Genomic DNA, 42,331 nt, shown 5'->3' on the forward strand with positions numbered 1-42,331 from the left:
CCACTGGCGGCACGGCTGACCCGGTCCACGACCGGCCGCCACGGCCCCGCACCGGTCCACCGCTGGGACCGGGCGGTACACCGCGTCAACCGTCCACGACTCGTGTCATGGAGCCGCACCAGGCGCCGCCCGGAGCGCCGCGGCCGCTGACCTCATGACCCGGAGCGGCGCGGCCGCTGAGCTCATGGGGTGATGCGGTGGTACGCCCCGAGCCAGCCCGTCGCGGTGGCGTCGCCACGCCGGGTGAAGACCGCGGCGTCGACGGCACCCGCGACGCCGACGCTCTGCCCGGTCGACTGCCGGTGCGTCACCGTCGCGCCCGACCAGGTCGTGACGGTCGCGCCGGCCGGGGCGAGGACCGCGACCCGACCGGCGCCCGCGGGGACGGTTGTGCCGGTGACCCGGTCGCGGAGCAGCGTCGTGTAGTCGGCGGTGTCGAGGCGGCACGCGGTGGGCCTGGCGCTGCTGGGCCAGTCCGGGTCGGTCACGTCGCGGCCGCGGGCGGCGCGGTACAGGACGGGAACGGTCTCCCGCGCGTGCGGCGGCGTGGCCATCCGCTCGCACATCCACAGCAGGCGACCCGACCCGCGGGGCGGCGCCAGGGTCCGCCACCGGATGCGCCGGGCGAGGTCCCCGGCGACGACCGCGACCCACGGGTGCACCGTCGCGAGGTACCGATGCGTGCGGTGAACGGCTTACCAGCGGGCCGGCCGTCGGGTTGGTGACGGCCGGCGGGTGGTCAGGTCAGCGGGACGGCTCGAGGCGCACCTCGGGGCCGGTGCGGCGGCGGTTGCGCAGCCAGTGGCCGAGGGCGATCAGGCCGAACCCGGCGGCGTAGATGACGGACGTGAAGGCGAGGTAGCCGAACGACCCGTCCAGCATCTGCTGCGACCCGTCGCGGGGGAAGGCCGCCGTGGCGCCGTTGGACCATTCCATCACGAGCACCGCGGTCTGGAAGGTGTACAGCTGGGCGAACACGACGGCGTACACGAGCATCGCCGCGAGCCGGTTACGGATGAGCAGGCCGAGCGGCAGCGCGGCGACGACGGTCAGGATGGCGATCACGGGAGCCTCCAACGGGCGAAAGAAGCGAACAAACGAACAGTGCGGCAGCGAAGGGGTGCGGGGCTTCGCGGCGGGTACTGGTCCTGACGTACGTGCTGGCACTGATCCGTACGCGCGAAAAGGGCGGCAGAATGAGGCGATGAGGCCCCAGGTGCTCGTCGCCACCGTGGTGTTCGTGGGCTCGTGGGGTGCGCTGCTCGCCGCCCGGGAGCCCCGTCGCGGCCGCGCTCGCCTGGCTGGCCGCGCTGATGATCGCGACGCCCGTCGTGGAGACCTGGCTGCCGGTGTACGGCGCCGGCGCGTGGCCCTGGCAGGTCGTCGGGTTCATGGCGCTGCTGCTGGTGTTCCCCGACGGGTTGCCGCGCGGGCGGTGGTGGCGGGTGGTGGCCGTGGGGGTGCCGGTGTCGGCGCTGCTCGTGCAGGCGGCGTTCGTGGTCACCATGAACCACCACGACGAGCCGCACGCCACCTCGCCGGTCACCGTGCCCGAGGCGGTGTGGGAGCCGGTGATGTTCACCGCGCTCCGCCGAGCCCGAGTCCGTCGAGGCGGTGCTCCGCGAGGTCGTCGGCGACCCGGGACTCGCGCTGCTGCTGTCCGAAGTGGACGGCACCGTCGCGGGCGAGCTGCCGGACGGCGTGCGGATCCCGTTGCGCACCGCCGACACCCAGATCGGTGTCCTCGTCGTCAGCCCGGGCTCGGCCCGGCGGGTGCGGCGGGCCAGGCTCGCGGCGTCCGCGGCCCGGCTGCCGATCGAGGTGAGCCGGCTGCGGCTCGGGCTGCGCCGCGCGGTGCGGGACGTCGCCGACAGCCGGCGCCGGATCGTGCTCGCCGTCGTGGAGGAGCGCCGCCGCCTCGAACGCGACCTGCACGACGGCGCGCAGCAGGAGCTCGTCGCGGTCGGGATGCAGCTGCGCTCCGCGCAGCGCCGCCTGCCCGCGGGCGATCCCGTCTCCGGCGAGCTGGACGAGGCCGTGGAGCGGCTGGCCGGCACGATCGGCACGCTGCGCCGCCTCGCGCACGGGGTACGGCCGGCGAGCCTCGACGACGGGCTGCCCGCGGCGCTGTCCCGGCTCGCCGCCGACTGCCCGCTGCCGGTCACGCTCGACGTCGCCGCCGCCGAGGTGCCGGAGGTCGTCGCCGTCACCGCCTACTTCGTGGTCGCCGAGGCGACCACAAACGTCCTCAAGCACGCCCGTGCCACGGCGGTCCGGGTCGCGGTCACCCGGGTCGGCGACCAGCTCACGATCGGCGTCGCCGACGACGGCGTCGGCGGGGTGCCGCCCGGCGCGGCCCTGACCGCCCTGCACGACCGTGTCGTGTCGATCGGCGGCGCGCTCACCGTCACCAGCCCCGCCGGGGCCGGCACCACGATCGAGGCGGTGCTGCCGTGCGCGTCGTGATCGCCGAGGATTCCGTACTGTTCCGCGAGGGCATGATCCGGCTGCTGACCGAGTGCGGGCACAGCGTCGTCGCCGCGGTCGCGGACGCGGTCGACCTGCCCGGCGCGGTCCGGGAGCACCGGCCCGACGTCGCCGTCATCGACGTGCGGATGCCGCCCACGATGACCGACGACGGCGCCCGCGCCGCCTGGCTCATCCGCGCCGAGCAGCCGGACCAGCCGATGCTGCTGCTGTCCCAGCACGTCGAGACCCGGTACTCGGTGGACCTCGTGTCGACCGGCGCCTTCGGGTACCTGCTGAAGGACCGTGTCCTGCAGGTCACCGACTTCCTGTCCGCGCTCGAGCGGGTCGCCGCCGGCGGCTCCGCCCTGGACCCGGAGGTCGTCGCCGCCCTGCTCAAGGCCCGCGGGTCCGGCCTGACCGACCTGTCGGCGCGCGAACGCGAGGTCCTCGCCCTGGTTGCCGAGGGGCACTCCAACGCCGCGATCGCCGCCCGGCTCGTCGTCGCGGAGCGCACCGTCGAGACGCACATGCGCTCGATCTTCCAGAAGCTCCGCATCGACGAGTCCCCGCACCACCACCGCCGCGTCCTGGCCGTCCTCGCCCACCTCCGCCCCGGCGCGTGAGCGGGCCCGCACCCGCCGGAGGTGGGCGAGCCGGTCAGAGCGCCTTCGGCCGGTGCATCCGGGTGCCGGGGAGCCCGCCGCCGCCCGCCCGGGGGCGCGCGCCGCCGGCGGTCGCGGCGAGGGACCGTTTCGCCGCTGCCGCGAGCGGGGCGAAGGTCTCCGTGTACTCCGTGTACTGCACCTGCCCGGGCAGGGAGATCGCGGCGCCGAGCGGGGCGACCAGGGCGCTCTTCAGCGCGAGCGGGCCGCCGAGCAGCACCGCGTACTTGATCGACGCGGCGGAACGGTTGAAGTACGCCTCGGTCTGCGGGCTCAGGCCGTTCGGGCTGGACAGCAGCAGCGGGCCGGAGCAGGAGCCGACCATCGCGCCGCCGGTCAGCGCGTCGAACCACGTCGACGCGGTGGCCACGGCCGCGGTACGGGGGCTGCTGAAGAAGAACTCGGCGACGGCGACGGCGGTCTCGAACTCGGTCGCGCCGTACACCGGCCAGACCACCGGGGACTGCCACGACGGCAGCTGCCCGCCGAGGTAGGCCGCGCCGAGGGCCCGGAAGCCCGGCCCGCCGACGCCGATCATCATCGTGCCGGTCTCCGGGTCGGGGTTGAGCGTGTTGAGGTACGCGGCGGTCGCGGCCGGCATGGCGTCGCCGGCGGTCAGGACGATCACGGTGCCGGGGTTCGCACCGGCCGCGGCACCGGCGGCGAGGGCGTCGTAGTACTTCAGCGCGGTGGTCACGATGACCGCCTCGGGCTTCGGCGCGATCTCCTTGGCGATCGCGACCGCGGTGTCGTACTCGGTCTGGCCCCACAGCCGCACCACGGTGTGGCCCATCGCCGCGATCTCGCTCTCCACCTTCGCCGACAGGGCCAGCTGCCCGCCGAGCAGGTAGACCGTGCCGGTGCCGCCGAGCACCCGCTGGATCTCGGCCTTCGTCGCCGGGTCCAGCTTGCCGGGCGGGGTGATGAGCAGCGGGCCTTCCTTCGCCACGGCGAGGGCGGAGCCGCCGAGCGCGTCCTGGTACATGTCGTCGCGGGACAGTACGACCACCTTGGCCTGCGGCCGGACGGGGTCGCCGGCGCCGTGGTCGGCCCAGTTGTAGCGGGACGTGGCGACCGACGTGCCGAGCGCCGTCTGGCCCCAGACCCGCTCGACGAAGTTACCGGTGACCGGCTGCCACGTCGGCTTCTGGACGAACTCCGCGAGGTACTGCCACTGCTTGGTGGCGAGGTTGAGCCGGACCAGCTTGGGATATCCGGTCTTCTTCTCCTCGCTGCAGAACAGCAGCGACCCGCCGTCGGGCGACCACACCGGCGAGTGGTTCCAGTTGCTGCCGCCGATGTCGATCGTCGGGGTGATCGGGGTTTCGTTGCTGCCGTCGGCGTCGGCGGTCCAGATGTGGTACGTGGTCGGGTCGCCCGCGATCATCCGGGCGAAGACCAGCTTGGTCCCGTCCGGCGAGAAGTCCGGCGAGGCGCCGTTCGTGATGATCTTCGTGATCTTCTTGAACTCGTCGACCCGGTAGATGTCGCCGGTGTGGACGTAGGTCCCGCGCACGAAGACGACCGTGCCGTTGACGGAGACGGCCGGGCTGAAGTCCTTGTCGAAGCTGGTGTCGGGCACGCTGTAGACCTGCTCGCCGCCCTGCCACGTGCCGTCGGTCGCCGCGTAGGCGAGCCTGCCGTAGGCGGTGTAGATGATGAACCGGCCGTCGGCGGTGACCACCGGCTCGTGGACCTCGCCGCCGTTCTGCCACGGGAACTCGAACAGCCCGGAGCCGTCGGCCCGGACCGAGACCGGGCCGTCCGGGGTGCCGAAGAAGAACCGGCTGCCGTCCGGCGCCCAGCTGCCGGTGCCCCCGCCGCCGGTCGGGTTGGCCGCGAGCAGCTTGGCCCCCGAACCGTCCGCGTTCGCGATCCAGTAGTCGGTGCCGGGACGATAGGTGATCTTCCCCGCCGCACCGGGCAGCGCGGCCCTCGCACCGGAGGCGATGACCGGCGCGGCAGCGGCCGCAACCGCGGCGGCCGCCGCACCGCGCATGGCGGCACGACGTGTGACCTTGAACGACACTGGCCAGTCCTCCCCGTGGAGCGGCCTGCCCGGCGGCGGCCACGGCGCAGTCTAGATCGCGAGTCACCCTCACACCATGGGCCTCACGGCCCACTACCTGCCCCCCTATACGCCGGCCGGGCCTGTTTGACGACGAGGACCTGTCGCCTCGGGTGATCTTCGAGCTGTCATGCGTGCGGCGGATCGCAGGGCGGCGGTGCACCCGCGCACCTCGGGCCACTGGCTCGCGTTCGGGTGGAAGAGCGCCGGGCAGGCGCACGGGTGGACGCCGGCGGACTGCTGTCCTGATAGCGCACGCCTACCACGGCCTCCCGGATGGCGGATCCCCTCGTGAATCTCAGTCAGAACCAGCTGCGTCGTTCGCCCATCCGCGTGGTGGCGCCATGTCCAAGCCGTTGGCCGCCTGCCGGTCATGCCCGCCATGCGATCAGTGGAAGACGATGGGGTGGCCGGAGGTGAGGCTGGTCTGGCAGGCTTCGTGCAGTGTCAGCCAGACCATCTGTTCGGTCTCGAACGGGTCGCCGGTGGTGCCGAGGCGGGCGGCCTCCGGGTCGCTGAGGGAGCCGTCGGCGTCGAGGTGGACGTCGATCCGTGGCGCGATCCGGCGCAGCTCGGTGAGCAGGCCGTGGCTGGAGCCGACGATCCCGCCGCCGTCGATGCCCGCGTCCTCGTCGAGGAGCACGGGGTCGGGCAGCGGCACCGGCACGTAGTAGCCGGCGCTGTCGGAGTGGCACAGCAGATGTGAGTCGAACATCGACGCGGCGTCGTCGACGTACCCGTCCGCGTCCTTGAGGTTGCCGTCGACGACCGGCGTCACCGACTGCCCCTCGGCGTGCAGGGCGTAGGCGCGGCGCAGGTAGTGCAGGCACGAATAGGGGAAGCTGCTCACGTGCCGCCGGGCCTGACCCGTCGGCGGCGGACCGGACGGCGGCGTCCACGGGTGCCCCGAAGCCGTGAGCGCGGCGGCGAGGCCGGCGAACTGCCGGCGGTAGTGCTCCTCGCCCTCCGCGTCGTAGCCGACACACGGGTTCCCGACGCTCACCGCAAGTCCCATGACCGGCAATACTAGGCGCGTGAGAGCGTTGCGGTTCGGAGCGGTGGCGGAGACATACGAGCGGTTCCGTCCGGGTTACCCCGACGAGCTTGCCGACCTGGTGATGGCGTACGCGGGAAAGCCACCGCGCACCGTCTTGGAGATCGGCGCCGGGACCGGCAAGGCGACCCGCCTCTTCGCCCGGCCCGGCGTGCGGGTGACGGCCACCGACCCTGACCCGGCCATGCTCGCCGAGCTGCGCCAGCACGTGCCCGCGGACGTCAGGACCCTGCAGGCGGCGTTCGAGGACGTACCCCTGAGCGAACGCTACGACCTGGTCTTCGCCGCGGCGGCGATGCACTGGACGACACCCGAGGGCCGATGGACCCGCATGGCCGACCTGGTGGAGCCGGGCGGCGTGTTCGCGTCGTTCGGCGGACCGGTCCAGCTGGCGGACCTGGCCGTGGTCGCCGCCGTCGAAGTGGCCAGGGCCCCCTTCCTGGACACCGACGAGATCCCGTCCCCGGACGGCACCCCGCCCGAGGAGGCCATGCAGTGGCCGGGCACGGAGCTGCAACGCTCCGGCTGGTTCCACGACGTCCGGCAGGTGAAGATCGAACGCCACCTGACGATGACCGCGGACGACTACGTCGGCTACCTGTCCACCGTCTCGGCGTACCTCGAACTGGCGCCTCCGCAACAGGAACTGGTCTTCGAGCAGATCCTGCGGGCCCTGCCCCCGACGGTCGAGATCGTCGCCGACCTCATCGGCCACCTCGCCCGCCGCTGCGACGAGCAGTAGGCGCACCGCAGCGCGGCGCCCCACGGGCGGGCGCCGGTCGGGAGATGATGCTGCGGTGGATGAGCGCACGGGGGATTTCGTCACGGCATTCAAGGCGTTCCTGGAGGAGGTCGTCAGCGACCACCGGGCCGGCCAGGAGACCGGCGGCCAGGCGCTCGTCCCTGTCCTCGCCGGGCATCTCGGCGCCGAGCCGCGGCAGTTGCCGGTCGTCACCGAGGATGTGGCGCCGCACCAGTTCGTCGACCTCGACATCGCCCTGGACGAGGTCCAGCGGCGGGCGGAGCGGCACGAGCTCGTCGGGGTCGGCGGCGGGGACCAGCGGCGGCACCAGTCGCTGAGCGAGATCCTGCAGCACGCGGGCCGCCACGGGCAGTTCGGGGTCGCCGCCGTCGACTACGCGAGCATCGCCACCGGGCCCGACACGGCACGGCAGGCGGTGTCGTTCGGGCTGCGGCTGTTCACGTACGACGGGGCGCCCGTCGCCGTCCTGCAGCGCTCGCCGGACGTGCGCTACGGCCAGCCCACCGCGCGGATGGAGGTGCTCACCGCGGCCGAGGGCGTCGCCGCGGCCCTGATCGGCGAGGTCAGGACGCTGATGCTGGAGCGTTCCGTGCTGCGCGGGCAGGTGCTGACGCTGGGCGGTTCGGCGTACGAGCGCGGGCTCGGCGAGATCACCTTCCACCGCCGGCCGTCGGTGCGCGAGGACGACATCATCCTGCCCGCGGGGGTCCTCGAACGGGTCCACCGGCACGTCGCCGGCATCGCCGAGCACCGTGACCGGCTGCGCGCGGCAGGGCAGCACCTCAAGCGCGGCCTGCTGCTGTACGGCCCGCCCGGCACCGGCAAGACGCACACGGTCCGGTACCTGCTGTCCGCGCTGCCGGACGTCACGGTCGTCCTGCTGGCCGGCCCGTCGATCGCGTTCGTCGCCGAGGCCGCCAAAATGGCCCGTGCCCTGCAGCCGGCGCTCGTCGTCCTCGAGGACTGCGACCTGGTCGCCGAGAGCCGCGAGCTGCACCACGGCCCGCAGCCGCTGCTGTTCAGCGTCCTGGAGACCCTTGACGGGCTCGGCGACGACGCCGACGTCGCGTTCCTGCTCACCACCAACCGGATCGGCGTGCTGGAGCCCGCCCTCGCGCAGCGCCCGGGCCGCGTCGACCTCGCCGTCGAGATCCCGCTGCCCGACGAGGCGTCCCGCCGGCGGCTGATGCGGCTGTACGCCCGCGACCTCCCCTTCACCGCGGCCGCGCTGGACCACGCCGCCGGGCGGGCGTCGGGCGTCACCGCGTCGTTCGTCAAGGAGCTCCTGCGCCGGGCGGTCCTCGTCGCCGCCGAAGCGGGCGCCGCCGCCACCGACGAGCACCTCACCGCGGCCCTGGACGAGATGCTCTCCCAGTCCGAGGCCATCACCCGCTCCCTGCTCGGCACCACCACCTAGCCCGAAGCGAGGACGTCGGCGATGGTGGCGACGACGTGACGGGATGCCGCCCGGTCCGCACCGCTGAGCCAGGTGGAGAACCATGCGTCGTCGGCCGCCACCGTACGGATGGCGTCCAGCGCGAGGCGGACCAGGTCGGGGCCGGGTGCGGGGATCGCGGCGGCCGCGACCTCCTCGTCGAAGTCCATCTGCGGCAGGTCGCCGACCCGCCCGCCGCCGGGCAGCGCCAGCGCGACCAGCGCGGCGCCGGCGATGACCTCGGTCGGGTCGACCGGTTCGTACGGTCCGCCGGGGTGACGGGGGCCGCCCAGGAAGACCAGGCGGAGGTTGGCGAGGCGTTCCTCGGCGGTCAGCTCGGCGTACAGCTCCAGCAGGTCCTGCGCGGTGTCGCTGTCGAACGGTCCGGTGTTGTACGCCGCCACGGCGGCGACTGTACGCGGCCGCGCCTCGGGTGAACGGTGTGGCGCTGTCAGCCGTGCGGCTAGTTATACGCAAAAGCGACATGTCGGACTGTGACGGCGTGGTGCCCTTGAGTGACGGAGGCGTCGACGGCGACGCCGGACACGGGGGGTCATCATGGGACGAAACATCGCGCGGAAGAGCATCGTGACGTTCGTAGCGGTCTGCGGGATCGCGGCGCTCGCGCCGGCCGCACCCGCGGCCGCGAGCCCGATCCCGTTCAGTTCGGCCACGAAGATCGTGCTGGACCGGTCGGGAGGGTTCGCGGGGGAGAAGACGGCGTTCGTCGTCGACCGCACGACCGTCGGCGGTGCGCGGGCGCTGCGGATGGCCGGCAGCGTCAAGTTCCGGTGGCTGCGCAGCTCGTACCAGCCGCGGAACCCCTGCTGTGACCGCTACACCTACAAGGTCACCGTCTCGTACCGTGGCGGCTACCGCAAGACGGTGCGGACCGTGCAGGGCACCGACGCGCCGCGGGTGCTGTGGGACGTCATCAGCGAGGGCGAGCGCGTCGGTGTGCGCCCGTTCGGCCCGGCGCCGGCCGCGTAACCGCGCTACGCGCGCCCGAGGGCATGATCGGCGAGGATCCGGTTGTGCCCCCGGGCGAACAGCGTCCTGCCCGAGCCCATCACCCGCTCGGCGAGGGCCGCCGCCGCCTCGGCGACCACCGGGTCGCGCAGGACGGCGGCGATCTCGTCGTACGGGCCGCGGACCATCATCTGGTCCTCGCCGGCGCCGTAGTAGTCGGAGTCGACGAAGTGCAGGTGGCGGTACTTGCGGGCGGCCTTCGCGCGGCCGCCGAAACCGGACTCCAGGGTCGAGCGCTCCACGATCATCAGCGCGTCCACCGGCGACCCCGGGGTCTTCGGGACGACCTGGTAGATCACCACGATGTCGGTGGCCCGCATGGTGAGCGCCGACAACCGGCCCGGCGTCGTGCCGGGCAGGCAGGACAGCGCCCAGTACTCGCCCTCGGTGGCCGCCGCGTCCGGCATGGCGGCCGCGACGTAGGCCGCCGCGACCGTCACGACGGGCGTGAAGAACTCGCCGCGCGCCAGCCGGTCGTACTTGCGCTGCATCGTCATCGCGGGGTCGCGCGGGGTCCTAGACATGTTCGTGCCCCAGGGTGATGAAGACGTACGTGTACTCGTCGAGGATCTTGGCGAGGGAGATGCCGGGCCGGCCGAGGAACGCCGGGAGGTCCGGCTCCGGCACGCCCGTCGCGGCGACCACCGCCGAGGCCCAGTCCCGCCCGAGCGTCAGGTGACGGGTGAACGCCGCCCCGTCCCGGGCGCCGTGCAGCGAGGCCGCGATCGCGGCGTCCCACGGCATCACGGTGTCGGGGCGTAGCGCGTACAGCGCCTTCGCCGCCGCCGTCGGCCCCAGCGTGCGGCGGGGACCGGCCGGCGCCGTGGCGAGGTCGGCGTAGGCGTCGCCCAGCGCGACGAGGTCGGCGTCGCTGAGCAGGCGCAGCGGGCCGGCCGGCAGCGTCCTGCCGTGCATGGACCACCAGTCGGCGGTCGCGGTGTCGAACACGTCCGGCTCGCCCTCGCGGGGATACCGGATGCGGCACCCCCACGAGTTGAGCCAGCGGTGCAGCAGCCGGCGGTGCTCGGCCCGGTCGAGGTCCGGACCCGGCACCGTCGCGGCGACGAACTCGTGCCAGGTCCGGTCCACATTCGCGTAGCCGTTGAAGACCTCGACGGAGTGCGCGAGGCGCTCCAGGGTCGGAGCCACCAGGGTCACGCGGCAGATCCTACCGGCACCTTGACCGCGGCCTCGTCACCGTCGAGGCCGAGTCGCGCCGAGCGGTCCTGCTCCTCCGGGGTCGTCGCGATGCGGCCCAGGGTGTACCGCAGCATCGGCGGCGCCATCACCGAGGTGGCGAGGGCGACCAGGACGATGATGGTGTAGCCGGTCGTGTCGACGACGCCGACCCGCAGCCCCACCGAGGCGACCACGATCTGCACGACGCCGCGCGCGTTGAGCCCGGCGCCGAGACTCAGGGCGTGCCACCTGTCCAGGCCGATCATGCTCGCCCCGGCGTAGGCGCCGCCGAACTTGCCGGCGATCGCGACGGCGAGGACCGCGAGCGCGGACAGCGCCACGACCGGGTTGCCCAGCAGCGTCAGATCCATCCGCAGGCCGGCGGTGGCGAAGAAGACCGGTGCGAAGACGCCGAGGACGACGGTGCGCAGCGCGGCCAGCCGGGCCGGTTCGACGAGCTTCGTGGAGCTGATCGCGATGCCGCACAGGAACGCGCCGAGCACCGCCTCCATCTTCAGCGCCTGGGTGCCGGCGGAGGCCAGCAGGATCAGCACGGCGATCACCCCGACCGTGGTGGACTGGTCCTTGGCCCGCTCGGTGACCCGCAGGACGACCCGCAGCAGGGGCCGCAGCAGCAGCACCGTGAAGAGCAGGATCCCGGCCAGGGTGGCCACGCTGAGCGTGATCGCGCCGGTGGTGACGCCGACGGTGGCCATGGTGGTGACGATCGCGAGCAGCAGCCAGCCGATCGCGTCGTCGACGCCGGCCGCGATCAGGATCAGCTGGCCCAGGTCGCGGTGCAGGATGCGCAGGTCGGTGAGGATCTTCGCGATGACGGGGATGGCGCTGACGCACAGGGCGACGCCGATGAAGCCGGCGAAGACGGTGCGGTCGCCGCCGGCCGGCATGATGACTGCGGGCAGCAGCAGGCCGCACGCCACGCCGAGGCCGAGCGGGACGACCAGGCTGGTCAGGCTCACGACGCCGGCCCGTGGTCCCTGCCGGCGCAGCAGGCCCACGTCCAGGCACATGCCGGCCACCCCGACGAGCAGCAGCATGCCGACGGTACCGACGGCGTCGAGCATGTTGAACTGGCCCGCCTTGTGCGGGAACAGCCACTCGGCGGCGCCCGGCGACAGATGGCCGAGGACCGACGGGCCGAGCACGACGCCGGCGAAGAGCTCGCCGACGATGGCGGCCATGCCCAGCTTCGTGGACAGCCGGCCGAGCAGGGTCGCGGTCAGCAGCAGGACGCCGACCTGGGTCAGGAACACCAGCAGCGTCGCGGCCGCGACGGGCGGCATCGGACTGGAAGCGAGGACGGTCACCGGAAAACCTCCACGTCGACCTCGACGAGGGCGGCCGCGGCGTCGAGCGCCGCATCGCACTCGGCGGGGCTGCCGGCACGGCAGATGACGTAGGCGAAGCGGGCGATGTAGTCGTGCGGGGGAAGCCGCAGCACGGCGCCGGGCTCGACCATCGCGACGGCCTCGACCAGGCCGGGCACGGCGCCGGGGGCGGGCAGGCGGATGTCGAGGATCCGCCCGTCGACCGGCGGGTTGAGGAAGCGGATGCCGACGGTGCCGGTGCTGTGCGTGCGGGTCAGGTCAGGGCCCAGACCCCTCGCCAGGTCGACGGCCACGAACGCCGGGTCGATCCCGGTCGCGAGCCTGCCGATGTACGGGATGAGGTCGCCGCCGAGCCGCGCGTTGACCTCGATGATCGCCGGGCCGCGGTCGGTGAGGCGGATCTCGGTGTGGGTGATGCCGTCGCGGACCCCGATCGCGCGGTGCGCCTCGGTCAGGACCCGCAGGATCTCGGGGTCGCGCAGCAGCGGGTCGTCGACGCTGACGGTGTGGCCGACCTCCTCGAAGTAGGGCGGCGCGCCGATGCGCTTACGGGCCAGGAAGAACGGCTGGTACTCGCCGCGGTGCAGGGCGCCGTCGATGCTGATCTCGGGGCCTTCGAGGTACTCCTCGACGAGCACGCCGCCCTCGTAGGCGGGTGCGCCGGTGTGGCTGGCCGCCTCCGCGACGGCGAACGCGGCCTCGATCTCGGCCGCGTCGGCGGCCCGGACGACGCCGATGCTGGCGCCGCAGCCGCGCGGTTTCACCACGACCGGGTAGCCGAACTCGGCCGCGATCGTGACCGCCTCGGACAGGTCGGTGACGTAGGCGAAGCGCGGCTGGGGGAGCCCGGCCGCGGTCAGTGCCATGCGGTTGCGGTGCTTGTTGCGGCAGTTCTCGACCCCGTCGACGGACAGGCCGGGCAGGCCGAGCGCCTCGGCGATGTGCGCGGCGGTGACCACGAGCGTCTCGTCGTAGGTGAACACGCCCTTGACGGGGTGGTCGGCGGCGATCTCCTGGGCGGTCTTCACCAGCAGTTCCCGGTTGGGGATGAGGCGCTCCTGGTCGACGAGCGGCACGACGCTGGTGTGCCGCACGTACGGCCCCTGCCACGTGTTCGGGGCGCCGTCGAGCAGCCAGAGGTCGGCCCGCCGGCTGGCGGAGTCGAGGAGGTACTCCCGGTAGGTCTGTCTGGCGCTGCCGACGACGAGGACGACACCTTCACGGTCCATGGCCACGAACCCTTTCAGTTGGGGGCGACGTAGTAGTAGCGGCGGTAACCGAGCAGCAGCCCGAAGTCGGACAGCGTGAAGACGTCGACGAACTCGACGTCGACGGGCGGGCGGACGAACCGCCCGGTCACGACGACGCTGTCGCCGTCGGCGATGATCTGGCCGAGCAGGTGCCGGCCGGGTGGTCCGGTGACCTCCGCGTGCAGGCGCTGCACCTGCACGCGGCCCTGGCCACGGGCGGCGTCCGGCCGCCGCACGTCGACGTTGTCGTCGAGCAGCGAGCCGTAGGCGTCCATGTTCCCGGCGTCGAGGTAGTCGTAGGACAACCGGACGTGGTCGACGCCGATCGATGTGACGGCCGCGGCTCGGGGCGATCGCGTGCTGTCGTAGCCGGCCATGTCAGGTCCTTCCGATCGGGGTGGGCCCAGCGCCCAGGGGCCGGCGGAGCCGGTGCCCTGCACACTGCGGGACGCCGGCAACCGCGCGTTATCACGGCGGTATCACGCCGGATGGCGGGGGCGCGGTTCCCCGCCATCCGGCACGTCCGGGGTCAGAAGACGACGCGGGCGGTCGCGGAGGCCCTGGAGTCCCGCGACTTGCGGATGTCCCGCGTGATGTTGACGCGCCGCAGCCAGCGGTCCCGCCCGTCGAAGTTGGCCTTGAAGGGCTGGCGGCCGTGCACGGCGCGGTAGTTGTCGACGAACATGACGTCGCCGGGCTCGAGCACGACGCCTCGCAGGTGCTTGTCGACCTCGGCCATGAACACGTCCAGGGCCGCGACCGCGAGCGGGTCGTCGACGTCACGCTCGATCGCGTCGGAGTCGAGCCTGATGTACGGCGCCGCCGGGTCGCCGAAGAGCACCGCGGTCTTCTCCGGGTTGCGGCAGATCTCCTCGATCCGGGCGTAGCTGCGGGCGAGCGCGGCCTCGGTGCCCGGCTCGACCACCTGGTTCGGGTCGCGGTTGCTGGGCAGGTGTGCGTCGTCGGGCCGGAACACGAAGCGCTGCTCGAAGAGGACCTTCGAGACCTCCTCGGCGATCGGCACGTCGTCCATGCAGGCGAGCATCGTGGCGGTGCGGTCGGGGTTGCGCATGCACATGAGGCCGATGTAGTCGGCCCGGTACGGGTGGAACGCGTCCTCGGTGTGCCACAGCAGCTCGGTGGTGCTGCCGGAGTTGATCTGCCGGTCCTCGTCGCCCTTGATCGGCACGACCTCGTTGACCAGCCGGCCGCCCTGCTGGCTGGACCAGCAGAACACGTCGCCGAGCAGCGTCGCGCACAGGATGAAGAAGAACCCCTCGCGGACGGTGCTGGTGTTCCACAGGGTGTCGGCCCAATGCTGCGGCGTGTCGCCGATCACCTCGTCGTCGACCGGGAAGCCGCTGATCAGACAGGCGCCCGAGGTCTCCTGGTGGTGCATCTCGATGGTCATCGCCCGCAGGCGTTCGGGCATCCGGGCCGCGTACAGGTGCACGCGCCGCAGGAACACCGCGTCGTTGGCGTCCGGGTACGTGTCGATCAGCTCCGCGAGGAGCGCCTCGATCTCCGCGCACTCGGTCGAGCTCAGGCGGACTTCCAGCACGACTCTGCTCCATTCGTGTCGGTGACGGTGAACCCGCGCTCCTTGCGGGCGATCAGCACGGCGGTGGGCGACGGAAAGTGGGAACCGATCAGCAGGGTGCCTTCGTCGGCGCACCGGCCGAGGAGCTCGACGCGGGTCCGCCGGGCGAGGTCCGGGTCGAAGTCCGCGTGGACGCCCCATTCCGGGTGCGCGATCTGGCACGGGTGGTGGATCGCGTCGCCGGAGATGATGGCGCGCTCGCCGGCCGACTCGATCGAGACGCTCACGTGGCCCGGCGTGTGGCCCGGCGTCGGGAGCAGCCGGATGCCGGGCAGGACGGTGTGGTCGTCGGTGACGAGGTCGACCAGCCCGGCGTCGAGGACCGGCCGCACCGAGTCGTCGAAGCCGGCGTGGTCGTCCGCGGACTCCCGGTCGGGCCGGGCCGCCCAGTAGCGGAACTCGGTCTCGGTGACGAGGTGCCGGGCCCGGCCGAACGTCGGCGTCCAGGTGCCGTGCGGCGCCACGGTGTTCCAGCCGACGTGGTCGAAGTGCAGGTGCGTGGACACCACCACGTCGACGTCGCCCGGCTTGACCCCGTGGGCGGCGAGCCCCGCCGGGAGGTCGGTGTCCAGCCCGTCCCACGCGGGCAGGCCCGGCCGGGGCTTGCCGCTGCCGACGCCGGTGTCCACGAGGACCACGGTGTCGCCGGCCTCGATCAGGAACGCCTGCACGACGCTCTTCAGCTCGCCGTCGCCGGTGACGAAGTCGGGTCGCAGCCACGGCACGCCCAGCAGGCGGTCCGGGGTGGCGTCCCGCATGCCGGCCTGGATGACGCAGCCGGCGACGATCTCCACGATCGGGGTGATGCGCGTGTCGCCGACCCGCCACCCGGCCGGCGCGGTCATCGCCGCAGCTCCAGCGTGCAGCACTTGACGCTGCCGCCGGCCTTGAGCAGCTCGGACATGTCGGCGCCGATCGGGGTGAAGCCGCGCTCCCGCACCTGGGCGATGAGCCCGGTCGCGGCCTGCGGCAGCACCACGTGCCGGCCGTCGGAGACCGCGTTGAGCCCGAACACGGCCGCGTCGAGGTCGCCGGCCCGGATCGCGTCCGGGTACAGCTCCTCCAGCAGCCGACGGCTGTCGGGGGAGAACGCCCGCGGGTAGTACATGACGGTCTCCGCGTCCAGCACGCACAGCGCGGTGTCCAGGTGGTAGTAGTGCGGGTCGACGAGGGTCAGCCCGGTCACCGGTACGCCGAAGAACTCCGCCGACTCGTGGTGCGCCCGCGAGTCGGTGCGGAAGCCGGTGCCCGCGAGGATCCGGCCGGCGGCGACCAGGTAGTCGCCCTCGCCCTCGTTGGTCCAGCGGGACTGCCGCACGTCGGTGTAGCCGTGGTCGCGGAACCAGTCCAGGTAGGCGTCGGCCTCCGCCTTGCGCTGCGGGTGGCGGAACCGGGCGACGAGCGCCTTGCCGCCGACGACGGTCGCGCCGTTGGCGGCGAACACCATGTCGGGCAGGCCGTGGCGGGGTTCGAGCTGCTCGACCCGGTGGCCGAGCTCGAGGTACAGGTCGCGCAGCCACTCCCACTGGGCGATGGCGAGGCCGGTGTCGGTGGGCTTCTTCGGGTCCATCCAGGGGTTGATCGAGTACGAGACGTCGAAGTACGTCGGTCTGACCATGAGGTAGTGCCTGGGGGTTGCTGTACGGCGCATGCGGTCCTCCACACGTCAATGGGTGTCGGTCAGGCGGACGTCGATCTTGCCGGCGAGGTCGAGCGCTACCCGCATGGCGTCGTCCAGGGACGTGCCGAGCGCGCCGATGCCGCCGATGATGCTGTTGCCCTCGGGGGGCCGGCGGATGATGTCGCCGGGCCGGGCGGAGATCTTCAGGAAGTACAGCTGCTCGGCCTCGGTCACCTCGGGCGGCGCGGTCACCGACTCGATGACGCCGCTGGGGCAGATGAGGCACATCGCGGCGGTGTGCACGTCGGTCGGGGTGAAGTGGTGCACGTCCGGGCGCACCCCGGCGGCGACGTCGGCGACCGCTTTGATCGGGTCGTAGCCGGCGGAGATGCGGGCCATGTAGTCCAGCCCGCCGCCGCCGGGCCGGACGGCGATCTCGAGGATGAACGGCCTGCCCCGGTGGAAGCGGACCTCGGCGTGCATGACGCTGCGGTGCAGCCCCTGCGCCTTGACCGCGGAGCGGACCAGGTCGTGCACGTCGGCCAGTTGAGCGGCGGACAGGGCGGTCGGCGCGTGGTGCACGTCGTCGTCGAACGTGTCGCCCTCGACGGTGACCCTGTCCACAATGGACCCGAGGTAGACCTCGTCGTCCCAGACGAGGGCCTCGATGAGGTGCTCGTGCCCGTCCAGGAACGACTCGACCAGCAGGCCGTGCGGGCCGAGGTCCAGTCCGCCGGCCTCCATCTCGTACCACGACATCCGCTGGATGCCGTCCTCGGCCTGCGCGTACCGTTCGCGCAGCTGCTCCTCGTCGTCGACGCGGAACACGAAGTTGCTCGCCGCGCCGAGGGTCGGCTTGAGGATCACCGGGTAGCCGAAGTCCTTCGCCGCGCCGAGCGCCTCCTCGAGGTCCGTGACGAACGCGAAGTGCGGGTGCGCCACGTCCCCGCGTTCGTGCGCCTGCCGCATGATGAGCTTGTTGCGGCTGGCGACCGCCGCGTCGACGCCGATGCCGGGCAGGCCGAGCGCGGTCGCCACGGCGGCCACGGCGACGACCGCGGACTCGGAGAAGGTGAAGATGCCGTCGAACTGCTCCTCGGCGTGCCACGCCTTGGCGTGCGCGATGAGGTCGTCGACGTGGGTGCTGCCGGCCCGGCGGTAGCGTTCCGCCGGCCAGAAGTCGTCGGTGCCGACGCCGTTGAGCACGTACAGCTCGACACCCAGGTCGGCGATCTGCTGATAGCGGGACAAGTAGTAGTAGGCGTTCTGGCTGGCTTCCAACCCGAGCAGTTTCATGACACCTCACATCACGGGACGGTGGGGGACAGCACCGGGGCGACCGCGGCGCCGGCCACGTGCTGGACCAGGGAACGGGCGATGAGCGGGGCGAACTTGAACGACGAGCCGCCGCACGCGGCGTAGGACACGACCCGCTCGCCGAGCACCGCGACCATCGGGCCGCCGGTGGACCTGCGCATCAGGTAGTAGGCGTCGCGGGCGCCGGTCAGCCAGCCGGCGTCCAGGCCGCGGACCAGCGGCGCGAACTGCTCGACCAGATGGTCGCGCCAGTACGCGGGGGTGCTGATGTCGCCGACCTCGGCCACCACCCGGCAGGCGCTCGCGGCGCTGAGCTTCAACGGGGTGCCGATGATGGGCGGCACGAGCCACCCGCCGTTGCTCGTGCCGAACGTCGAGATCGGCGGGGTCGCCGACCACACGTCGGCGTCCTGCTCCGGCGCGGCGCAGAAGACCATGCTCTGCCGGCACAGGACCAGCTCGTCCGCGATCGGCCGGGGCAGCAGCTGCCGCGACCACGCGCCGGTGGTCAGCAGCACCGCGTCGGCGGCCATGACCTCACCGTCGGCGAGGCGGATCGCGGGACTGTCCGCGTCGACCGCGACCACGGCCCGGAACGGCAGCAGCTCCGCCCGCGAGGACTGGCGCAGCCAGGCCCGGCAGGCCGCGAGGATCCGGTCGGCGAGCAGCACACCGGCGAGGTCCTCCAGGATGGCGGTCGCGCCGGCCGGGAACTGGATCTGCGTGTAGGTCGACGCGAGCGACAGCGGGCCGAAGAGGTGCCCGCCGGAGCCGGCGTCGGTCAGGAGCCGCTGTGCCTTGGCCAGGTCGTCGGCCGGCAGGACGTGCAGCGCGCCGACCGGCTCGTAGATCCTGGTGGCCAGCAGGCGCTGCAGCCGCAGCCACTGATGGTGCGCGAGGACCGCGTCGCTCGTCGCGACCGGGTCGTCCAGGTGCAGCGCCCGGATCACCCGGTGCCAGTCCGAGGACGTCGCCTCGGCGAACGGGATGTCGCCCTGGTCGACGAGGACCACCCGGTGCCCGTCCGTGACGGACTGCACGGCGCTGAGCAGGCCGATGATGCCGCCGCCGACGATCACGATCCGCACGGCGCACCTCCGCCGCCCGTCTGCGGGTCCATCAGTGCACCCGGCGGCTGTCCGCGGCGCTGCGGTAGCGGATGTCCCACAGGGTGCGGCGCAGGTAGGTGCGCTGCAGCCAGCGGTCCTGGCCGTCGTGCTGCGCGAGGAACTGCGAGCGGGCGTGCAGGCCCTTGCGGTTGTTGATCAGCAGGGCAGTGCCGCGATCCAGGCGCACCTCGTGCGCGACCGCCCGGCACGAGCGCTGCAGCTCGGTGAGCGCCGCCTCCGCCTCGGCGGTCAGCCCGACGACGCCGTTGGCCGACACGACGATCCCCGGTGCCGCCGGCGGACCGGAGATGATCGCGATCGGGTCGGACAGCACCGCGTGGCCGCCGGCGTGGTCGCGCACGTAGCTGCCCGGCGCGTTGAGCCGGAACTGCGGCGTGCGCAGCGCCCGCACCACGTCCGCGGGCAGGTCGCGGATCACGTCCCGGGCGTCGGCGTAGTACGTGACGGCCTCGGCGTTGCGGTCCTGGCGCAGGCAGTTGAGCACCAGGAAGTCGGGGTTCGGCAGGTCGAAGCGGCCGAACTCGTCGAACACGATGTCGCTGTGGAAGTTCAGGAACGCCGCCGAGCTCTGATTCGTCTGCGACATCGCGCCGGTGGACACCGGGACGACGTCGTGCACCAGCCGGCCGGCCTTCTCGGTCGTGACGCCGACCGGCTCGCCGAGCAGCTGGCTGAGGCCCAGCAGCACGCCCTCGGCGACGAACGTCCGCTTCAGCGGGCTCGGCTCGCCGTTCACGGGCGTCGGCGGCAGGTCTGGGTCGACGGGCAGGTTGCGCACCAGCGCGACGCCGGCGGTGTCGACGTGCCGCCCGAAGTCCAGGATGCCCTGCAGCAGGGGGAGCGGCAGCGCCGAGAACACCACCCGCAGCCAGGTCAGTGAGCGGTCGATGTCGTCGACCGGGTCGGGCGACGATTCCAGCAGTTCGCCGATCGCGTCCCGCACGCTGTCGGGGAGCACGAATTCGGTGAATGTCCTGTCCAGCGTGCGGACATCCGCATCGGCAAGCATGGCAAACAATCCTCTCCGATGGAGAAAGGTGATTGGTGCCAGCCAACAACGGGGCACCCGACGACGTCAATGAATGCGATGACCGGGATTGTTGGTCGATGACGCATTGATTGTTCTGCGATCGGCGGGGTTCCGGTCAATGCCGCGACGGGTTTGAGTAACCGCAGCGAAGCGCGGTGCTGACTCAGGTCCCGACGACGGTTGGAGCACTCTATGGCGGATCGTGAAGTCGAGCTACTGGCGGTCGGTGCGGGCCCATCGAACCTCGCACTCGCCGTGGCACTCGAAGAGCTCGCACCCGAACTGGCGCGCGACTCACTCATCATCGAACGCAATCAGGGGGTGAGCTGGCAGCCCGGAATGCTGTTCCCGGAGGCGCTTTCCAACACCTCGTTCCTCAAGGACCTGGTGACGTTGCGCAATCCACGCAGCCGGTTCTCCTTCCTCAACTATCTGCACGCCACCGGCCGGCTCGACCTGTTCGTGAACATGGGCAGCCTCACGCCGTACCGGGCGGAGGTGGCGGACTACCTGCAGTGGACGGCGCGGTCGCTGGCGCTGGTCGACCTGCAGTACGGCCGGCAGTGCGTGGACATCAGCCCGGAATGGACCGGTGGCACGCTCACCGGCTGGACGACCACCATCGCCGACGGGTCCACGATCCGCAGCCGGTACCTGGTCCTCGGCACCGGCCGGGACATCCGCATCCCCGAGGTCCTGCGCGATCTCGACCGGGACAAGGTGGTGCACAGCACCCAGTACCAGAAGCGAATCGGCGCCCTGCGCAAGGACCTGCCCTACCGGGTGGTGGTCGTCGGCGGCGGGCAGAGCGCGGCCGAGCTGTTCTACTCGGTGCAGCACGACCTGCCGGAGTGCCGGCCCACCATGGTGATGCGCTCGGTCGGCCTGAACTCCTACGAGACCAGCAAGTTCACCAACGAGCTGTTCTTCCCGTCGTTCGTCGACGAGTTCCACGCGTCCCGGCCGGAGGCGCGCGAGCAGATGCTCGCCGAGATGCGGCCGACCAACTACGCCGGCGTGGCGCCCGGCATGATGGAGTCCCTCTACCGCCAGGTGTACCTGGACCGCCTCTCCGGCCGTTCCAGGCTGCAGATGATCACGATGCACGACATCACGGCGGCCCGCGACGAGGGCGACGAGATCGTCCTGGAGCTCACCGACTGGCGCAACGGCGCCACCCGTGAGCTGCGCACCGACCTGATGCTGCTCGGCACCGGCTTCTCTCCGGAGATGCCGTGGGCGGTGCGACGGCTCACGGAGCGGCTCGGCCTGTCCGGCGTGGCCGTCACCCGCGACTACCGCCTCGTCGTCGACCGGCCGAGCACGGCGGCGTGCTACCTGCACGGCGTCAACGAGAAGACCCACGGCATCGCCGACTCGCTGCTGTCGGTCATGGCGAACCGCGCCAACGACATCCTGCAGGACGTCCTCACCGGCGACCACCACCTGGACACCCTGGCGGCGGCCGTCGCAACACCCGACCCGACACCCGTCGTGGCCGCGAGCTGACCCCTCAGAGCTGACCCCTCAGAGCTGACCCCGAGAAAGGAAGCAGCCATGCTGATCCGACCGCTGGTTCGGGAGCGGATGAACCACGAGAACGGCGCGGACGCGCAGCGCCTGGTGCCGTGGGAGGCGCTGAACGCGCCGTTCGAGGGCTCCTGGTGCGTCGTCGCCCCCGGCGGCGCGACCGGCACCCACGCCCACCACGAGTACGAGATCTTCATCGCCCTCAGCGGTGAGGCGGTGCTCGACTCCGAGGGCGAGCGCAAGCCGTTCAAGGCCGGCGACATCGTGCACTTCCCCCCGCACACCGCGCACCGCGTCATCAACGAGAGCGACACGGACTTCCAGCTGTACTGCGTCTGGTGGGACGCCGAGATGTCCGAGAAGTTCATGGAGCGGCACACCACCCAGCCGGCGAAGGCCTGAGCGGCGATGACATCACCCGACGGTGGGAAAGGCCGCCCGGTCCTCGTGATCGGCGGCCCGCCCACGACGAACGGCGACCTGCACGTGGGGCACGTCGCCGGCCCGTACGTGGCGGCCGACGTGTGGTCGCGCTACCAGCGGGCCCTCGGCCGGGACGTGGTGTTCGCCTCCGGCGGTGACGACAGCCAGACCTACGTCACCACCACCGCCGCCCGGCTCGGCACCACGCCCGAGGAGCTCACGGTGCAGTCGTGGGCCAAGATCAAGGGCACGTTCGAGGCGATGGGGATCGCCGTGGACGGCTTCGCGCCGACCGACGACGACTACCGCTCCACCGTGTACAACTACGTGAACCGCCTGCACGAGCTGGGCAAGTTCAAGCTGCGCACGGTGCGGCTGCCGTACAGCGAGGCCACCGGCACCTACCTGGTGGAGGGACTGGTCGGCGGCGACTGCCCGACCTGCCTGGCGGACAGCCGCGGCGGCATCTGCGAGGCGTGCGGGCACTGGATCGACTTCGACGGCCTGCTCGACCCGTGGAACCTGCTCGACCCGGCCGACGAGGTCACCTACCGCGAGGCGGAGATCCTGGTCTTCCCCCTCGAGGAGTACCGGGAACGGCTCATCGCCTTCCACGCCGAGAAGGCCACCACCTGGCGGCCGCACCTGGTGCAGCTGATGCGGGAGCTGCTGGCCAAGCCGCTGCCGGACTACCCGATCACCTACCCGGTCGCGTGGGGCATGCCCGCGCCGTTCCCGGAGACGCCGGGCCAGACCATCAACGCGTGGACCGAGGGCATGCCGGCCTCGATGTACTGCAACCACTACGGCCGGCTGCAGCGCGGCGAGACCCCGCCGACCACCGACGACGCCTGGCGCGCCGAGCACGACGCGGAGCTGGTCTTCTTCGTCGGCTTCGACAACCTGTTCATCTGGGCGCTCGTCCACGTCGCGGAGCTGATGGCGCACGAGGGCCGCTACGTGCTGCCCAGCACCATCCTCACCAACGAGTTCTACGAGCTGGAGAACGAGAAGTTCTCCACCAGCAAGGGTCACCTCGTGTGGGCCCGGGACCTGGTGGCGGACGTGCCGCGGGACGTCGCACGGTTCTACCTGAACCTCAGCGCACCCGAGCACGCCCGGACGAACTTCAGCCAGGCCGTGCTGGACAAGGTCTGCGGCGAGCGGCTCGTCGAGCCGTGGAACGAGCTCGGCACGACCCTGGCGAAGCTCGCCGGCGACGGCGCGCCGCTGCCGGTCTCACCAGGGACACCCGCCCGCATCGCGGCGATGATCGGCCGGTTCCGCAACTGCTTCGAGCTCGACAGCTTCGCGCTGAGCCGGGCCGCCGACCTGGTGGTCCAGCACACGGCCCGGCTGCGCGCCGACGCGCAGCTGGCCCTGACCGCCGAGCCCGGCGCGATCGAGTTCCGCGCCGGTGACCTGTTCCTGCAGGCGCGGGCCCTCGTCACCTGCGTGTCGCCGATCCTCGTCGACGTCGCCGCCCAGGTGGCCGCGGACGGCGAGCTCGAGCCGCGGCTGGACGCCTCGGCGTTCGACGTCACGCACACCACCGCGTTCACCCTGCCGGGCCTGAGCCTGCGCACGGCGAGCGCCGACCGTCTGGCCGATCCGGCCGTCCCGACCAGCATCGTTTGAGGCAGAACATGGCTATCGACACGACAACGTCCACCACCGCCACCCGGCGGTCGAGGCTGACCGAACGGCAGCTCGTCGCCGCCGGCTTCATCACCACCGCCGGCAACGCGTTCCAGATCACCGCGGCCGCCATCATGGTGTTCCGCGCCGAGAACACCACCCTGTCGGTCGGCTGGCTGTTCATCGCCGTGTCGATCCCGCAGGTCGTGCTGTCCGTCCTGTTCGGCCGCCTGGTCGACAGGATGGACCGCCGCCTGCTCTGCGTCCTCGCCGACGTCGTGAGCGCGGTGACCGCGTTCGCCCTGCCGGTGTGGATGTGGCTCGGCGGCCCGATCAGCCTCGGCTCCTACCTGGCCAACTTCGCGCTCGCCGTCACCGCGGCGCTCTTCATGCCGGCCAGCAACGCTCTGGTCAAGGAGCGCGTCCTGGACGGGCGGCTGGGCCGCTTCAACAGCCGCTTCGAGATGGGCACGAACTCCGGCATGCTGCTGGCGTCCTCGTCGGCGGGGTTCCTGATCGTCGCGTTCGGCGCGACGCCGCTGCTGGTGTTCAACGCCTTCACGTTCGTCGGGTCGGCGATCCTCACCTGGTTCATCGGCGCGAAGCCGGCCCAGGTGTCGTCCACATCGGACGGTGAGGACGCGGCGGCCCCGGCGGGCGGGACACCGCTGCGGCGGCAGCCGATCAAGCGCCTGGCGCTGCTGTACACCGCCGGCAACGCGAACCTGATGGTCAGCAACGTCATCCTCACCACCATCGTCCTGCAGCACTGGAAGCAGAGCCCATGGGTGATCGGGGTGGTCGACGCGCTCGCCGGGGTCGGGTTCATCATCGGCGCCGCCTGCTACCCCTGGATCAGCGCCCGGATCAAGGGGCTGCACCTGGCGGTGCTCGGCCAGCTCGGCTGCATGACGATGGTCATCTTCGAGCCGCTGCACTACATCGCGCTCATGTCGGTCATCCCGGTCGCGGCGTTCTGCTTCGCCAACGGCCGCATCGCCGCCCGGACCCTGCTGATGCAGGCCAGCCCGGTCGAGCGGGTCGGCCGGATCTTCGGCGGCGCCCAGGCGTTCGGCCTGGCGCTCGGTGTCGCCGCGACGGTCGGGCTGTCCGCGGTCGCCGACGGGATCTCGGTGCCCTGGGCCTTCTGGGGCCTGGTCATCCTCGTCGACGCGATCGCGATCGGCACCTACCTGAGCCTGCGCAAGCCCCTGGCCGAGCCCACGCCGAAGACCCCCACGCCGGTCGAGTCCGCCGAGCCGGTGGCGGTCCCCGCCTGAACGAGAGCCGGCGCCCGGTCACCAGGCCGGGCGCCGCGGGCCTGATGAGAGAGGTCATGATGGAGCAGCAGCCGACATCCGCGGCCGAGGGCGGCATCGCCACCTGGGCCTGCCTTCCCGGATTCCCGCCGGCGGTCATCTTCCCGTTCACGCCGCCCGAGCGCTACGGGATGCGCAGCACCTACGAGTTCCAGATGCTCATGTACCGCCCGCTGTACTGGCTCGGCCGCGACGGCAAACTGGAGATCGACTTCGACCTGAGCGTCGCCGACGAGCCGGAGTGGAGCGAGGACGGCCTCACCGTCACCGTCCGGATCAAGCCCTGGAAGTGGTCCAACGGCGAGACGGTCTGCGCCGACAACGTGATCTTCTGGGTGAACATGCTCGCCCGCAAGGGCCCGCGGTTCGGCGCCTACGTCGAGGGGCTCTTCCCCGACAACCTGGTGTCCTACGCCAAGGTCGACGAGCAGACGGTGAGCTTCACCTTCGACCAGGTGTACTCGCAGTACTGGGTCCTCATGAACCAGCTGACGATGATCACGCCGATGCCGAAGGCGTGGGACCGCACCGCCACCGGCCCGGCCGGCGCCAGCCACGACATCGAGCAGGTCGAGGCGGTCTTCGACTACCTCCTCGCGGAGAACGGCTCGCCGACCGCCGAGAGCAACGCCCACCGCACCCTGTGGCCGGACAGCCCGATCTGGAGCATCGTCAACGGCCCGTGGAAGCTGCGTGAGTTCACCGAGCAGGGCGCGGTCACGTTCGTGCCCAACGAGCACTACAGCGGCCCGAACCCGGCCCGCCTCTCCGAGTTCCGCCAGATGCCGATCGAGACCGACGAGCAGGAGTACGAACTGCTGCAGCGGGGGCCGGACGGCGCCGACGGGATCCAGATCGGCTTCCTGCCGATGAGCTTCGGCGTGCAGCCCAGCGGCGACCCGACCGTCGGCGGACCCAACCCCCTCGGCGACCGGTACGACCTGGTCCCGCAGGTGCTGTTCAGCCTGCACTTCATGGCGCTGAACTTCTACAACCCCAACATCGCCGGCAAGCTGATCCACCAGCCGTACCTCCGGCAGGCGCTGCAGAGCTGCCTCGACCAGGACTACGGCTCGCGGGAGATCTACCAGGGCTACGGCTGGCGCCAGGACGGCCCGGTGCCGAGCCTGCCCGACAGCGACCTCATCTCGCCGCGGCTGCGCGACGGCGGCGTCGTCTGGCCGTTCGACCCCGAACGGGCCCGCGAGCTGCTCGAGGCCAACGGCTGGGACACCAGTGTGTCGCCGGCCGTGTGCGTGCGGCCCGGCACCGGACCCGGCGAGGCCGGCGAGGGCATCCCGGCCGGCACAGAGCTCAGCCTGTCGCTGCGGTACATCGAGGGCCGGCCCGCGCTGACCCGGCTGATGGAGCAGTTCCGCGCCGACGCCGGGAAGGCGGGCATCGAGCTGCGGCTGTCGGAGATCTACGCCTCGGTCCTCGTCGCGCAGGACGGTCCCGGCGCGCCGACCCCGGAGAACCCGCGCACGTGGGAGCTGTCCTGCTGGAACGGCGGCTGGGTCTACAACCACCCGACCGGCGAGAATCTCTTCCAGAGCGGCGCGGCCTGCAACTTCAGCAACTACCGCGACGCGCGCGCCGACGAGCTCATCGCCCGGACGGTGGCCACCGACGACCTCCAGGCGCTCTACGACTACCAGGACTACATCAGCGAGCAGGCGCCGGTGCTGTTCACCCCGAACTTCCCGCGCCGGCTGTTCGAGGTCGCGTCGAACCTGCGCGGCTTCACCCCGGTCAACCCGTACGGGCTGATCAACCCCGAGAACTGGTACTACGCCGAGGAGGGAATGTGAGACCCGTTGTTCTCGTCGGCTTCGTGGGGGCCGCGCTGCCCACCCTGCCGAACATCCAGCCCGACCAGTCGGTGATCTTCGTGGAGGAGCCCGACGTCGTCCGCAAGCGCGACGTGCGGCCCAAGGTCGCGCAGTGCCGGACCGTGCGGGAGCTCGTCGAGTGGGAGTTCCACCTGCCGGGCAAGGCCGACGAGTTCTACCACACCCACCGCGACCTGGACCCCGAGGCGGTCATCCCGCTGACCGAGTACGCGACGCCGTTCGCCGCCCGCCTCGCCGAGCGCTACGGCCTGCCGGGCGCCGGCTTCGCCGCCGCGTCGCTGCTGCGGGACAAGGCGCTGCTGCGCAACGTCAGCCGCGCCGCGGGGGTCACCAACCCGCGCAGCGTCCGGGTCGAGGGCCCGCACGAGGTCCTCGCGTTCATGCGGGAGGTCGGCGGCCCGATCGTGCTCAAGCCGGCCAACCGGCAGGCGTCGGTGGGCGCGTGGCTGATCCACGACCAGGCCGAGGTGCCGGAGGCGTGGGAGGCCTGCGTCGTGCAGGACGAGGGCGTCTTCGTCCCGGACCGGCCGATGGAGCTGCGGATGCTCGCCGAGGAGTGCGTGATCGGCGAGCAGTACAGCGTCGAGATGCTGGTCCGCGGCGGCGAGGACCTCTTCGCCAACGTCACCCGCGCCCGCCTGATCCCCGGCCCGATCCCGGCCGAGGCGTCGCACCTCATCCCCGCCGACAGCCCGGCCGAGCTGCATGCGCTGCTCAAGGAGCAGACCCGGCGGGTCGTCGACGCGGTCGGCTTCCGCGACGGGATCGTGCACTGCGAGTGGATCGTCAGCGACGGCGTGCCCAACCTCGTCGAGTGCGCCGGCCGGTTCGCCGGCGACGGCATCATCGAGCTGATCGAGCGCGCCTACCCGGTCGACCTCGTCCGCGCCTACTACGCGGTGATGAAGGGACAGCCGATCCAGGGCGCGCTGCCCGCCACGGCGCGGCGCGCGGCGGCGGTGCGGTTCCTGACGATCGGCGCGGGCGTCGTGACCGACGTGCGCGGCACCGACAAGGCCGAGCGGGCCGAGGGCGTGTTCCTGTGCGACGTCACCGTCACGGCGGGGGAGCGCTTCGGCGGGCTGCGCAGCTCATGGGACCGCGTCGGCGACATCATGGTCACCGGCGACACCCCCACCGACGCGCTCCGGCTCGCGGACGAGGCCGCCGCGCTCATCGAGATCGACGTCGTCGACGCCGACCTGGTGCTGCCGGCGCTGGCGACCGTGGCGCCGTGACCACCCAACATGCCGTCGCCACGCGGTCTCGCCTCGACGTCGTCGTCACCGGGCTGTCCTCCGACGCGCACACCTGGAACCTGGTCTACCTGCAGCTGCTGCTGGAGGAGCTCGGCTGCCGGGTGACCAACCTCGGCGGGTGCACGCCCGACGAGCTGATCGTGCGCGAGTGCGTGGACAGCCGGCCGGACCTGGTGGTGATCGGCAGTCTCAACGGTCACGGCCTGCAGGACGGCACCCGGCTGATCGCCGCAGTGCGGGCCTGCCCCGCGCTGGCGGCGACGCCGGTGGTGATCGGCGGGAAGCTCGACGTGGCCGGCGGCGGGGACGGTCACAACGGCGACCGGCTCCTCGCGGCGGGCTTCGACGCCGTCTTCGAGGACACCGGTGGGCTGAACCCCTTTCGGTCGTTCGTGCGGACCCTCGCCGCTCGACCGGCCACAGCCGCGGTCGGCGCAGGATGACCGCCGTGGCCCGGCCCGGTGCGCTGGCACTCACCGGGACGAGCGTCCTGCCGGCAGCAACGGCGCTGCCGCGGGCCTCGTCCTTCGGCGAGGTGGTGGCGGCGCACCGGGCCCGCGGGGACCTGGTCGTCCAGCCGAGGATGGGCTTCGCCGACCCGGACCGCATGCGACAGGGGCTGCTCGCGACCCGCGACGCGCGGGCGGCCACCGTCGGCACCGTCACCCTCGACAGCTACACGCGGGTCGGTGACCACGACGCGGTGGCCCGGGCCCTCGCCGCCGGCGCCGACCTCAACGGCTACCCGCTGGTCGACGTCGGCGCGGCCGCCACCGCGCGGATGCTCGCCGACGCGCTGGCCCCGGCGTTCCCGGTGCAGGTGCGGCACGGGTCGGCCGACCCGCGCCGGATCGTGCGGACCCTGCTCGCCCGGGGGCTGCACGCCACCGAGGGCGGCCCGGTGTCCTACTGCCTGCCCTACAGCCGGATGCCGCTGGTCACGGCCGTGGAGCACTGGCGGCAGACCTGCGAGACGCTCGCCGCCGCCCGGGATCACGGCAGCGAACCGCACCTGGAGACGTTCGGCGGCTGCATGATGGGCCAGCTGTGCCCGCCGGCGCTGCTGGTCGCGCTGAGCGTGCTGGAGGGCATGTTCTTCCGGCAGCACGGGCTGCGGTGCATCTCGTTCAGCTACGCGCAGCAGACCCACGCCGGGCAGGACGAGGAGGCCGTCGCGGCGTTGCGGCGGCTGATCCGCCGGTACGTGCCGGACGTCCGCACGCACGTCGTCGTCTACACCTACATGGGGGTCTACCCGCGCACCGCGGCCGGCGCGCTGGGCCTGCTCGCCGAGTCCGCCCGGCTGGCGGTGCGGACCGGCGCCAGCCGGCTGATCGTCAAGACCGAGGCCGAGGCGCACCGGATCCCGACCGTCGCGGAGAACGTCGCCGCGCTGGAGCACGCCGCCGCCGCGGCCCGCACCGCGGAACTGGGCGGCGCGGTCGAGGACACCGGCATCCACGCGCAGGCGCGGGCCCTGATCGACAACGTCCTCGCGCTCGACGACGACCTCGGCCGGGCGCTGACGGTCGCGTTCGCCCGCGGCCACCTCGACGTGCCCTACTGCCTGCACCCCGACAACGCCGGCCGGGCCCGCGGCTACCTGGACCACGACGGCCGCCTGCAGTGGCAGCGCATCGGCGCGATGCCGCTCGGCGACCTGGTCACGGTGCCGGCGACCGAGCCGATGACGTCCGCCGGGCTGCTCGACGCCCTGCAGTACGTGCAGCGCACCTTCGACGACCGCTTCGAACCACGACGCCAGCACATCACCTCGACGGGAACTTGGGAGAGCCACATGACGACCACCCCGCTGGACAGCAGGACCACGGCCGGGCAGCGGCCGCCGACCACCCGCGCCCACCTGACCTCGCCGGTGACCCAGGCGGCGCTGCGCATCCAGAACTCGATCCTGGCCGGCAGCCGCGAGTACCTGAGCACGCTGGGCTTCCAGGAGATGATGCCGCCGATCATCGGTCCGGTGACCGACCCGGGCGTGCGCGGCGCGAAGCAGATCGACGTGGACTACTACGGTCATCGGTACAAGCTGATGACCAGCGTCATCCTCTACAAGCAGGCGTCGCTGCTGGCCTTCGACAAGATCTTCTACGTGGCGCCCAACGTGCGGCTGGAGCCCCTGGAGACCGCGGACACCGGCCGGCACCTCGCCGAGTTCACCCAGATCGACGTCGAGGTCGCCGACGCGACCCGCGAGGACGTGCTGGACCTGCTGCAGGGCATGCTGCGGCACATCGTGCGGCACACGCTGCGGGAGAGCAAGGCCGACCTGACCGCGCTCGGCCGCGACCCGGAGGTCTTCGAGGCGCTGCTGCGCGACGACTTCGAGCGGATCAGCCACCCGGACGCGGTCGCGCACCTGCGCCGGCTGCAGCACCTGCAGAGCGGCGACTCGGAGATCGACTGGGAGGGCGAGAAGCTCATCTCCGAGCAGACCGACCGGCCGTTCTTCATCGTCGGGTACCCGAAGGGCTCCCGCGGCTTCACCGACGGCGAGTCCGCCACGGAGCCGGGCGTGCTGCGCAACTTCGACCTGATCGCCCCGGACGGGTACGGCGAGCTGTGCAGCGGGGGCGAGCGCACCTACGAGTACCGCCGCCTCATCGAACGCATGCGCGAGACGGGGGAGAACCCGGCGAAGTACCAGTGGTACCTCGACCTGGCCCGCGAAGGGCTGCGCCCGAGCTGCGGCTTCGGCCTGGGGCTTGAGCGGGTCACCCGCTACCTCGCCGGCCTCGACGCCGCGTGGCAGGCCAACGCCTTCCCGAAGCTCCCCGGGATCGTGTCGCCATGATCCGAGCCCCGCAAATGCCGGAAGAGGCGATCCGGGCCCGGGCCCGGGACGCGACGGCGGCGGCGTTCCCCGACCTCGCCGACTACGGGCACGCGCTGTTCGGCGCGACGCCCCGCGACACTGCGGGCGGCGACGAGCTCGACCGGGCGCGGATCGTGCCGCCGGTGTTCATGCCGCGGCGGCTGGAGCGGATGTTCGACCTCGGCCGCGAGCCGCTGCCCGCCGACGCCCTCCTCGGCACCGAGATCGGCGGGTTCACCTCGCCGCTGCCGGTCTTCCTGTGCGCGTTCGGCTCCACCCAGGTCGCCGGGCGCGGCCTGGGCGTCGACGCGAGCGAGCAGGCGGGCCGGCTCGGCATCCCGATGGTCATCGGCGAGAACGTCGTGCCGATGCACGGGTACGGCCGCACCGACGGCGAGCCGCGCCCCGAGGACGGCCTCCTGGGCCGGATCCGGGCCTACGCGGACGCGGTCCCCGACGGGTACGGCGGCGTCGTCGTGCAGCAGAGCACCGAGGACGCCGACGCCGAGGTGTGGAACCTCGTCTACAGCGACCCGTTCGCGACCCGGTTGATCGACAGCGGCCGGCTCGCGTTCGAGCTGAAGGTGGGCCAGGGCGCCAAGCCCGGGCTCGGCGGGATGACGGTCATGTCGCGCGACAAGGCCGCCGCGGTGTCCGAGCAGTACGCGATGGACGAAGCCTTCGGCCGCGACACCGGCAAGGTGCTGCGCTGCAGCAGCCCAGGCACGTTCACCGAGGAGATCCTGCGCCAGCAGGTGCACCTCATGCGCAACAACTACCCGCGGGCGCGGGTGTGGGTGAAGCTGCACCCGGGCCGCGACGTCGGGCACGCCGCCCAGGTCGCCTGGGCGGCCGGCGCCGACGCGGTCACCGTCGACGGCGCCGAGGGCGGCACCGGCTGGGCGCCGTCGGTGTTCCTGGAGCAGGTCGGGCTGCCGCTCGCCGAGTGCCTGCGCCGGGTCGGCAAGCACGACGCCGGGCTGCTGGTCTCCGGGCGGGTCTGGGAGGGCAGCCGGGCGCTGAAGTGCCTGGCGATGGGCGCCACGGCGGTCGGGCTCGGGCGGGCGGCGCTGATCGCCGTCGACGAGGACGCCGCCGACGGCCTGGTGCGCCTCGTGCGCTGCCTGGAACTGGAGCTGCGGCTGCTGCTCAGCGCGCTCGGCAAATACGACATCCATGAGCTGACCGAGGACGACCTGTGGTTTCCGGACCGGGAGGAGCCCCGATGAGAATCAACTATGACGGCCGGACGTTCCGCGCGGTGCACGCCGACCCGTCGCTGCCGGCGTCGTCGGCGGTGTACCGCCAGCGCGACGACCTGGTCTGGGCGGAGTTCGGCGGCGGCGAGGTGCGCCGCGGCTCGCTGACCGGCCTGTGCGCCGAGAACGGCACGGTCGAGTTCGCCTACACGATGGTCATGGCCGACGGCGCGGTGATCTCCGGCCGCAGCGTCAACACCCCGGAGTTCCTGCCCGACGGCCGGATCCAGCTCAACGAGGAGTGGGAACGCTACGGCGAGCACGCCGAGCGCGGCTTCTCCGTCATCGTGGAGGTCCTCGCGTGAAGCGCCCCGACCGGATCGGGCTGATCCTGACCGGTGGCACGGTCGGGTCGCGGCGCACGACGCGGGCCGGCGAGACGGTGGTCAGCCTGGCCACCGGCTCGCCGGGGCTCGACCTGGTCCGCTCCGCGGTGCCCGCCGGCAGGACCATGCGGTTCGAGACGCTGTCGCCGCTGTCGATGTCGTCGGAGGACATGCGGCCCGCCGACTGGCGGGTCATCGCCGACGCGGTCCGCGCGCACGTGGCCGCGGGCCTGCGCCGGGTGGTCATCCTGCACGGCACCGACACGATGTGCTTCACCGCCGCGGCGCTGTCGTTCATGCTGGCCGGCGTCGACGTCACGGTCGTCATCACCGGCTCGAACCTGTCGCCGGACCGCGAGGACTCCGACGCCCGCAAGAACATCCACGACGCGCTGCTCGCGGTGCTGGAGCTGCCGCGCGGCGCCTACATCGCGTTCGCCGGCGCCGCGAACCTGCCCAGCCTGGTGCACCTCGGCACGCAGGTACGCAAGATCCGCACGAGCGGGCAGTCGTTCCAGTCGGTGAACCGGCGCCCGGTCGCGAAGGTCGCCGGCGGCGAGCTCACCTGGATCGACCCCTGGCGGCCCGCGCCGCACGGCGCCACCGCGGTCAGCGATCCGGACCCCGGTGTGCTGTCGTTCCGCCTGTACCCGGGGCTCGACTTCGACGCGATGCGCCAGGCGGTGGAGGGCAGCGGCGCCAGGGCGGTGGTGATCGAGCTGTACGCGGCGGTCACCGGCCCGGCCTTCGCGCTGCCGGAGTTCATCCGCAAGTGCCGCGACAGCGGGGTGAACGTGTTCCTCACCGCCGCCGCGCCGGCCGCGCGGGAGCTGACCGTCTACGACTCGTTCGTCGCGCTCCGGGAGGCCGGCGGCACGTTCCTGCCCGGCATGGTCCCGGAGACGGCGATCGTGAAGTGCATGTGGGCGCTCGGCCGCACGAGCGACCCCGCGACGGTCGCCGAGCTCATGGCCACCCCGGTGGCGGGCGAGGTCGCCGCGTAGCCGGCTAGGCCCGCACCAGCGGGCGGTCCGCGTGGCCGAGGTTCATCCGCTTGCCGGCGATGACCTCGGCCGGTGCGGGTGCGGCGTGGGGCGTACTGGCGGCGAACGCCCGGGTCAGTGCCGAGACGCCGTAGCGCCCGGTGCGGTCGGCCCGGGTGAGCAGCCCACTGTCCACAAGGGACTCCAGCAGCTCGTCGGCGGTGTCGGCGCTGGTACCCATGGCGGCGCCGAGACCGGTCGCGGTGGCTGCGGCGGTACCGGCGGCGGCGAGCTGATGCAGGGCACCGCGGGCGGCGGGGGTGAGCGTGCGATAGGCCGCGGCGAAGATGTCCCGCACCTTGACGTCGCCGACGCTGAGGCTGCTCATGACCCGCTCGGCGTCGCCGAGGAGCCCGGCCGCCGCCGACACCGTCCACTCGGGACGGGCGGCGATCCGGCGGCCGATGACGCTCACCGCGAGCGGCAGGCCGCCGCACAGGTCGGCGATCGCGCCGGCGGCCTCGGGCTCGGCCCGGACCCGCTCGACGCCGGCCAGCCGCCCGATCAGGCCGACGGACTCCTGCCGGGTGAGCGGCGCCAGGTCGGCGCGGTGCACGCCGTCGAGCCCGAGCAGCCGGGCCCGGCCGGTCACCACGATCAGGCTCGCCGTGGACCGGCCCAGCAGCGGCCGGACCTGCCGCTCGTCGGTGGCGTTGTCCAGCAGCACGAACAGCCGGCGCTGCGCCAGCAGCGACCGGAACAGGCCGAGCCGTTGCGCCGGGTCGTCGGGGACGAGCGCGGCGGCGACGCCGAGCGCGTGCAGGAAGCCGTCCACGACGGTGATCGCGTCGGTGCCGTCGAGGTCGGCGTAGAGCTGCCCGTCGGGGAAGCTGTCGGACAGCTCGTCGGCGAGGCGCAGCGCGAACGCGGTCTTCCCGATCCCGATCGGCCCGCTGACCACCACCGTGGCCGCGGCCGTGCCCGTCGCGCCGGCGAGTGCGTCGTCACGGCCGACGAACGTGCTCGAACCCATCGGCAGCTGCGCCGGTCGCTCCACTGTGGACATCGGCGGGCGGGGCGCGGGCGCGGCGACCGCCGGCCGCTCCGGCGCCGGGATCCCCGCGAGGTCACGCCACCGGCGCTCCCAGACCCCGGGCTCGCCCCCGCACGCGGCGACGAACGCCAGCGTCACCGGCAGCGAGGGTAACCGGTGCCCGCTCGCGGCGCTGGACAGCACCGACGGCGCGAACAGCGCCGAGCGGGCGAGCTGCCGATAGCTCGGGCTGCCCGCCCGGCTGCGCAGCGTGCGCAGGTCGTAGGCGAACTCGCCGATCGGGTCGTGCACACTGTCCAGCGGTCGTTCCGGCCTGCCCATGCGATCCCCCAGGTGCCAGCGGCATGAATACGCACGTTCAGTTCTGCCGTCCGGTGGTATCCGCCCGGCATCACGGCGCCAACCGTCCGTGATAGCGCCGCCGATAGCGGCGCGATAACAGCCGCGATAGTCCCGGGTTTGCCGCCCTCCATACGTTTGCGCCACCTACCGGAAACGAACGAGGGAATGCCCACCATGCGTGCTTCGGGAATCGTCAGGATCGCACTCGCCGTCGCCGTCGCCGCGGCGGCCGCCGGGGTCACCGCCGTGGACGCCGGCACCGGTTCCGCCGCGCGGGCCGGCTCTTCGGCGCCGGCCGCCCAGCCCAGCCCGAGCCCGTCCGGTCCGATCACCAACAACAACCCGTGGGACTGACCTCGCGCGTCAGCGCCGAGCGGTGACCGCGGCCAGCAGCTTCTCGGCCTGGCCGCGTTCCGGCTCCATACTGCGGTCCTGGAACGTCGCGATCGCGCGTTCCAGCAGCTCGGCGGCCGCGACCGGCTCACCGATCCGGTCCATCAGCCGGGCGAGGTCGAACCTGATCAGCGCCGCGCCGCCGTGGTCCATGACCTGCTCCCGGACGGTGAGCCCCCGGACGAACATCTCCCGGGCCTGCGTGAAGCGCCCCATCTCGGCGTTGACCTCACCGAGATTGCGCAGCAGGTGCCCTTCCCCGATGACGTCGCCGCTGCGCTGGACCATGAGCAGCACCTCGGCGAGGATCCGCTCCGCCTGCGCGCTCTCGCCGCGCTGGGACAGCACCTGCGCGATGCGCCGCAGCGCCTGCGCCTGACCGCCGACGTAGCCCGCGGAGCGGTAGATCTCCAGCGCCTCCTCCAGCTCCGCGTGGGCGGTCCTGCTGTCGCCGCGGCGCATCCAGATGTGCGCTCGCTGGGTGAGCACGGACGCCCGGCCCACGACGTCGCCGACGTGGTCGAAGTCCCGCAACGCGTGCTGGTAGCCGTCCAGCGCGTCGTCGTCGGCGCCGCGCTGCCGGTCCAGCAGCCCCAGGTCCCGGTGGCACATGGCCAGCCCGTGCCGGTCGTCGAGCTGCAGGAACAGTCCCGACGCGCGTTCCAGCGCGGCGCGGGCCTGGTCGGGCTGGCCGCGGCTGATGTGCAGGGTGCCGATCGAGCCGAGCAGCACGGCAGTGCCCCGCACGTTGCCGGCCCGGTCGGTCGCCGCGAGCGCCTGCCGGTGGCTCTTCTCCCACTGCTCGTGATAGCCGCGCGCCTCGAACAGGGTCACCAGGGTCGCGGCCAGGTCCCAGCACAGCTCGTGCAGTTGCGCCTCGGCGGCCTGCTCCACGGCGAGGCACAGGTTGACGTGCTCGCTGTCCATCCACTCCAGCGGGTCGGCGAGGACCTGCTCCACGTACGCCGGGGGCGGCTGCCAGCGCGGTGCGGACCCGTGCAGCACCGTGTAGTCGCCGCCGTAGACCTTGCGGTGCGCCTGCTCGGCGATCGCGAGCCAGCCACCGATCATCCGGGCCCGCGCGGCGACCCGCCCCGCCTCGTCGTCGGAGGCCACCAGCTGGTCGCGGGCGAACACCCGGATGATCTCGTGGAACCGGTAGCGGAACTCGCCGGTCGGCTCGACGGCGACGACCTCGAGCATCTGCACGTCGACGAGCGGCTCGAGGAGGTCGGACGGAAACGGGCGGCGGTCGTCGAGCGCGGCGCCGGCCAGCCAGCCCGGCATCGTCGGCCCCTCGGCGAGGCTGAGCAGCCGCAGGAGCTGCCGCGCGGAGCGGTCGAGCCCGTCGTGGGTCAGCGACAGGCTGGCCCGGATCGTCATCTCGCCGTGGGCGAGCTCGTCGAGGCGGTGCCGCTCGTTGGCGAGCCGGTCCACCATCGAGGCGAGCGACCAGTGCGGCCGGGCGGCGAGGCGCGCCGCGATGATCCGCAACGCCAGGGGCAGCCCGCCGACCGTGCGCACCAGGGCGATCGCGGCCTGGGCCTCCTTCGCGACCCGCCCGGCACCGATCACCCGGCCGAGCAGCTCCAGCGCCTGCGCGGTGTCGAGGATGTCCAGCTCCAGCTGGTGCGCGCCGGGCAGCGCGGTCAGCCGGGCGCGGCTGGTGACGAGGACCGCGCAGGTCTCGCTGCCGGGCAGCAGCGGCAGGATCTGATTCTCCGAGGCGGCGTCGTCGAGCACCACCAGGACCCGCCGGCGGGCGAGGAGGTTGCGGTACATCTCGGCGCGTTCGTCGAGCTCGTCGGGGATCATCGGCCCGGGGATGCCCAGCGCGCGCAGGAACCGGCCGAGCACCTCGACGGGTTCGGCCGGCACGGCGCGGGTGCCGCCGAGGTCGCAGTACAGCTGACCCGTCGGGAAATGGTCCCGGTCGAGGCGATGCGCGATGTGCTTGGCCAGCGTCGACTTGCCGACGCCGGGCATCCCGACGATCACGACGACGCCCATGGCCCGCTGCGTGTCGGTGCTGGTGAGGACGTCCTCCGCCGTCTTGATGAGGTCCTCGCGGCCCACGAAGTCGGCGGTGTCGGCGGGCAGCTGGTGCGGCTGCTCCATCGGCGGCGCGCTCACGACGACCGGCGTGCCCCGCTCGGCGCCGGGGCCCCGGTCGGCGACCTCGTGCAGCGTGCCGTCCCCGGCGAGGATGGCCGCCTCCAGGTTGCGCAGGTCGTCGCCCGGCATCAGGCCGAGCTCCTCGATGAGCAGGTCCCGGCCGGTGCGGTACACCTCGAGCGCCTCGGCCTGCCGCCCGGAGCGGTGCAGCGCCAGCATGAGCTGGCCGCGCAGCCGCTCCCGCAGCGGGTGCTCGTGGACGAGCCGGCCGATCTCGCCCACCAGCTGGTGGTGCCGGCCGAGGTCGAGCTCCAGGTCGAGGTAGGTCTCCATCGCGTTGAGCCGGTCCTCGTCGATCCGCAGCGCCTTGGCCCGCAGGGCGTCGCTGGAGATCCCGGTGAGGAACGGGCCGCGCCACAGTGCGACCGCCGAGCGCAGCAGCTCCGCGGCCTCCGTCTTCGCGCCGCCGTCGGCGAGCGAGCGCGCCTCCGCGACCAGGCGGTTGAAGACGTGCAGGTCGATCGCGTCGCCGGTGGCCTGCATCAGATAGCCGGGCGGTTTGGTGGTGATCGACGCCGCGATCCCGGCGTCGGCGAGATTGCGGCGCAGCCGCGACACGCAGATCTGCACCTGGGTCCGTGCGGTGTCGGGCGGGTCTTCGTTCCAGATCAGGTCGACGAGATGATTGCTGCCGACCACCCGGTTGATGTCCATCAGCAACGCGGCGAGGACAACTTCCTGTCTGCCAGGTGGCACGCGCACCGGTCCGTCGTGTCCGGTGACCTCCAGCGGGCCGAGGACCCGGAAGGCGATCTGTTCTCGCCCCGGTGCGCCCGCCACCGGGGAACGATAACGTATCTCCACAGTGAGGACGCCTTCACGGAATCGGGAAACGTTGATGTAACGGTCGCCCGGGTGAGAGCCCTCTGTCTATCACGTAATTGTCGCTCGATTCGGCCCGGACGTGGGTTGTGCCCGGCGTTTACGGCGCGTTAAAGTACCGCGAAATCCGGGGCCGGGACCGCTTCGGCGGATGCCCGCTGCCATTCTTTCGGCCACATCCCGGCAGCGTCGTCCAGCGCCCGGTGGTTCAGGTCGGCCGGCCGCGGTAGTCGCGCGCACCCGTCATGACGAGCATGGCCTCCGGAACGCCCTCGTCATGCCGCCGCCCGTTGCGGGCGGCGGCTGAGCGACGAGCGGGCCCGGTCGTGCGGCCCGGTGGTGCGGCGTCCGTCAGCCGACCCGCACCCGGTCCGGGCGTGGGCGGGGCACCGGGGGCTTCGCCGCCGCGAGCGAGGACTCCCGCCCGCCGGCCGCCTTGAGGCGCTGCGCCTGCGCGGCCGGCGCCGCGCTGGAGGGTGTGGTCTCGGCCGACTGCCACCCGCCCGGCTCCGCGATCGCCGCGCCGATCTTGGCCACTATCGCCTCGGGCAGGGCCAGCCGCCCGCCGAGCATGACCACCTCGCTCGCCGTCGGCGAGCAGGCCGACAGGTACGACCGGACCGCGGGGTCGAGCGCGTTCGGGGCGGTGATGAGCAGCGGCCCCCGCGCGGTGCCGATCGCCGCGCCGCCGGTCAGCGCGTCGAACCACGTCGAGGTGGTCGCCACCGCGAACCGGTTCGGCGACGTCCAGAAGAACTTCGCGACCTCGATCGCGGTGTCCTCGGCCCGCTCGCCGGACGCCTCGTAGACGAAACCGTCCCGGCTGTACCACGACGGCAGCATCCCTGCCGCGTAAGCGTTCTGCAGCGCCGGGAGCGCCCACCCGCCGACGCAGACGACGTCCTGGGTGTCGGGGTCGATGCCGTTGAGGTAGGCGGCGGTGCTCGCCGGCATCCGGTGCCCGTCGCAGAGGACCAGCACCTGGTCGGGCAGGACGCCGAGGGTGGCACCGGCGGCGAGCGCGTCGTAGTACATGTGCGCGGTGGCGAGCACGACCGTGTTCGGGCGCGCCGACATCTCCCGCGCGATGCGCACCGCCGTGTCGAACTGGTCCGCCCCGCCGACGCGTTTGGTCTTGTACCCCGCCGAGGTCAGGCTCGTCTCGATCCCGCGGGGCAGCGCCAGCTCGCCGCCGAGGACGTACACCGTGCCGCCGGGAGCCAGGACCCGGCCGATCTCGGCCAGGACCTTCGGGTCCAGCGCCCGGTTGCCGGTGATCAGCAGCGGCGCCTGCCGCGCGACGGCGAGCGCCGACCCGCCGAGGGCGTCGTAGTACAGGTCGGCGCGGGACAGCACGACGGCCGCCGCCTTCGGCCGCGGGTCGCCGGAGCTGCTGTGGTCGGCGAAGGCGTAGCGGGACGCGGCGACCGCGGTCAGGATCTGGTCGTCGCCCCACACCCGCCGCACGGTGTCCTTGGTCTGCTTCACCGGCTGCTGGCTCGGCAGCAGGCCGTCGGCGACCACCGGTGCGATGGCGCCGGTCGCCACGGTGAGCCGTTTGAGCGCGCCGGTGCGCCACGTGGTGGGGTGCCCGGCGTTGAACAGCAGGGTGCTGCCGTCCGGCGACCACGACGCCGACCGGTTGAGCAGGCCGTGCGTCTCGGGGAACGTGATCTGCCGCGGGTTGCTGCCGTCGATGTTCGCCAGCCAGAGCTGCGCGCCCGGCCAGTAGCCGCCGTCGACCGAGACGTAGGCCTCCCGGTGGAACGCGATGGTGGAGCCGTCCGGGGAGATGTCCGGCTCGTACGCGTCCGTGAGGACCTGCACGGACGTGCTCGCCGAGGTCACCCGGTACAGGACCGAGTTGTTGCCGGGGTGCCCGCGGGTGAAGAAGACGTCCCCGCCGGGCGCGACGGCGATGTACTGGATCGCCTGCTGCTGGCTCGGCTCCTCGTAGAACTTGGCGGAATGGCCCGCCCACGAGCCGTCGGCGCCGATGTACATGATGGACGTGGCGTAGACGCCGATCCAGTACACGAACCGGCCGGTGGGGTCGTAGACCGGCGACGGGTAGCTGCCGTGCAGGTTGAGCACCGGGTCGCTGCCGTCGGTCCGCTCCGAGCCCTGGATCTGCCCGTGGACGTACCGGCTGCCGTCCGGCGACCAGCTGACCTTCGTCGAGTAACCCAGCTCGCGGATCGGCGTGCCGTCCGCCTTGGCCAGGTAGGTCCGGCTGGTGGCGTCCATGGCGTAGGTGATGAGACCGCCGCCCCCCGGCGCCTGCGCCGCGGCGGGCTGACCGCCCAGCACGGCGGGCGCGGCGGCCCCGGCAACGGCGGTGGCGGCGGCACCCTTGAAGATCATCCGGCGGTTCAGTCCAGTCACGCGGGCGAGTATAGGGACGAGGTGATCTTTCGGCGACCCCGTACGTCCGTCGATGTCATCGCCGCGAGTCGCGCGGGTCATCAACTCAGATTTATAAAAGTGAGCGATCTCGTAAACTTTTACCGTCGTGGATCCAGCGCGGAGGGGATCTTCTGGACAAGGATGGCGGGTGGACGCGTTCGGCACCGCCGGTGTCGCGACGGTCGGCAACGGGGCCGTGTCGCTGTGACGTGCATGCCGGCGTGCGCGTTCTGTGCTCGACCTTCTTTGCCCGCATCACTCGTTGTTCGGCGACGGCGATGTGGTGGGCGGCGCCATGCGCGCTGCTCGATCCTGGAGGAACGCATGCCCTATCCCGTTCGGCGACGCGCTGTCGCCGCCGGTCTGATCACCGCGCTGCTCGGCCTGGCCGTCGAGGCGACGCCCGCGGCCGCGGACCCCGCCGACCCCGGCAACCCGGACCTCGGCCCGGTGCGGGTCGTCGCCGCGGCCGCCGCGGACAAGGTCGAGGTGTTCGCCGGTGACCTGACCGTGTGGGAGACGCCGTCGGAGACCCTCGCGACGGCGCTGAGCACGGCGTACCAGAACGCGCTCGACCACCCGGACGACCTGGCGGTGCCGTACCAGTCCAAGGGCACCGTCGTCGCGCCGTACGCCCGGGACAGCGCCTCGGCCCTGGCGGCCGGCGCGACCCGTGGCCTGGTCGCCACGAAGGCGGTCAAGGTGACGCGCAGCCTGGCCCAGCTGAACAAGATCAAGGACGAGGCGATCGGGCTGGGTGGCGGGATCCACACCGCGTTCGTCGACGGTGCCCGCAACCAGGTGGTCGTCGAGGCGCCCGCGGCGAGCGACGAGCTGCGGACCGCCCTGTACGCCAAGTACGGCCAGGCCGTCGCGATCCACCTGCAGTCCGACCCGGGTGCTCATGCGCAGGACGACGGGCGGGCAAACGACAACGGCAACTTCGAGGGCGGCTCGGACATCCGCACCAACGTCGGGCAGTGCACGTCGGGCTTCCCGTTCGTGTCGGGCTCGAAGAAGTACATGGTGACCGCCGGGCACTGCACCACCAACAGCTCCGGCAACACCAACGCCACGCACTCGCCCAACGGCACCTTCATGGGCTACACCGCCGTGGACAGCTGGAACAACGGCTCTGGTTCGGTCATCGTCAGCGGCTACAGCGACTACCACGGCGACGTGGCGGCGATCGAGATCAACGGTAACCAGACCGCGACCGGCTACGTGCACAACGGGACGTACCTGCCGACGAACTCGACGTCCCGCCTGCCGGTGCGCAACCGGTTGAGCCGCTGGCTGGTGCCGGGCGACCAGTACTGCAGCAGCGGCATCTTCAGCGGTGAGCGGTGCGGCTGGATCGTCCTGCAGACGAACGTCTCCGTCACGTACTCCGGCGGCAGGGTGCTGCGCAACGGTTTCATCGCGCAGAACTTCAACGGCCTGTGCACCAGGTCCGGTGACTCGGGCGCGCCGCTCTACGCCCGGGACTCCACCTCGATCACGCTCGCGGTCGGTATCCACAGTGGAGCGAACTCCGTGACCGCGGGCACCAGCAGCACGCCGTGCCGCGCGTACGGGACCGAGATGATGCACGTCTGGCTGCAGGTGCCGGGCGACATCCTCAAGGCCTGACAAGCTGAGCGGCGGCCCGGCCCCCGGGGCGGAAAGGGGCTCCTTTGGGGGTTCAGGGGGGGTTAGGGGGGGTTCGGGAGGTTTTGCGCCACCAACAGACGTCCCCCGGGGGGGGGCTTGTCGATCAG

At 72.3% G+C, this 42,331-nt stretch carries 39 protein-coding genes; 18 read left to right on the forward strand and 21 right to left on the reverse strand.

The window, feature by feature from the left end:
* Nucleotides 1–182: 182 nt before the first annotated feature.
* The 3 genes from ACZ6TV_RS07835 to ACZ6TV_RS07845 form a co-directional block, all read right to left on the reverse strand.
* Nucleotides 183–662, reverse strand: coding sequence for a hypothetical protein (locus ACZ6TV_RS07835; RefSeq protein WP_465296394.1), 480 nt, complete (start codon nucleotides 660–662; stop codon nucleotides 183–185).
* An 82-nt stretch (nucleotides 663–744) separates the two neighbouring features.
* Nucleotides 745–1,065, reverse strand: a complete 321-nt coding sequence (locus ACZ6TV_RS07840) for a hypothetical protein (protein ID WP_465296395.1) — start codon at nucleotides 1,063–1,065, stop codon at nucleotides 745–747.
* Nucleotides 1,010–1,582: a hypothetical protein gene (locus ACZ6TV_RS07845; protein WP_465296396.1), complete on the reverse strand. Its 573-nt coding sequence runs from the start codon at nucleotides 1,580–1,582 to the stop codon at nucleotides 1,010–1,012. Before ACZ6TV_RS07845 ends, ACZ6TV_RS07840 begins: the two co-directional genes overlap by 56 nt.
* 32 nt (nucleotides 1,583–1,614) lie before the next feature.
* On the opposite strand from ACZ6TV_RS07845, the gene ACZ6TV_RS07850 reads away from it, so the two are divergent.
* Together ACZ6TV_RS07850 and ACZ6TV_RS07855 are read left to right on the forward strand one after the other, a co-directional pair.
* On the forward strand, nucleotides 1,615–2,466 hold the full coding sequence (locus ACZ6TV_RS07850; protein ID WP_465296397.1) for a sensor histidine kinase: 852 nt from the start codon (nucleotides 1,615–1,617) through the stop codon (nucleotides 2,464–2,466).
* The gene (locus ACZ6TV_RS07855; RefSeq protein WP_465296398.1) at nucleotides 2,454–3,092 is read left to right on the forward strand and encodes a response regulator; all 639 of its coding nucleotides are present in this window, start codon (nucleotides 2,454–2,456) and stop codon (nucleotides 3,090–3,092) included. Before ACZ6TV_RS07850 ends, ACZ6TV_RS07855 begins: the two co-directional genes overlap by 13 nt.
* Before the next feature lie 34 nt (nucleotides 3,093–3,126).
* Here the strand turns inward: ACZ6TV_RS07855 and ACZ6TV_RS07860 are convergent, their stop codons facing one another.
* The 3 genes from ACZ6TV_RS07860 to ACZ6TV_RS07870 all read right to left on the reverse strand — a co-directional run bounded on the left by ACZ6TV_RS07860 (nucleotide 3,127) and on the right by ACZ6TV_RS07870 (nucleotide 6,214).
* On the reverse strand, nucleotides 3,127–5,160 hold the full coding sequence (locus tag ACZ6TV_RS07860; RefSeq protein WP_465296399.1) for a cell wall-binding repeat-containing protein: 2,034 nt from the start codon (nucleotides 5,158–5,160) through the stop codon (nucleotides 3,127–3,129).
* A gap of 105 nt (nucleotides 5,161–5,265) precedes the next feature.
* A complete protein-coding gene (locus ACZ6TV_RS07865; protein WP_465296400.1) occupies nucleotides 5,266–5,583 on the reverse strand; it encodes an HNH endonuclease in 318 nt (105 codons plus the stop codon).
* A gap of 4 nt (nucleotides 5,584–5,587) precedes the next feature.
* Entirely contained in the window at nucleotides 5,588–6,214 is a 627-nt protein-coding gene (locus tag ACZ6TV_RS07870; protein ID WP_465296401.1) for a hypothetical protein, read from the reverse strand.
* 19 nt (nucleotides 6,215–6,233) lie between these two features.
* On the opposite strand from ACZ6TV_RS07870, the gene ACZ6TV_RS07875 reads away from it, so the two are divergent.
* Nucleotides 6,234–6,995, forward strand: coding sequence for a class I SAM-dependent methyltransferase (locus ACZ6TV_RS07875; protein WP_465296402.1), 762 nt, complete (start codon nucleotides 6,234–6,236; stop codon nucleotides 6,993–6,995).
* 55 nt (nucleotides 6,996–7,050) lie between these two features.
* Nucleotides 7,051–8,433, forward strand: a complete 1,383-nt coding sequence (locus ACZ6TV_RS07880) for an AAA family ATPase (protein ID WP_465296403.1) — start codon at nucleotides 7,051–7,053, stop codon at nucleotides 8,431–8,433.
* On the opposite strand, the gene ACZ6TV_RS07885 is transcribed toward ACZ6TV_RS07880, so the two are convergent.
* Nucleotides 8,430–8,855, reverse strand: a complete 426-nt coding sequence (locus ACZ6TV_RS07885) for a DUF4259 domain-containing protein (protein ID WP_465296404.1) — start codon at nucleotides 8,853–8,855, stop codon at nucleotides 8,430–8,432. The two genes, ACZ6TV_RS07880 and ACZ6TV_RS07885, sit on opposite strands and share 4 nt — an antisense overlap.
* A gap of 184 nt (nucleotides 8,856–9,039) precedes the next feature.
* On the opposite strand from ACZ6TV_RS07885, the gene ACZ6TV_RS07890 reads away from it, so the two are divergent.
* Nucleotides 9,040–9,441: a hypothetical protein gene (locus tag ACZ6TV_RS07890; RefSeq protein WP_465296405.1), complete on the forward strand. Its 402-nt coding sequence runs from the start codon at nucleotides 9,040–9,042 to the stop codon at nucleotides 9,439–9,441.
* A gap of 5 nt (nucleotides 9,442–9,446) precedes the next feature.
* Here the strand turns inward: ACZ6TV_RS07890 and ACZ6TV_RS07895 are convergent, their stop codons facing one another.
* The 11 genes from ACZ6TV_RS07895 to ACZ6TV_RS07945 all read right to left on the reverse strand — a co-directional run bounded on the left by ACZ6TV_RS07895 (nucleotide 9,447) and on the right by ACZ6TV_RS07945 (nucleotide 19,935).
* A complete protein-coding gene (locus ACZ6TV_RS07895) occupies nucleotides 9,447–10,004 on the reverse strand; it encodes a hypothetical protein (protein ID WP_465296406.1) in 558 nt (185 codons plus the stop codon).
* Complete coding sequence (locus tag ACZ6TV_RS07900; RefSeq protein ID WP_465296407.1) at nucleotides 9,997–10,638, reverse strand: hypothetical protein; 642 nt, start codon at nucleotides 10,636–10,638, stop codon at nucleotides 9,997–9,999. Before ACZ6TV_RS07900 ends, ACZ6TV_RS07895 begins: the two co-directional genes overlap by 8 nt.
* Complete coding sequence (locus ACZ6TV_RS07905) at nucleotides 10,635–11,987, reverse strand: cation:proton antiporter (RefSeq protein WP_465296408.1); 1,353 nt, start codon at nucleotides 11,985–11,987, stop codon at nucleotides 10,635–10,637. Before ACZ6TV_RS07905 ends, ACZ6TV_RS07900 begins: the two co-directional genes overlap by 4 nt.
* Nucleotides 11,984–13,237: an ATP-grasp domain-containing protein gene (locus ACZ6TV_RS07910; protein ID WP_465296409.1), complete on the reverse strand. Its 1,254-nt coding sequence runs from the start codon at nucleotides 13,235–13,237 to the stop codon at nucleotides 11,984–11,986. The genes ACZ6TV_RS07905 and ACZ6TV_RS07910 overlap by 4 nt, the downstream gene beginning before the upstream one ends.
* A gap of 14 nt (nucleotides 13,238–13,251) precedes the next feature.
* Nucleotides 13,252–13,635, reverse strand: a complete 384-nt coding sequence (locus tag ACZ6TV_RS07915; protein ID WP_465296410.1) for a nuclear transport factor 2 family protein — start codon at nucleotides 13,633–13,635, stop codon at nucleotides 13,252–13,254.
* Nucleotides 13,636–13,787: 152 nt separating this feature from the next.
* Entirely contained in the window at nucleotides 13,788–14,819 is a 1,032-nt protein-coding gene (gene gntD / locus ACZ6TV_RS07920; protein ID WP_465296411.1) for a guanitoxin biosynthesis L-enduracididine beta-hydroxylase GntD, read from the reverse strand.
* Complete coding sequence (locus ACZ6TV_RS07925; RefSeq protein WP_465296412.1) at nucleotides 14,801–15,703, reverse strand: MBL fold metallo-hydrolase; 903 nt, start codon at nucleotides 15,701–15,703, stop codon at nucleotides 14,801–14,803. Before ACZ6TV_RS07925 ends, gntD begins: the two co-directional genes overlap by 19 nt.
* Entirely contained in the window at nucleotides 15,700–16,509 is an 810-nt protein-coding gene (ddaH, locus tag ACZ6TV_RS07930) for a dimethylargininase (RefSeq protein WP_465296413.1), read from the reverse strand. The genes ACZ6TV_RS07925 and ddaH overlap by 4 nt, the downstream gene beginning before the upstream one ends.
* A 15-nt stretch (nucleotides 16,510–16,524) precedes the next feature.
* Nucleotides 16,525–17,775: an ATP-grasp domain-containing protein gene (locus ACZ6TV_RS07935; RefSeq protein WP_465296414.1), complete on the reverse strand. Its 1,251-nt coding sequence runs from the start codon at nucleotides 17,773–17,775 to the stop codon at nucleotides 16,525–16,527.
* Between the two features lie 11 nt (nucleotides 17,776–17,786).
* Nucleotides 17,787–18,884, reverse strand: a complete 1,098-nt coding sequence (locus ACZ6TV_RS07940; RefSeq protein ID WP_465296415.1) for an FAD-dependent oxidoreductase — start codon at nucleotides 18,882–18,884, stop codon at nucleotides 17,787–17,789.
* Nucleotides 18,885–18,915: 31 nt separating this feature from the next.
* Nucleotides 18,916–19,935, reverse strand: coding sequence for a TauD/TfdA family dioxygenase (locus tag ACZ6TV_RS07945; RefSeq protein ID WP_465296416.1), 1,020 nt, complete (start codon nucleotides 19,933–19,935; stop codon nucleotides 18,916–18,918).
* A gap of 213 nt (nucleotides 19,936–20,148) precedes the next feature.
* Here ACZ6TV_RS07945 and ACZ6TV_RS07950 point away from each other — a divergent pair, with 213 nt between their 5' ends.
* From ACZ6TV_RS07950 to ACZ6TV_RS08000, 11 genes are read left to right on the forward strand one after another with little or no spacing between them, the layout of a single operon-like run.
* On the forward strand, nucleotides 20,149–21,465 hold the full coding sequence (locus tag ACZ6TV_RS07950; RefSeq protein ID WP_465296417.1) for a SidA/IucD/PvdA family monooxygenase: 1,317 nt from the start codon (nucleotides 20,149–20,151) through the stop codon (nucleotides 21,463–21,465).
* Nucleotides 21,466–21,513: 48 nt separating this feature from the next.
* Complete coding sequence (locus tag ACZ6TV_RS07955) at nucleotides 21,514–21,888, forward strand: cupin domain-containing protein (RefSeq protein ID WP_465296418.1); 375 nt, start codon at nucleotides 21,514–21,516, stop codon at nucleotides 21,886–21,888.
* Between the two features lie 6 nt (nucleotides 21,889–21,894).
* On the forward strand, nucleotides 21,895–23,547 hold the full coding sequence (locus ACZ6TV_RS07960; RefSeq protein ID WP_465296419.1) for a class I tRNA ligase family protein: 1,653 nt from the start codon (nucleotides 21,895–21,897) through the stop codon (nucleotides 23,545–23,547).
* A gap of 8 nt (nucleotides 23,548–23,555) precedes the next feature.
* A complete protein-coding gene (locus ACZ6TV_RS07965; protein WP_465296420.1) occupies nucleotides 23,556–24,827 on the forward strand; it encodes an MFS transporter in 1,272 nt (423 codons plus the stop codon).
* A 56-nt stretch (nucleotides 24,828–24,883) separates the two neighbouring features.
* The gene (locus ACZ6TV_RS07970) at nucleotides 24,884–26,677 is read left to right on the forward strand and encodes an ABC transporter substrate-binding protein (protein ID WP_465296421.1); all 1,794 of its coding nucleotides are present in this window, start codon (nucleotides 24,884–24,886) and stop codon (nucleotides 26,675–26,677) included.
* A complete protein-coding gene (locus ACZ6TV_RS07975) occupies nucleotides 26,674–27,957 on the forward strand; it encodes an ATP-grasp domain-containing protein (protein WP_465296422.1) in 1,284 nt (427 codons plus the stop codon). Before ACZ6TV_RS07970 ends, ACZ6TV_RS07975 begins: the two co-directional genes overlap by 4 nt.
* Complete coding sequence (locus ACZ6TV_RS07980) at nucleotides 27,954–28,421, forward strand: cobalamin B12-binding domain-containing protein (RefSeq protein ID WP_465296423.1); 468 nt, start codon at nucleotides 27,954–27,956, stop codon at nucleotides 28,419–28,421. The genes ACZ6TV_RS07975 and ACZ6TV_RS07980 overlap by 4 nt, the downstream gene beginning before the upstream one ends.
* Before the next feature lie 5 nt (nucleotides 28,422–28,426).
* Nucleotides 28,427–30,790, forward strand: a complete 2,364-nt coding sequence (locus ACZ6TV_RS07985; protein ID WP_465296424.1) for an amino acid--tRNA ligase-related protein — start codon at nucleotides 28,427–28,429, stop codon at nucleotides 30,788–30,790.
* Entirely contained in the window at nucleotides 30,787–32,040 is a 1,254-nt protein-coding gene (locus tag ACZ6TV_RS07990; protein ID WP_465296425.1) for a glutamate synthase-related protein, read from the forward strand. The genes ACZ6TV_RS07985 and ACZ6TV_RS07990 overlap by 4 nt, the downstream gene beginning before the upstream one ends.
* Entirely contained in the window at nucleotides 32,037–32,375 is a 339-nt protein-coding gene (locus tag ACZ6TV_RS07995; protein ID WP_465296426.1) for an avidin-fold protein, read from the forward strand. The genes ACZ6TV_RS07990 and ACZ6TV_RS07995 overlap by 4 nt, the downstream gene beginning before the upstream one ends.
* A complete protein-coding gene (locus tag ACZ6TV_RS08000) occupies nucleotides 32,372–33,400 on the forward strand; it encodes an asparaginase (RefSeq protein ID WP_465296427.1) in 1,029 nt (342 codons plus the stop codon). Before ACZ6TV_RS07995 ends, ACZ6TV_RS08000 begins: the two co-directional genes overlap by 4 nt.
* A 4-nt stretch (nucleotides 33,401–33,404) precedes the next feature.
* On the opposite strand, the gene ACZ6TV_RS08005 is transcribed toward ACZ6TV_RS08000, so the two are convergent.
* A complete protein-coding gene (locus tag ACZ6TV_RS08005) occupies nucleotides 33,405–34,754 on the reverse strand; it encodes a hypothetical protein (RefSeq protein WP_465296428.1) in 1,350 nt (449 codons plus the stop codon).
* 195 nt (nucleotides 34,755–34,949) lie between these two features.
* On the opposite strand from ACZ6TV_RS08005, the gene ACZ6TV_RS08010 reads away from it, so the two are divergent.
* Nucleotides 34,950–35,129 (forward strand): hypothetical protein, encoded by a 180-nt coding sequence (locus ACZ6TV_RS08010; RefSeq protein WP_465296429.1) that lies wholly within the window; start codon nucleotides 34,950–34,952, stop codon nucleotides 35,127–35,129.
* A gap of 9 nt (nucleotides 35,130–35,138) precedes the next feature.
* On the opposite strand, the gene ACZ6TV_RS08015 is transcribed toward ACZ6TV_RS08010, so the two are convergent.
* Nucleotides 35,139–38,123 carry an AfsR/SARP family transcriptional regulator gene (locus tag ACZ6TV_RS08015; RefSeq protein ID WP_465296430.1) on the reverse strand — a complete coding sequence of 995 codons (2,985 nt, stop codon included), beginning with the start codon at nucleotides 38,121–38,123 and terminating at the stop codon, nucleotides 35,139–35,141.
* A gap of 393 nt (nucleotides 38,124–38,516) precedes the next feature.
* Nucleotides 38,517–40,550, reverse strand: coding sequence for a cell wall-binding repeat-containing protein (locus ACZ6TV_RS08020; protein WP_465296431.1), 2,034 nt, complete (start codon nucleotides 40,548–40,550; stop codon nucleotides 38,517–38,519).
* 345 nt (nucleotides 40,551–40,895) lie between these two features.
* On the opposite strand from ACZ6TV_RS08020, the gene ACZ6TV_RS08025 reads away from it, so the two are divergent.
* A complete protein-coding gene (locus ACZ6TV_RS08025; RefSeq protein WP_465296432.1) occupies nucleotides 40,896–42,203 on the forward strand; it encodes a S1 family peptidase in 1,308 nt (435 codons plus the stop codon).
* Nucleotides 42,204–42,331 lie beyond the last annotated feature (128 nt).

Source organism: Dactylosporangium sp. NPDC051087 (assembly GCF_055586325.1).

What these genes read in the sequence shown, in the direction of transcription:
- ACZ6TV_RS07865 (WP_465296400.1), bottom strand. Translation starts at nt 5,583, where the DNA reads ATGGCGGGCATGACCGGCAGGCGGCCAACGGCTTGGACATGGCGCCAC.
- ACZ6TV_RS07870 (WP_465296401.1), bottom strand. Translation starts at nt 6,214, where the DNA reads ATGGGACTTGCGGTGAGCGTCGGGAACCCGTGTGTCGGCTACGACGCG.
- ACZ6TV_RS07895 (WP_465296406.1), bottom strand. Translation starts at nt 10,004, where the DNA reads ATGTCTAGGACCCCGCGCGACCCCGCGATGACGATGCAGCGCAAGTAC.
- ACZ6TV_RS07910 (WP_465296409.1), bottom strand. Translation starts at nt 13,237, where the DNA reads ATGGACCGTGAAGGTGTCGTCCTCGTCGTCGGCAGCGCCAGACAGACC.
- ACZ6TV_RS07915 (WP_465296410.1), bottom strand. Translation starts at nt 13,635, where the DNA reads ATGGCCGGCTACGACAGCACGCGATCGCCCCGAGCCGCGGCCGTCACA.
- ACZ6TV_RS07925 (WP_465296412.1), bottom strand. Translation starts at nt 15,703, where the DNA reads ATGACCGCGCCGGCCGGGTGGCGGGTCGGCGACACGCGCATCACCCCG.
- ddaH (WP_465296413.1), bottom strand. Translation starts at nt 16,509, where the DNA reads ATGCGCCGTACAGCAACCCCCAGGCACTACCTCATGGTCAGACCGACG.
- ACZ6TV_RS07935 (WP_465296414.1), bottom strand. Translation starts at nt 17,775, where the DNA reads ATGAAACTGCTCGGGTTGGAAGCCAGCCAGAACGCCTACTACTACTTG.
- ACZ6TV_RS07945 (WP_465296416.1), bottom strand. Translation starts at nt 19,935, where the DNA reads ATGCTTGCCGATGCGGATGTCCGCACGCTGGACAGGACATTCACCGAA.
- ACZ6TV_RS07950 (WP_465296417.1), top strand. Translation starts at nt 20,149, where the DNA reads ATGGCGGATCGTGAAGTCGAGCTACTGGCGGTCGGTGCGGGCCCATCG.
- ACZ6TV_RS07955 (WP_465296418.1), top strand. Translation starts at nt 21,514, where the DNA reads ATGCTGATCCGACCGCTGGTTCGGGAGCGGATGAACCACGAGAACGGC.
- ACZ6TV_RS07960 (WP_465296419.1), top strand. Translation starts at nt 21,895, where the DNA reads ATGACATCACCCGACGGTGGGAAAGGCCGCCCGGTCCTCGTGATCGGC.
- ACZ6TV_RS07965 (WP_465296420.1), top strand. Translation starts at nt 23,556, where the DNA reads ATGGCTATCGACACGACAACGTCCACCACCGCCACCCGGCGGTCGAGG.
- ACZ6TV_RS07970 (WP_465296421.1), top strand. Translation starts at nt 24,884, where the DNA reads ATGATGGAGCAGCAGCCGACATCCGCGGCCGAGGGCGGCATCGCCACC.
- ACZ6TV_RS07990 (WP_465296425.1), top strand. Translation starts at nt 30,787, where the DNA reads ATGATCCGAGCCCCGCAAATGCCGGAAGAGGCGATCCGGGCCCGGGCC.
- ACZ6TV_RS07995 (WP_465296426.1), top strand. Translation starts at nt 32,037, where the DNA reads ATGAGAATCAACTATGACGGCCGGACGTTCCGCGCGGTGCACGCCGAC.
- ACZ6TV_RS08005 (WP_465296428.1), bottom strand. Translation starts at nt 34,754, where the DNA reads ATGGGCAGGCCGGAACGACCGCTGGACAGTGTGCACGACCCGATCGGC.
- ACZ6TV_RS08010 (WP_465296429.1), top strand. Translation starts at nt 34,950, where the DNA reads ATGCGTGCTTCGGGAATCGTCAGGATCGCACTCGCCGTCGCCGTCGCC.
- ACZ6TV_RS08025 (WP_465296432.1), top strand. Translation starts at nt 40,896, where the DNA reads ATGCCCTATCCCGTTCGGCGACGCGCTGTCGCCGCCGGTCTGATCACC.